The following is a 57,397-nucleotide window of genomic DNA, read 5'->3' on the forward strand; positions in this document are numbered from 1 at the left end:
CAAAGATGACTCTAATCGCGTGAAAGTATTTCACAAATCTCTAACGCGCACACGGACGATTGCTATGCAATGGAGTTCAAATCTTCCAAATCCATGCTCCGAGGCGTTGGACAACCTTCGAAACGTGTGGCAGGATTCTTACATCTGCAATCTCTTTTGGAGGCAAATGATGGCGATTACGGCTCATCTTGCAGAACTAGCGGAAAAGCACCGGGCCCTTGAAGAGCGGATCGATCAAGTGGTCTCGGGTCCAGGTTCGGACGACATCGAGATCCGCCGACTGAAACAAGAGAAGTTGAGACTAAAAGACGAGATCGAACGGCTGAGGCGCGAAACGCGACACTAGTCCGCCGAGAAACCCAGACAATTCATATATGAAGCCCTGCCTGCGGAGCGTTTGTGCGCCCGCCGAGCGGGGCTTTTGCAATTTTACCGGCACGATTTCCCGCGTGTTTTGTCGTGCGAGCACTTGGCTTTGAAGTTTCGCTTCCGATATTGCCAGTCCGGATCGGCGATTTTCGTTTCGAACATTTGACGGCAGGGTTACGCGTCCTTATTTAGCTATATAGTTATTTAACTTAATGGATAAATAAAGATGGCCTCCGATCGCCTCAGCGAAACGTTCTCCGCTCTCGCGGACCCGACCCGACGTGCAATCCTTGCGCGACTGACCAACGGTGAAACGTCGGTATCGGAATTGGCCGAACCTTTCGACATGAGCCTCCCCGCCATCTCGAAGCATCTGAAAGTTCTCGAACGCGCGGGTCTCATCGCGCGCGGGCGCTCGGCGCAATGGCGGCCATGCCGTCTCGAAGCGTCCGCTCTGAAGGATGCCAACGAGTGGACGGGACAATACCGGAAATTCTGGGAGCAAGAATTCGAGCGGCTTGATGCGGGTTCGCGCGAGCCGCAGGCAACGGAGAAAAAGCGTGGTCCAACTAAAAGCAAGTGATCAGCGTGATGAACAACAGCCGGCGCTGTCGGTCGAAATCGAGCGCGTCTATAACGCACCGCGCATGCTCGTTTATCGCATGTGGTCGACGCCGGATCATCTCGCGAAATGGTCGGCCCCGAGGGGGTATGCGATACCCGCAGCGCGAACCGATTTCCGAGAAGGCGGCAGCTGGTATGCCCGCATGCTCTCGTTGGGCGGCGCCGACTTCCGCGTGCAGGGCCGCTATGTTGAGATCGTCGAAGGCAGCCGCATCGTGCTGACGCACGCATGGCTCGATGAAAAGGGCAAGCCTGGACACGAAACGCTGATCACCATCGTGCTCGAGGACGAAGGCAAAAACACGAAAATGACGTTTCGCCAGGAAGGCTTCGATTCCATCGCGTCGCGCGATGGAATGGCTGGCGGCTGGAAGGAATGTTTCGACCAGCTCGGCGAACAGCTCGCGCATATTGCCGGGCCGTCGGACCGCCGAAAATCGTAGCAGAACGTGGCTGGATGACACCCTCGCAGCGTTGCCGAGGATGTCATCCAATAAGCGTCGCTTGGGCTACTTCGCCCGCCGCCCGAATGAGACGGCATACGCGGCCGAGCGCATCGGAAAGATCGTATCGTTCGCCGGGCCTTCGATGCCATCGACGACAAGCGTCGGATCGAAAATGCCGGCATCGCACGTTTTGTCGTCCTCGGTGCCCGTGATCGAAATCGTCCCGAGCGTTACCGACTTGCGCTGGTCTTCGGGCCATAGCTCCGTTGGATCGTCGACTGGATCACCGGGCTCGCCGAGAATTGCTGTAAGCGTGAACTGGGCCGGCCCCTTCGCCAGCCGCTCGGCAAGTTCGGGGCGATAGAAATCCGGGTCCTTCGCTTTCGCTTCCTCGTCGGTCAGGCCGACTTCGCCGGCAACCGGAAGCGCTTTGTATTTTATGACCCGCGTCTTGCCCTCGGCATTCGTGAACGTGAAGGCGTGGATGCCCCAATAGTTGACCGTCGCGTAACTCGCCGGAACGGGGCGCGCATTGAGCCACTGCGCTTGCCGCGTCGAATTCGGATTGGCCTGGAAGAATGCGCCGATCTTCTCCTTGTCTTTCGTTGCGACCGCTGTGAGCAACGCCAGGAATTGATCCGGATCCTTGGCTGCGAAAACCGGCGCCGAAACCATCAGCAGATCGGTCGTATTGCCGTTTCCGATGTCGAAATGCAGCGCGATGCCGCGCACGTTGTCCTTCTGGAAATTCGGCGCGGCAGGATTTCCGCCGCCCATCGAAAAGCGCCCGATCAGATTGACCGGTGTTTTGGAATTGAAATGCGGTGCTTTCGACAGGCTCGCTGCCTCGGCTGTCGGCGTAAAGTTGCCTTTGACGCAGAAGCCATGCGTGTGGGCGGCGCGAACGCCATCATGCGCACCGAAGACCGCGTTAAGCGCGTTGACCAGACTTTCCGCGTCCGCTTCCGCATACGCCGGGACGGCAGCGGGAAGAGAGAAAGCCGCAACGAACATCGCGGCAGGAAAGAGCCGTTTGAAGATCATGGTGCGATCCTTCACGTTGCTGTGGTGACAATTGCAGATAGACAGACCGCCGACTGTCCTGCTCGTGCGCTTTCGATTTCGAATGCGCAATCGTTACAATTGCGCATTTGGCCAAGCGGCGCAGCAATTTGCTACGCGATGTCTGCAACGGCAAGGTGAAGCTAGTGACTAATATTCCGGCAGAGCGCCTCGATCAGGCCGCATCGCGCCGCCAATCCGGGAACGGATCCGGGAGATCTCGCCATGCCGTTGTATCGATGGCGGTGTCGGGAACTGTGTGCACCAGGCAGCCATCAAGCTCCGCGATAATGGAAGCCTTGTCCATATCGCGCGAGCCGATGAACACGATCTCCTGGCGCCGATCGCCCCACGTTGTGTGCCAACCTTTGTTGATGCGATCGATCAGGCGCTCGTCATCCGGCCAATTCGTTTTCGGCACAGCCGCCCACCAGTAGCCGATCGCCTCGTGTCGCACGAGCGCGCCCGCCTGGCTGACTTCGCCCACCCACTGCGGCCGCGTCGCCAGCCAGAAAAATCCTTTCGCTCGAATGACGCCGGGCCAGGACGTATTGAAAAACGCATGCAGCTTTTCCGGCTCGAACGGCCCGCGCGCCCGATAGACGAAGCTCGAAATCCCGTATTCTTCCGTCTCGGGCGAATGCTCCGCGAAACCATTCAATTCCTTGAACCAGGTGGGATGGCGGTGCGCGGCGTCGAAATCAAAGAGCCCCGTATCGAGGATGTTGCGCGGGGAAACGTGCGCATGGCTCGTCTCGATGATGCGCGCGTCGGCATTGAGCGCGCGAACGATGGCGCGCGCTGCTGCAACCTGACTTCGGGTCGCGATGTCGACTTTGTTGATGACGACGACATCGGCAAACTCGATCTGCTCGACGAGCAATCCGACAAGCGAACGCTCGTCGTCGTCGCCGGCGACATCGCCGCGGTCTCTCAGGAAATCGACGGATGAATAATCCTTGAGCAGATGCGCCCCGTCGACCACCGTGACCATGGTGTCGAGACGCGCGACGTCGGACAAGCTCTTGCCCGCCTCGTCGCGGAACTCGAATGTCGCGGCAACGGGAAGAGGCTCGGCGATGCCCGTCGACTCGATCAGCAGGTAGTCGAAGCGGCGCTCCGCAGCCAAACGATGAACTTCCTTCAGCAGATCGTCGCGCAACGTGCAGCAGATGCAGCCGTTCGACATTTCCACCAGAGCTTCATCGGTGCGCGAGAGATCGGCTCCGCCCTTGGCGATGAGATCGGCGTCGATATTCACCTCGCTCATATCGTTGACGATGACCGCAACCTTCAAACCCTCGCGGTTATTCAGAACATGATTGAGCAGCGTGGTTTTGCCGGCGCCGAGAAATCCGGACAGAACCGTAACGGGCAGCCGCTCGTCTTTCTTCGCCGCTTCCGCCCGCATGTGCGCGTTGATTTTCTCGTCCATCCGCATGTCTCCCGATCCGATCCAACGGCTCAAATATCGGATGTTATAATATCCGTCAATCCATTTGCGAGATCAGCAGTCGAATTGCGGGAGCCGGGAGAAGGAACGCGACGAACGCGTGCTTCGTCATTGAACGATCACAGCGCGAAATTTCGCGACGCAACATCCGCAGCGCACAATTGATCTGCAGCATTTCTTTTTAATCTTTGGGGTGATCAATTCTTGCGTGCCGCTGGTTCGCGCGCCTTGCCACGCACTCCGGCGCATCTTACCCTTATTGAATAAGGGCCTGTCACACGGTGAATCTGATGACGGAAACCTGCACCCAGCCAATCTCAAAAGCCGAGGTCGATCGCTTCCTGTTCGGCAAGCACATTACCGGTTGTCCGGTTTGTGGCCGCTTTCGCTCGCAATGCGATGTGGACGTTCACACGCTGACCTGCCAGCGCGCCGATCCGGATTCGAAGGCGCCAGTCAACGTGCTGATGATCGTTTGCCAGAACTGCGGCGCGATCCAGTTCCACGACCGGAGCGTGATCTCGCATTGGCTCGAATGCCAGAAGCGGGTGCTCGTGAAATAGCGAGCACCTCTGAACGTCCTGCAGCCTCGCGGTCGCGACGTGCGGCGCGCGTCAAACGTCACACGTCTTTGGCCATTTCCCGAAGTTTGAATTTTTGGATTTTTCCGGTCGACGTTTTCGGCACCTCGGCGAAGACTACGCGACGCGGAACCTTGAAGCGCGCCAGTCCCTGCCGGCACCATTCGAGGATTTCTTCTTCCGTCGCCGACGCGCCAGGGCGAAGCTCGATGAAAGCGCACGGCGTCTCGCCCCATTTCTCGTCCGGCTTGGCGACGACCGCGCAGAACGCGACGCCTGGATGCTTGTAAAGAACCTCCTCGACCTCGATTGACGAGATATTCTCGCCTCCCGAAATGATGATGTCTTTCGACCGGTCCTTGAGCTGAATGTAACCGTCGGGATGCATCACGCCGAGGTCGCCCGAATGGAACCAGCCTCCGGCAAACGCTTCTTCCGTTGCCTTCGGGTTCTTGAGGTAACCCTTCATCACGATGTTGCCGCGGAACATGACTTCGCCAAGCGTCTCGCCATCGGCCGGCACTTCCGTCATCGTCTCCGGGTCCATGACGGTCAGCGCTTCGAGCGCCACGTAGCGAATGCCTTGGCGAATACGTTTCGCGCTGCGGTCCGGCGCGGGAAGATCGTTCCACGACGGGTCCCATTCGTTGATCGTCGCGGGCCCATACGTTTCGGTCAGGCCATAGAGATGCGTCAGCTCGAAACCGGCGTCCGTCATCGCCGAGATGACAGCCGCTGGCGGCGGCGCGGCGGCGTGATTGAACGCGACGACATGCGAAATCGGACGCTTCTCGTCAGCCGGCGCGTTGAGCAGCGTCGCCATGACGATCGGCGCGCCGGAAAGATGCGTCACCTTATGATCGACGATCGCGTCATACATCGCCTTGGCGCGCACCCAGCGAAGGCAGACGTGCGTACCCTGCGCCATGGTGATCGACCACGGAAAACACCAGCCGTTGCAGTGAAACATCGGCAGCGTCCAGAGATACACGGGGAACCGCGTCATCCCGGTCGAGATCGTGTTCGCGTAGCACATCAGGGCCGCGCCGCGATGATGATAGACGACGCCCTTCGGATTGCCCGTCGTGCCTGACGTGTAATTGAGCGAGATCGCCTCCCACTCGTCTTCCGGCCAGCGCCACGCAAAATCGGGGTCGCCGCTCGAAACGAACGCCTCATAATCGTCCAGCGACAGCGCCTCGCCCGTCTGCGGAAATTCCGGGTCATCGTAATCGATGATGATCGGCTTCGCTTTCGCGAGCGCCAGGGCGGCGTTCATCGTTACGGAAAATTCGCGATCGGTGATGAGCAGCTTCGTGTCCGCGTGATCGAGCTGAAAGGCGACGATCGCCGCGTCGAGCCGGGTGTTGATCGTATGGAGCACGGCGCCCGTCATCGCCACGCCGAAGTGGGCTTCGAGCATCGCTGGTGTGTTCGCGAGCATCACGGAAACGGTGTCGCCCGGGCCGATGCCGCGCGCCGCAAGCGCGCTCGCGAGCTGGCGGCAGCGCCGATAGAACTCGGCGTACGAAATGCGCATCTTGCCGTGAATGATCGCGATGTGCTCAGGGGCGGCGAGCGCCGTGCGGGCGAGAAATGAGAGCGGCGTCAACGGCTGGTAGTTGGCGGAATTCTTATCAAGGTTCTGCTCGAAAGGATTCGACACGTGTGTTGCCCCGAAAAATTTCAACGTAACGGCCGGCGCTGATCGCGCTTTCACCGCGTGCAATTCGACACCGATGCGACGCTACCGAATGCACCCTGCCGCAGCAATGGCGGATTAGCATCCGCAAGCCGGGACGCCTTATAGCGCGCGTACCCGCAACAGCGGCAGGTGAGCCGCCGTTTTGTACGCCGCATTTGCTGTGTTTCAGCCCCGTCGGGGATACGACTCTCGTATCATGCCTAAAAAATACATATTGATGTATAAAACATCATAAATTAAAGCTCAGGCTTGCATAGGGTGTGTGCGATGATCACTGCAGCGCAAATGCGGGCCGCTAGGGCTCTCCTCGGCATCGACCAGCAGACGCTGGCCGAGCTTGCGGGCGTTTCGCTGCCGACCATCCAGCGCATGGAAGCAAGTGAAGGCAACGTGCGAGGCGTCGTCGCCACGCTGATGAAGGTCGTCGGGGCCTTCGAAGCTGCGGGCGTCGAATTGATCGGCGAGACCACGCCGAGCATCGGACAGGGCCGCGGCGTCCGCATGAAAGAGCGGGCGGCGGTTCCGGTCGCGATGTCCGCACCTCCGCCGCCTGGCAAAAAGCGGAGCTTGCCGCGAGCGACCGATTGATTGCCGCACCACGCGCATTGTCCCGCGGCGGCCCACAAATTTCGAGAGAGTAAAATGTCTACGTCCACGACGATTGCAACGAAGCGCGCGACGCCGAGCCTTGCGGAGCTCTTCACGCCGAAGCTGGTGACGGTTCTGCGCGAGGGCTACGGCTTGGCCGCGCTTCGCGCCGACGCAATCGCCGGTCTCACCGTTGCGATCGTGGCGTTGCCGCTGTCGATGGCCATCGCGATCGGCTCCGGCCTGTCGCCGGAAAAAGGCCTGTTTACCGCCGTCGTCGGGGGCTTCCTGATTTCGGCGCTCGGCGGCAGCCGGTTCCAGATCGGCGGCCCGGCCGGAGCCTTCATCGTCCTGATCGCGTCGATCGTCGAACGCGCGGGCTATGAGGGCCTGGTGATCGCGACGGCGATGGCCGGGATCATCATGATCGCCGCCGGTTATCTGCGCATCGGGACATACATCAAATACATCCCGTTTCCCGTTACGGTCGGTTTCACCACCGGCATCGCCGTCATCATCTTCGCCAGCCAGGTGAAGGATATGCTCGGCCTCGACATCGCGCACGAGCCGGCCGCGCTTATCCCGAAAATCGAGGCGATTGCCTCGGCCATCGGATCGATCCGCCCGTCGACCGTCTTCATGTCGCTCCTTTCCATCGGCATCATTCTCGGCATCCGGCGTTTGAGGCCGAATTGGCCGGGCATGCTCATAGCGGTCGGCGTAACGGCGGCTTTGACGGCATTTCTGCATCTCGATGTCGCGACGATCGGATCGCGCTTCGGCGGCGTTCCCCGCATGTTGCCGGCACCCGCCTTTCCTGAAATCACCCTCGCGAAAATTCAGGCGGCCGTTCCCGATGCCCTTTCGATCGCGCTTCTGGGAGCGATCGAAAGCCTTCTTTCCGCGGTCGTCGCCGACGGAATGTCGGGACGAAAGCACCGTTCGAATTGCGAACTCGTCGCCCAGGGCTTCGCCAATTGCGCCGCCGTCGTCTTCGGCGGCATGTGCGTGACCGGCACGATCGCGCGCACCGCGACCAACGTCCGCGCCGGAGCATACGGGCCCGTATCGGGAATGCTGCACTCGGTTTTCGTCTTGCTGTTCATGCTGGTCGCGGCGCCGCTCGCGATCTACATCCCGCTCGCCGGACTTGGCGGCGTTCTCGCCGTCGTGGCCTGGAACATGGCGGAAAAGCGCGAATTCGTCAGTCTGATCCGGTCGTCACGCGGCGACGCCGCCGTGTTGCTCGCGACATTCCTGCTGACGATTTTCGTCGAACTGACCATCGCGATCGCCGTCGGCGTCACGCTCGGCGCGTTCCTGTTTCTGCATCGCATGGCCGAAGCCGTCGAGGTCGAGACAGGCAGCGTGCTGATCGCCGACGATCAGGCCGACAGCGCCGAAGGCGATGGAACGGACATGCCGCGCGTCACCGACGAAGGCGTCATGGTCTACCGGATTTCCGGCGCTTTCTTCTTCGGTGCAACGGCTGCCGTCGGCAGCGTGCTCGACCGCATCGGCGCGCAACCGAAAGCATTCGTTCTCGACTTTTCCGAGGTGCCGTTCGTCGACAGCACCGCCGCCAAGTCGCTCGAAGGCTTCGCGAAGAAGCTCAATCGGGCGGGTACGACGGTTTACTTCACGTCGACGAGCAAACACGTCCGGCGCACGCTGTTGAACGCCGGCTTGCGCAGACCGCTCGTTTTATACGCGGCGGGAATAGAGGACGCGCTCGCGGCAGCCCGCGAGAGCGCTCCAACACAAGCAGGCTAGACGGGAAGTTACTCGCCGTCCGGCTCTTTGCTGTCCTCGGGCTTGCTGTCGTCTTCGTCGGTCTCTTCTTCCGCCTTCGGAGACGTCATGCCCTTGAGCTTCGCAAAAACGCGCGCCTGTTCCTGCTCGGGAGTTTCCTCCGGAGCTTCCTCGGCGGCCTTCGGCGCCAGGATCTGAGCGGTCGTCGACGAGGCTGTCGTTTCCGACGCCGGCAGCAGCGTTCCGGCCTTGTCCTGATCGAGACCCGAATCCTTGCGATCGCGCTCGGTGCGCTTCGCCGCCTTCTTCACCTCGGCATCGAGGTCGATCTGCGAGCAAAGTCCGAGTGTCACCGGGTCCTGCGGCGTCAGCTGCGCCGAGTTCCAGTGCGTGCGGTCGCGGATCTGCGCGATGGTCGGCTTCGTCGTGCCGACGAGGCGCATGATCTGGCTATCTTTGAGTTCCGGGTGATTGCGAAGCAGCCAGAGCACGGCGTTCGGCCGGTCGTGGCGGCGCGAGACCGGCGTATAGCGCGGCCCCTTGCGGGTCTGCGGCAGCGGCGGCAGCTGAACCTTGCTCTCCGCAAGCTGCAGCTCGTGCGACGAATCTTTTTCCGCCTTCGCGATTTCATCGCGCGTCAGCTGACCGTTCGTGACGGGGTCCATGCCCTTGATGCCCTGGGCGACCTCGCCGTCGGCGATGCCTTTCACTTCCAGAGGATGCAGCCCGCAGAACTCGGCGATCTGGTCGAATGACAACGCCGTGTTCTCCACCAGCCAGACGGCGGTGGCTTTCGGCATCAGGGGGCGACGGTCGCTCATGGATAATCCTCTTTCGGTCCCCCGCGCGTCCGCGAGAGCCAGTGCAAAGGTAAATTGAAGGGAATAGCGGCTTATAACGCTTTCGCGCCATCCGACGCAAGGCTGGAATGGTTTCCACCATGCAAGAACGCCGCAGCCTCAAGAGCGGTCATAGAGTTGCGGCAAGCGTTTATGAAGCGTTAGTGTCGCGCGGCGGGTTTGGGGCGACATTAGGGCGGCCTACGGCCTGGTAAATGCAACGAGGACAATGGGATGCTCGCGACAGCCGGTCGAACCAAATATTTCGAGGACTTGGAGGTCGGTCAGGAAGCCTCGATGTCGCGGATCGTCACCGAGGCGGATATCGTCGCCTACGCGGCGCTGTCGGGTGACTACAACCCGGTGCACCTCGACGCAGATTATGCGTCAGGAACGATCTTCAAGGAACGCATCGCGCACGGCATCTTGTCGGCGGGCTACATCTCCGCTCTGTTCGGCATGAAACTGCCAGGCCCTGGCGCGATCTACGTATCGCAGTCCCTGTTCTTCAAAGGCCCGGTGAAGATCGACGATCGCGTCGAGTCACTCGTTCGCATTATCGAGTTGATCCCCGACAAGAAGCGGGCGCGGTTCGATTGTGTCTGTACGGTCGCGGGCAAACCGGTCCTCACCGGTGAAGCCGTCCTGATGGTTCCCTCGCGTCCGAGGTGAGAGCAGGTTAGGCTCGAAGGTTCTTCAGGCAGCATCGGGATTGAAGGAACGCGCGGTGCATGCACGTCATTCACGGCCATAAGCATGTGCCGCCGGAACATCGCGGCGCGTCGATCGCGATCGGCAACTTCGACGGTGTTCATCGCGGCCATCGCGCGCTGATCCGCGAGGCAAAGGCCAAGGCGCGGGAGAAGGGCACGGCATCGGCGGCGATGGTTTTCGAACCGCATCCGCGCGAGTTCTTCCAGCCGAACGAAGTACAGTTCCGGCTGACGACTCTCAACCGCAAGCTCGAGATTTTTGAAAAGCTCGGCCTCGATCTGGTGTTCGTCGAGCCTTTCGATGCCGATTTGGCAGCGCTTCCCGGCGAAGCCTTTATCGAGCGCGTGCTTGTTGCCGGCCTCGGCGCGGCACACGTCGTCATCGGATACGATTTTTATTTCGGCCACAAGCGCGGCGGCAATCCGGAGCTGATGGTGAGGTCGGGCGAGGAGCTTGGCTTCGGCGTCACTGTCATGCCGCCGATTGCCGAAGACGGTGCGGTCTTTTCATCCTCGAGCGTTCGCCTGCATCTGGCGCAGGGCGACGTCAAAGGCGTGACGCACATGCTCGGCGAACCGTGGCGCGTTTCCGGCCGCGTCATCGGCGGCGCCAAGCGCGGCACCGGCATGGGATATCCAACCGCCAACATTCCGATGCCGAAGGGCACGACGCTCGGCCACGGCATTTACGCCGTTCGCACGCATCTTGATGGCCAGACGTACGACGCAGCGGCGTATCTCGGAACGCGCCCGACGTTCGACGACGGTCATCCGGTGCTGGAGGTGTTCTTGTTCGACTTCAACGGCGACATCTACGGCCGCGAGATCGAAGTCGAGTTCATCGACTTCATCCGGAGCGATCGCCGGTTTCGCTCGGCCGAGGAACTGGTCGTGCAGATGGAAGCCGATATTGCGCAGGCGAAAGCGGTGTTGTCGGCCAACTGAGCCCGCCCGCCTGCGTGTGCTTACGTTAAGCTTGGTTGCGTTCGCGCTTGGCGATCTTCGCGGCGCGCTTTGCTGCGTTCTTGGCCTTGCGCTGCCGGGCCTGGATCTGGCGGCGGCGGGAATCTGTCATCTGCATGGGAAATCTCCGTTGTTCGCCCCGCGTCTAGCATAAAAGGGCGGCTGATAAAGACGAAAAATCCGCTTCCCGCGGACCGCGCCGGTTTGTCCTGCCGAAACGGCGCTCCGCCGGTGTGGCAAAGGCTCCCCATGCCGCTTTGCTAAGGCGCGGCGCAGTTGCTAGAACGCGCGCTGATTTTGAACGAAAGATTCATCCGATGTCGAAAGACCAGAAGGCCGCCGCCAAGCCGGGTGCCGCCAAATCGGGCGCTGCGAGCGGTACAGCCGCCGAAGCCACGGGCCGCGACTGGAGCAAGACGCTATTTCTGCCCCAGACCGACTTTCCCATGCGCGCCGGATTGCCCGAGCTCGAGCCGAAGCTCCTGAAGCGCTGGGCCGACATCGGACTTTACGAAAAGCTGCGTGCGGAATCGAAAGGCCGCGTGAAATTCACGCTGCACGACGGCCCGCCTTACGCGAACGGCAACATCCACATCGGGCACGCGCTGAACAAGATCCTGAAGGACCTTGTCGTCAAATCGCAGCAGATGCTCGGCCACGATTCCAACTACGTGCCCGGCTGGGACTGCCACGGCCTGCCGATCGAATGGAAGATCGAGGAGCAGTATCGCGCCAAGGGCAAGGAGAAGCCGAACTTCCTCGATCCGGTCGCGATCAACGCCTTCCGTGACGAATGCCGCAAGTTCGCCGCGCACTGGCTCGACGTGCAGCGCGAGGAATTCAAACGTCTCGGCGTCGTCGGCGATTGGGCGCATCCCTATTCGACGATGGCCTACAACGCCGAAGCGATCATCGCGCGCGAGGTGATGAAGTTCGCGGAAAGCGGCTTGCTCTATCGCGGGTCGAAGCCGGTGATGTGGAGCGTCGTCGAAAAAACGGCGCTCGCCGAGGCCGAGGTCGAATATCAGGACCACCAGTCCGACATGATCTGGGTGAAGTTTCCTGTGAAGCCTCTGTCTCCGAACGAGGAGCCGGCCACGAAAGATATCCCGCCGGAACTGCACCCTGAATTGACGCCGGAAAACTTGGAGGGCGCATCGGTCGTTATCTGGACGACGACTCCGTGGACGATGCCGGGCAACCGCGCCATCAGCTTTTCGTCACGCATCGCGTACGGTTTGTATGAAGTCACGGCCGCGCCAGAAAACAATTGGGCGAAGGTTGGCGATCGCTACATCCTCGCCGACAAGCTCGCCGCCGACGTGATGAAAGCCGCGAAGGTCGAAGCCTACGAGAAGCGCTGGAGCGTCAACGCGTTCGAGCTTCGTCACCTCGTCTGTGAGCACCCACTCGCATCGCTCGGCTACACCTTCGACGTTCCGCTGCTTGACGGCGATCACGTCACCGACGACACCGGCACGGGCTTCGTGCATACCGCGCCCGGTCACGGCGCCGACGACTACAACATCTGGACAAAAAATCAGAAGGCGCTGCGCGATCGCGGCATCGACACGGAAGTTCCCTTCACTGTCGACGCCGACGGCGTGCTGACGAAGTCCGCGCCGGGCTTCGAAGGCAAACGCGTGCTGAAGGAGAACGGCGACAAGGGCGACGCCAACGACGCGGTCATCAAGGCGCTGGCCGAAGCGGGCAACATCATCGCGCGCGGACGCCTGAAGCATCAGTACCCGCATTCGTGGCGCTCGAAGAAGCCGGTCATCTTCCGAAACACGCCGCAGTGGTTCATTTCGATGGACACTAAGTTGGCGCTCGGCGACTCCCCTGCGGGGAGCCGGCCGCCGAGCGCAGGGGATAATTCTCCGACGCTTCGCCACCTCGCGCTCGATGAAATCAAGCGCGTCGAATGGGTGCCGGCGGCGGGCGAGAACCGCATCACCGGCATGATCGAGAACCGCCCCGATTGGGTCGTCTCGCGCCAGCGCGCGTGGGGCGTGCCGATCACCGTTTTCCGCAATGTCGAAACGGATCAGGTCATCCCCGGTCCCGAGTTCGAGAAGTCGGACGAACTCGCCGCGCGCATCGAAAAAGCGTTCGCCGAAAAGGGCGCCGACGTCTGGTTCGAGGAAGGCGCGAAAGAGCGCTTCCTGAAAGGCCTCGTGCCCGACAAGGATCTGGCGAAGTGGGAACAGGTCAAGGACGTGCTCGACGTCTGGTTCGATTCAGGATCGACGCACGCCTTCACGCTCGAAGACCCGGTTGCGTTTCCGGGTTTCAAAGGTCTGCGCCGCAAGCGCGACGGCGGCCAGGATCGCGTCATGTATCTCGAAGGCTCGGACCAGCATCGCGGCTGGTTCCATTCCTCGCTGCTCGAGTCGTGCGGCACGCGCGGCGACGCTCCTTATGACGTCGTGCTGACGCACGGCTTCGTCCTCGACGAGAAGGGGCAGAAGATGTCGAAGTCCCTCGGCAACGTCGTCGCGCCGCAGGACGTGATCGCGAAGTCCGGCGCCGATATTCTCCGCCTTTGGGTTGCGGCCTCCGATTATTCCGACGATCTCCGCATCGGACCGGAAATCCTGAAGACGTTTTCGGAAACCTACCGCAAGCTGCGGAATACGCTGCGCTGGATGCTCGGCGCACTTGCGCACTTCAAGCCAGGCGACGCGGTTGCGTTCAAGGACATGAAGCCGTTCGAACTCGAGCGTCTGATGCTGCATCGGCTTGCCGAACTCGACCACGACGTTCGCAAAGCCTACGAGACCTACGACTATCGCAAGATCGTCGGCTTGCTCACGCAGTTCATGAACACGGAGCTTTCCGCGTTCTATTTCGATATCCGCAAGGACACGCTCTATTGCGAGCCGCCGTCGAGCCTGAAGCGCAAAGCCGCGCTGACGGTCATCGACAAGCTTTGCGATACGCTGCTCAAATGGCTGGCGCCGATCCTATCGTTCACGGCGGAGGAAGCGTGGCTGCAATATCGCCCGAACGGCGGCGAGAGCATCCACCTGCTGCCGTTCCCGAAAATCTCGCGCGAATGGCGCGACGACAATCTCGCCGCCAAGTGGGATCGCGTGAAGGAAGTCCGCAGCGTCGTGACGGGAGCGCTCGAGATCGAACGCGCCAACAAGAAAATCGGTTCATCGCTCGAAGCGGCTCCCGAAGTCTACGTAACCGACGCCGATCTGATGTCGGGCCTCGAAGGCGTCGACATGGCGGAGGTGTGCATCACGTCGGACATTTCGATCTCGGATAAGGCTGCGCCTGCCGGAGCATTCACGTTGCCGAACGAGGAAGGAGTCGGCGTCGTCGTCAAACGCGCGGAAGGCAAGAAGTGCGCGCGTTCCTGGCGCATCACGAACGACGTCGGGTCCGACCCCGCCTATCCCGATCTCTCGGCCCGCGACGCCGCCGCAGTCCGCGAAATCGACGCCGAGGCCGTCGCGTGATGGCATCCGCCGTCACCTCAGCCCTGACCTCTCCCCGCCAAGGGGAGGGGAATTGCCTCTGCGCTAGACCTCTCCCTTACCAAGGGAGTGCTCTAGCAAATCGCCCGAATTTTCGGCGCTCGCGGGCCCATGCTTTTCCCATCGCGCCCACGGGCTCGCTCCGACGGAACAATCATCGCGGTGCGGCGGCGCTCATGCGGTTGAAGCGAACGCAATCGGCCGCAACGCAATCATCGAAATCCACCACGTCTCTCCTCCCCCTCGCGGGGAGGGGTCGGGGGTGGGAGGATCGCACGACGCGTGATCGCGCGCTTTATCGCCATCGTCAGTCGGGCATATTCCGGACTCTGCCATTCTCCCGGCGTGAAATCAGCTTAGCCCGTCGCGTCGCGCTCAAAATCTCCGCGAGCGTGCGACGGCAAACCAATGTCGAGCCATCAGGAGCAGCATCATGAACGTCGAGCCTGTTCCGCAGGTGCAACGTCCGAACAGCTTTATCTGGGGCCGCACCGCGCCGCTGGCGCTCACCATCATCGCCGCGATCGTCGCCGTCGACCAGCTTCACAAGTGGTGGATGCTGTCCGTCTACGACATCGCCAATAAAGGCCGTGTGCAGATCTTTCCGTTCTTCGACATCACGTATGTCAAGAACATCGGCATCAGCTATTCGCTGTTCAATCAGGAAAGCCCGGTCGGCCAGTATTTGTTGACAGGGTTCGCGCTCTTCGCGAGCACATGTCTCTGGCTTTGGCTCAATCGCTCCGGCGCCAGCCGGCTGATGTCGATCGGACTCGGACTGATCATCGGAGGCGCGGTCGGGAATGCCATCGACCGCCTGCGTCTTGGCGGTGTCGCCGACTTCTTCTCGCTCCACGCCTATGGCTACTACTGGTACGTCTTCAACATCGCTGACGTGGCCATCGTTGCTGGCGTTCTGGTCCTGTTGTATGAGTCCTTCTGGGGCGAGTCGCATTAGCGCCGCAAATATCGTGATACTGCCGCAAGTTCGGGCGTAGCGGCCGCTGGGGTTACGGGGATCTGTATGCCTTTGAAATCATACGCAAAAGCATTGCTGCTTGCGCCTCTTGGTGTGGCTGTGCTTGCGGTTTCGGGTTGCGGATTCGACGGCGTCCAACTCAACGGCAAGATCTTCGACGCCGTCGGCCTCAACGATACCTCCGCGCCGAAAGAGCCCAAGCTGGCCGCTCGTCAGCCGCTCGTGGTGCCGCCGGGTCTCGAAGCGCTCCCGCCGCCAGGAAGCGGTAAGCCCAATCAGCCGGAGTTGGCGGTCCAGGACGTTGACGCCAAGAAAGGCGTCTCGAAGGCCGAACTTCAGAGGCAGCAGGAAGCCTACTGCAAGGTCAACTACGAAGACGCGAAAGCACGCGGCGATGCGACAGCCGATTCGGCGTCGGGCCCACTGGGATCATGCCACCCGTCCATCTTGACCGGCGTCAAGAAGTGGATGGCATCGGGCAGTAGCGACGAAGGCGACGACGATACGCAGACGCAGTAATCGTCGCGCCGCGATCAAAAGTTATTGGCGAATATAACGCCTGAAACACCTGCATCTTGCTCACGTCAGATGAACGCCTTGTCATTTGACTTTTAGACTGCCGAACCCGCTCATGGGCGCGGCTTCGCGGACCGTCGTTTCACTCACCGGAATGCACGGCGCGAAAAAATAGTCCCCGCATATGGGGACGCCGCTATCATCCGAAAAAGGTAGGCAACCCGCATGCTGTTGCGTACCGTCGAAGGACCCACGATATGCGTCTTGTGACGTTCCCCCGGTTCCGCTTCTTAACCATTTTGGCGCTCTCCATGCTCGCATTGACACCTGAAGCCTACGCCGTCGACACCGCCACTCGCGCGACCGAGTTCAAGCTCGCGAACGGTATGGATGTCGTCGTCATTCCCGACCATCGTTCGCCGGTCGTGACGCATATGGTCTGGTACCGCGTCGGCGCCGCCGATGAAGTGCGCGGTAAATCGGGCATCGCGCATTTTCTCGAGCATCTGATGTTCAAGTCGACCGGTAAAATTCCGGTCGGCGAGTTCTCGAAAATCGTGAGTCGTCTCGGCGGTCAGGACAACGCCTTCACCGGCCACGACACGACGGCTTACTTTCAGCGTGTCGCCAAGGATCGCCTCGGCAAGATGATGGAGATGGAAGCCGACCGCATGGTCAACCTCCGTCTCGACGAAAAGGAAGTTCTGACCGAGCGCGACGTGATCCTCGAGGAGCGCCGCTCGCGCATCGACAACAATCCGTCCGCGCTGCTCGACGAGCAGATGAACGCCGCGCTGTATCTGAACGATCCCTACGGCACGCCGGTCATCGGCTGGTATCATGAGATGCAGAAGCTTTCGCGTCAGGACGCGCTGACGTTCTACAAGCACTATTACGCGCCGAATAACGCCATCCTGATCGTGTCGGGCGACGTCACGCCGGACGAGGTCAAGACGCTGGCGGAAGCATCCTACGGCAAAATCCCGAACAATCCGGACGTCACGACCGTTCGTCATCGTCCGAGCGACCCGCCGCCGCTCGCGCCGCGCCGGCTCGAAATTAAAGATCCGCGCGCCGGCAACTATTCGCTGCAGCGCTATTATCTGACGCCAAGCTACGTGACCGCGAAGCCCGGCGAAGCCGAAGCTCTCGATCTACTGATGAAGATCACAGGTTCGGGCACGACCAGCCGCATCTATAAAAAGCTCGTCGTCGAGTCGAAGCTCGCGACCAGCGCCGGCGGCGACTATTCGGGCTCCAATCTCGATAGCGGCAACATCTCGCTCTACGCGGTCGCAGCCGACGGCGTGCCGCTGCCGAAAGTCGAAGCCGCGATCGACGACGTGCTCGCCGAAGTCGCCAAGAACGGCGTGACCGAAGCCGAGTTGGCACGCGCAAAGCGCAGCTATCTCGCGGACTACATTTACGAGAGCGACAACCAGGCGACGCTGGCGCGCCGCTACGGCTGGAACCTCGCGATCGGACGCACAGTTGCCGATGTCGAGAATTGGCCGGCCGCGATTTCCAAAGTAACCGCCGATGACATCAAAAAGGTTGCGGGCGAATACCTCGATCTCAAGGCTTCCGTGACGGGCTACCTGATCCCCGATCAAAGCGGCGTCGCGCAGGCGCAAGACGCCCCTCCGCCGTCTGCAAACAGCGAACTGAGGTGATTTGATGCAGATCCTGTCCCGTGGGATTGCTACGGCGGGTCGCGCCGTGGCACGTCACAACATCGCTTTGGCTTTGGCGATGATGACGTCTATCGCGCTTCTTTCATTCACTCGTCCGGCGGCAGCAATGAACATTCAGCAGATCACATCGCCGGGCGGCATTCAGGCCTGGCTCGTCGAAGAGCACAGCGTTCCTCTCATCTCGATGCGCTACGCCTTCGACGGCGGCAGCAGCCAGGACCCTGAAGGCAAGCCGGGGGTCGCCAATTTCATCACCGCGATGATGGACGAAGGCGCCGGCGATCTGACTTCGGAAGAGTATCAGGAGCGCGTGGAAGATATTTCCATGCGCATGAGCTACGACGATACGAAGGACTCGCTGTACGGCTCGTTCGAGACATTGAGCGCCAACCGCGACAAGGCCGTCGAGCTTCTGAAGCTTTCGGTTCAGAAGCCGCGCTTCGACGATGACGCCGTTCAGCGCATCCGTCAGCAGCTTGTCGCCAATATCATCTACTCCGATAAGGACCCGACGAAGGTCGCGATGCGCGAATGGTACGCACAGGCGTTCGCGGGCCATCCCTATGCTCGGCCGTCGAGCGGCACGGCGGAAACGGTATCGAAGATCAACCGCGACGATCTCATCGCCTATCACAAGCGTATTTTCGCGCGCGATAACTTGAAGATCGTCGCCGTTGGCGACATCACGCCCGCCGAGCTTGGCAAGCTCATCGACGATGTGTTCGGCAATCTTCCGGCGAAAGCCGAGCTCATGCCTGTTGCCAAGACGGAGCCGACGGGCGGCAGTCAGCGCGTGATCGAGATGGGCGTGCCGCAATCGGTCGCGATCTTCGGGCTCGGCGCAATGCCGCGCAAAGACCCCGACTTCATGGCGGCTTTCATCATCAATCACATCCTCGGCGGCGGCGGATTTTCCGCCAAGCTGATGGAAGAGGTGCGCGAGAAGCGCGGTCTCGCTTACTCGGTATACAGCTACGTTCAGCCCGACAAGAACACGTCCATCCTGGTCGGCAGCGTGGCGACCAAGAACGCGTCCATGAGCGAAAGCCTCGACATCATCCGCAACGAGATGAAGAAGATGGCCGAGAACGGACCGACGGAAGCCGATCTCGACGCCGCGAAATCGTATCTGACCGGCTCGTATGCGCTGCGCTTCGACACGAACTCGAAAATCGCTTCGCAGCTTCTGGGTCTGATGCAGGAAGGCTTCGGCCCGGACTACGTCGAGAACCGCAACAAGATGATCGATGCGGTGACGTTGGCCGATGCCAAGCGCGTCGCCGCACGTCTTCTGAAATCCAACGATCTGATCGTAACGGTGGTCGGCAAGCCGGATGGAATGAAGTCGGAAATTCCGGCGGCTCAAAGCCGCGTCGCAGCGCCGACGCGCGGCTGAATTAAGGCCCCGCCGAATAAATTTGGTGGGGCCTTCCGCCTCTTGGCCGTGCTCCTGAAATGGGCTACGCGGGAACCGGTTTTCAGCCGGGAGCGTTTGAAGCGCCATGCAGGACGTGCAGCACGACGGAAGCAATTTCCAGCAGAACATTGGCGGATGTCTTGAAGCGGCGATTGGCGAGCACGGTCTCGCGCCGTCCGCGTACGCCGCTTGGCTGCAGCGCATCGAGCCGCACGTCGCGACGCTGAAAGACGACTATCGCGACAACCGGCTGGCGCTGCTGCGCATCGTCGAGGACACAGCCGATATCGACGCCGCCGAAGCCGCTCTCGCCCGTTTGAGCGAGGGCGCGGAGAAGCTCGTATTTTTCGGCACCGGCGGATCGAGTCTCGGCGGGCAGACGTTGGCGCAACTCGCCGGATGGAAAATTCCCGGCGTCGCCACCGAAGGCCAGAAGTCGCGCCCGCGTACACGCTTCTATGACAATCTCGATGGCGAAACGCTCGCTGGAGTTTTGAGCACGCTCGACCTCGCCAAGACGCGCTTCATCGTCACGTCGAAGTCGGGCGGGACCGCTGAAACATTGGCGCAGGCCATCGCGACGCTCTCCGCCGTGGAGGCAGCCGGTCTCGAAGCGCAGATCCCGAACCTGTTTCTCGGCATCACCGAGCCGGAAAAGCCCGGCAAGGCGAACGGACTCCGCACGCTCTTCGCGAAATTCAACATTCCGATGCTCGAGCATCACACCGGCATCGGCGGCCGCTTCTCGTGTTTGACGAACGTCGGCCTGATGCCCGCAATCGCGCGCGGCCTCGACGTGCGCGCCATTCGCGCCGGAGCCAAGTCCGTCGTCGATGCGCTTCTCGCTTCGAAAAGCGCTGAAGATTTCACGCCTGCCGTCGGCGCTGCGACCGCCGTCGCGTTGTCGAAGGAAAAAGGCATCAAGACGCTCGTCATGATGCCGTACGCGGATCGCCTCGGCCGTCTCGCCGCCTGGTTCGTGCAACTCTGGGCGGAAAGCCTGGGCAAAGGCGGCGAGGGCACATCGCCCATCGGAGCGCTCGGCCCGCTCGATCAGCACAGTCAGCTACAGCTGTTCATGGACGGCCCGCGCGAGCACTATCTGACGATCATTCGCGTCGCGAGCCAGGGCGTCGGCCCGAAGATCGACGCCAGTCTCGCGAAGCTCGCCGGTGCCGATATGCTCGGCGGCCACACCATCGGCGACATCGTTGCCGCGCAGGCGCACGCGGTGCCCGAAGCGCTGGCCCGCGCCGGCCGCCCGGTGCGCACAATCGACCTTGCAAAACTCGATGAAAAAACGCTCGGCGCGCTGCTGATGCACTTTATGATCGAAACGATTCTCGCAGGCCGCCTGCTTGGGCTCGATCCGTTCGACCAGCCCGCCGTCGAGCTTGCCAAAGTCCTGACCAGGGAGCGCCTCGCCAAGGGCGCTTGACGCGCCCTTTGCATCGAGGAGACGGTCGCCGTGGCGATCCGCCAGCTCAGTCCCGAGACGGTGAACCGCATCGCGGCGGGCGAGGTGATCGAGCGCCCGGCGAGCGTCGTCAAGGAACTCGTCGAGAACGCCATCGACTCTGGCGCGACGCACATTGAAATCGTCGTGACCGACGGTGGCTTATCGCTGATCCGCGTGACCGACAACGGCTCCGGCATGAACGCAGACGATCTGGCGCTCGCCGTCGAACGTCACGCCACCTCGAAGCTCGACGAGGAAGATCTTTTCGACATTCGCTCGCTCGGCTTTCGCGGCGAAGCGTTGCCATCCATCGGTTCGATTGCCGAACTGGAAATTCGCTCGCGTCGGCACGACAGCGAACAGGGGTTTTCGATCCGCGTCATGCGCGGCGCGAAGGAGAGCATCAGACCGGCAGCGGCCAATCCCGGAACCATCGTCGAGGTCCGCGATCTTTTTTCGGCGACGCCTGCGCGTCTCAAGTTCCTGAAGTCGGAACGGGCCGAGACGATGGCCGTCACGGACGTAGTCCGCCGCCTCGCGATGGCGCATCCAGAAATCGGTTTTACGCTGCAGACGGGTGAGAAGCGCCCCGTCGTCTATCCGCGCGGCGAGCGTTCGTCCTCGGCCTGGCTCGAACGCCTCGGCGCAATCATGGGCCATGAATTCATGGCCGATGCGCTCGAAATTTCGGGCGGCGGCAGCGGCGCGCTCGGGCCGATGCGCGTGTTCGGCTTCATCGGTCTGCCGACGTTGCACCGGGCCGACAGCATGCAGCAGTTCCTGTTCGTCAACGGCCGCTCGGTGAAGGACAAGCTGCTGATCGGTGCGATCCGCGCCGCCTATGGCGATCTGATCCCTCGCGGACGCTCGCCGCTGCTGGCGATTTTTCTCGACGTCGCGCCGCCCGACGTCGACGTGAACGTGCACCCGGCGAAAGCCGAAGTCCGCTTTCGCGACGCGGGCCGTGTGCGCGGCCTGATGATCGGCGCGATGCGACAGGCATTGGAAGCGGCCGGTCATCGCGCTTCGGCACAAGGCGGTGTGCTGACGATCGAGACCTTTTCAGCTGGCGTGCTTCCGAGCGCGCCGCCGGCGCTTCCGCCCCAGACCGCGGCATTCGCGGAGCCCGCACACGTTGCCTTCGCGGAAATCGATACGCCAAGCGCCGATATGCGGGCGCCGGAACCGGAACGGCACGAGCAGACGATCGATAAGCCGCTTGGCGCGGTTCGCGCTCAGGTGCACGAGAATTACATCGTGGCACAGACGCGTGACGGCCTCGTCATCGTCGATCAGCACGCCGCGCACGAACGTCTTGTTTATGAGAAATTCAAAGCCGCGCTGACGAACGGCGGTGTCGCGACGCAAGGGCTTCTCATACCCGCGATCGTCACGCTCGATCCCGACGATGCAGAGCTACTGTGTACTCGCGCAGATGAACTCGCCGAGCTTGGACTGGTGCTCGAAAGTTTTGGGGAAGGCGCCGTCGCGGTCCGCGAGACGCCCGCGCTGCTCGGCGATACCGACGTCGATGGGCTCGTGAAGGATCTCGCCGCCGAGCTTCGCGCCGACGGAACGGCGCGCGCGTTGAAGGATCGTCTGGAAGCCGTCGCGTCGCGCATGGCATGTCACGGCAGCGTGCGCTCGGGGCGGCGCTTGACGGTCGAGGAAATGAACGCGCTGCTCCGCCAGATGGAAGCGACGCCTTATTCCGGCCAATGCAATCACGGCCGCCCGACCTATGTCGCGCTCAAACTCTCCGACATCGAACGATTGTTCGGAAGAAGGTAGGCGCTTGCGGCCGGCTGCGCGGAGCCATCACCGTTGCCGTCATCCTCGGCCGAGCCGCGTCTTGCGCGGCGAAAGCCGGGGATCCAGCGCTACATGCGCCGAAGGCTCAAAATAAATGAAGATGTGCGATGCGATGTGCGCGCAATCCCCGAGCGGTCCCGCAGGTCGCCCGCTCGAGGATGACGTGCAGTTACTTAGTGATCGCCGCTTTCGTCCGCGCTTTCCGCGTTGAGCTGGCCGTAGTTCTCGATGCCGATGCGCGACAGCAGATCGAGCTGCGTCTCGAGGAAGTCGATGTGGCCTTCCTCATCCTTCAGCAGGCTTTCGAACAGGTCCATCGTCACGTAGTCGCCGAGGTCGCGACAGATCTCGCGCGATTTCTTGTAGTGATCGCGAGCGATGTTCTCGCCCTTGAGATCGCATTCAAGAACCTCTTTCAGGTTCTCTCCGATCATCAGCGGCGCGACGTGCTGCAGGTTGGGATGTCCGTCGAGGAAGATGATGCGGTCGATCAGGCGGTCCGCATGCTCCATTTCCTCAATCGATTCCTTGCGCTCTTTCTTGGCGAGCTTCTTAAATCCCCAGTTGTCCAGGAGGCGATAATGCAACCAATACTGATTTATGGCGCCCAGCTCGAGCTTCAATGCCTCATTGAGCCGTGTGATGACTTCTTTGTTGCCCTTCATGTGCCGCTCCAAGCCGAAATGCGCCAGCGCTCTGGCTAAACCAGAACCGTTCTAAACTAGACCGATATCGGATTGGAATAGAAAAATCCGCGGCCGCAACGTGTGTCGCAGCCCCTGACGGTTTTTCCAGCTTTTTTGGATCAGGCGACGGCGGTCGCTGTGGAAAGCCGACGATTGGCGTAGGCGTCGTCGATGCGGCGCTGGCGGCGCTCGCGGCGTTCTTCGATGCGGATCAGCTTGGCGCGCGCTTCGGCAAGAGCGAAGGGACATACGCGGGTGGTTTGTTCGAGGCGGTCCATCGCGGCGTAAATCGTGCTCACGGCAACGGGAGCGCAGCGGCAGCAATTCATTTTCTTGTTGAGATGGCGGAAAACGACGCCTGGCGTCGGCAGCAGTCCGGGGGCCGAACTCATGATTTCCGAGACGGCAATCTCGATATCCCGATCAGAGATAACGGCGCACGAACAAATGATCACGTTTCGGCTCCAATCAATCGGGGTTCAAGGCCCCGGCATCGGATACCCGCAAGGGTAACTTGGTTCTTAGTTGCTCGAAAAAGTATACATTAGTCAAGTCAACTTTTAACATCTTAGACATAGTGCAAAAAGCCGCCAATTTAAAGCGTTTCCGGCGATTGTTGGGGCCGTAATTACACGGGGAGGATGCACGTAGGTCGCTGTTCGCCTAAGCTTGATCCGGGCGGTGGGAGGCGAATGCGGCATCGATGAAAATGGCGCTGATTTTACTGCGAGATTCGGCTTGCCGCCGACGGGGGACGATTCCTGCAGCCCACGTCAGGATGCCGCAGCGTGGGGAGCAGGCACAGGCGCACTGTCCGTCAGCGGAAAGGCCCGCGTCGCTGTGACCTCCCAGACCTCAGACAGCGATGCCGAATCCAGCCTGTTCGGCCCCATCGTCACCATCGGCGTCCTGTTCTTCATCTTCGGCTTCGTGACCTGGCTGAACGGGCCTCTGATCACCTTCGTCAAGCTCGCCTTCGACCTCGACGATGTGAACGCCTTCCTGGTGCCGATGGCGTTCTACCTCTCGTATTTTTTCCTGGCGCTGCCGTCGTCCGCGGTGCTGCGCCGGACGGGCATGAAGAAGGGCATGGCGCTCGGCTTGTTCGTCATGGCTGCCGGAGCCGTCGTGTTCGGTCACTTCACCACGGCGCGGCAATACCCTGGCACGCTCACAGGATTGTTCGTGATCGGCGCGGGGCTGTCGCTGCTGCAGACGGCGTCCAATCCCTACGTCTGTATTCTAGGGCCAAGCGAAAGCGCCGCGCGGCGCATCGCGGTCATGGGCATCTGCAATAAATTCGCTGGATTCCTCGCGCCGCTCGTTTTCGGAGCGCTGGTCCTTTACGGCCTCGATCACTTCGATGCGCGTGTGAAAGCCGCGCCGACGCCGGCTGCACGCGAGGCTCTGCTCGATGCCTTCGCCGCGCAGGTCTATGGTCCGTACATGATCATGGCGGGGCTGCTGGCGGCGCTGGCGATCTGGATCGCGCGCTCCAATCTGCCGGACGTTCGCACGCAGTACGCAGGCAGTAGCAGTACGCCGGAAACCTCCGCACAGCATCGGAGCATCTTCCGCTTTCCCCATCTCTGGCTCGGCGTTTTGTGCCTGTTTCTTTACGTCGGCCTCGAGGTCTTGGCCGGCGATGCGATCGGCATCTACGGCGCAAGCTTCGGACTGCCGCTCGATGCGACGCGGCTGTTCACGTCCTACACGCTGTTCGCGATGCTCGTCGGCTATGTCGCCGGACTGCTGCTGATTCCGAGGTTCGCGTCACAACAGGCTTATCTCGCCATGTCGGCGGCGCTTGGCGTCGTCCTGGCGATCGGAGCGTATCTGACCACCGGCTACATCTCCGTCGGTTTCATCGCCAGCCTCGGCTTCGCCAACGCCATGATGTGGCCGGCGATCTTCCCGCTCGCGATCCGCGATCTGGGGCGGCATACGGAAACCGGCTCGGCGCTGCTGGTCATGGGCGTCGTCGGCGGCGCGCTGATGCCCTACGCCTTCGCGCTTTTGAAGCAGCACATCGATTTCCAGCTCGCGTATCTGATCCTCGCCGTGCCGAGCTACCTGTACATCCTGCACTACGGTCTGAGCGGTCACAGCCACGCGCTCGTTCCGGCTGCCGAATAATTGAACCCGGGTAGTATTGCCATTTATATTTTACCCGGGTAAATAACCTCCAGTCAAAACTGGAGCGGTGGCCAATGCAGGAAACATCTCAATTCACGGCCTTCGACGGCGAGCAGAAATTGGCGACCGGCTCCAGGTCCGAATTGACCGCCGCGATCAATGCGCGCCTGTCGCGCCAGCCGGACGCGGCCATCCTGATCTTCGATGACGCAACCGGCACTCAGGTCGATTTCGATCTGCGAGACACCGGACAGTCGACCTCGCGACCTGCAGCAGACGAGACGCGTGGCCCGGGACGGCCCAAGCTCGGCGTGGTGGCGCGCGAGGTGACGCTGCTGCCACGTCATTGGGACTGGCTGGCGAAACAGCCGGGCGGCGCGTCGGTGACACTGCGCAAGCTCGTCGAGGACGCACGTCGCGCGAACACCGGCGTCGCGAACGCACGTGATGCGCAGGAACGCGCCTACAAGTTCATGTCGGCGATGGCGGGGAATCGTCCAGGCTTCGAAGAGGCGACGCGTGCGCTGTTCGCGAAGGATCGCACGGCGTTCGAGAAACTCATTCGCGACTGGCCGTCGGGCATCCGCGACTATGCTGAGGCGCTCGCAGCCGGAGCATTCGCAGCGGCCGGTTGATAGACGCGGTTTTCTGCGGGCTGCCGCTGCACCGTTCGTTTGAGGTACGACGTCACGGTCCGCGCCACGGGCGACGCAAACAGAATGTTGCGATGGCCCATGCCGTTGAACGAGTGAAGTTCCATATCCGGCACGCTGTCGACGATTTCTTCGGCGCAACGGAACGGCACGTCGGCATCATCCGGCGCGTGAATGACAAGGCCGCTGAGGCCGCTCGCCGGAAGCAGTTTCACTGCCGCAAAACAATCGAGCGAGCGTCCGCCAAGCCTTTCGAGCCGATGCTCGAACGCGCGGCGACCGTCACGATCAAGTTCCCAATGCCGCGAGAAATGATCCGTAACGTCGGAGAGATGATTGGGACTGGCGATCAGCGCGATATGCTTCGTCTCCAGCTTGCCCTGCATCGGCGCGTGGCCTTCGGCAGCGACGAGCGAGATCAGTCCGCCGAACGAATGCGTGACGAGCGCGTGAACGGGGCCCAGTTGCTCGGCAACGGAAACCGTCGCGCGTGCGCAGTCGATAAGGTTCGTCGAACGGCCGCTGCTGAGCCCATGCGCCGGCAGATCGAACAGCGCGACGCGAAAACCGCTGCGCCGTATCGCTTCGGCCATCGCCGTCATGAACGAAGACTCGCCCGTCCATCCGTGCACGATCAGGACGATGTCATCCGCAATCTGCAGGTCGGGCTCGAAGACATAAGTCTGCACTTCGCCGACGGGCGTTTCGAGCCGCTCCCAATGCGCATTGCGCAAATGATAGCGCGCCCGCTCGGTAAGCTGATGATGGTTCGCGGCACGTCGTTCGGAAATTGCAGGCGTGCAGAAAACGCGAAAAGCGGCGTCGCCCGCGACGGCGGACGGAAGTCCGCTGAAACGCCTTTCACTCCAGATTTCGCTCGGCAGCCAGACCATGACCTATCATCCGATCACGTCCCAATTCCTGCAAGTGGGACACAAAAGGATTGGAAACGGTTCGTTCAAGATAGGCCGGATGGATAAGGTGTCCTTAACCAACTCGCGATGCGATGGATCAATCGGCCGGATCGGCGGCGCTAAGTGAGCCGGAGAAACCGGACTTCCGTTTCGCCCCAGCTTCGCGAGTCGATCTGTTCCAGCCCCGAAGGCAGCGCGAGAACAAGTCCCGCCTTTTCTTCCAGAACGCAGATCGCGCCGGGTTTCAGCCAATTTCCATCGACAAGGCCCGCAAGTGCCTTTTCGCCCAAGCCTTTACCGTAAGGCGGATCGAGAAAGGCGAGCCCGTAAGGCTCCATGTTCCCAGCCGGTCCGAGATCGGTGGCGTCGCGGCGGAAAATGCGCGTCTCGCCCGTGAGCCCCAGAGCTTCGACGTTGCGGCGGATCAGCGCTCGCGCCTCTGCCGCTTCTTCGACGAACAGACAGAAAGCCGCGCCGCGCGACACCGCCTCGATGCCGAGCGCACCGGTACCGGCGAACAGATCGATGACCCGCGCACCGGCGAGCGTGAAATCTTCCACACCGTGCGCCAGAATATTGAACACGCTTTCGCGTACACGATCAGACGTCGGACGAATGCTCATGTCGTCCGGCGCGACGAGAGCCCGGCCGCGAAAACGTCCCGCGACGACTCTCATTCGTCGCGACTCCCGCTCGCCGCCTTGCCGCGCGCGTGGCGTTCCTTGCGCTCTTCCTGGCTCTCGGAAAGTCCGAGGCTCGCGGCAGCTTTCGGCCCGAGCTGCGCGACGAGCACGCGGCGGCGAACGGCTTCGACTGCACCGGGCGCAAGGTCGAGCAATTGGAACGGCCCGAACGAAACGCGGATCAGACGGTTCACCGTCAGACCGAGGTAAGCCAGCACGTTGCGAACCTCGCGGTTCTTGCCTTCGCGGATCGAGATCGACAGCCACGAATTCGCGCCTTGCACGGTATCGACGGAAGCTTCGATCGGCCCATAGCTGACGCCGTCGATCTCGACGCCGTCCTTGAGCTTGGCGAGGTCTGCGGGCGTAACCCGGCCTTTGGCGCGCACCCTGTAACGCCGCACCCAGCCGTTCGCGGGAAGTTCGAAATGCCGCGCCAACGCCCCATCGGTCGTCAGCAGCAGCAGCCCTTCCGTATTGAAATCGAGGCGGCCGATCGAAATCACGCGCGGCATCTCCGGCGGCAGCTTTTCGAACACCGTCGGACGCCCCTGCGGGTCCGAATGGGTGGTGACGACGCCCTTCGGCTTGTGATAGCGCCAGAGCTGCGGCGTCGACGCGGCCGGCAGCGGTTTGCCGTCGACGATGACCTTGTCTTTCGGGCCAACCTCGCAGGCGGGCGTTTTCAGCAGCTTACCGTTGACGCTGACACGCCCATCGGCGATCCAGCGTTCGGCCTCGCGGCGCGAGCAAAGCCCGGCGCGCGCCATCGCCTTGGCGATGCGCATCGGACCGTCGCGCGTTTCTACGGTATTGGAAGTGATCGGTTTGGCCATTTCGATGGATTCGATGTGAGCGAAGAACGCGAGCTTATGACATCGACCGGCGCGCGAAGCCATATGTCGTTAGCGCTCGATGAGGCGCGGGCGGCGGCCGAGCGTGGCGAGGTGCCCGTCGGAGCGGTCATCGTGTCCGCTTCGGGTGACGTTTTGGTGCTTGCGGGCAACCGTACGCGCGAGCTTAACGACCCGACGGCCCATGCCGAAATTCTGGCGATCCGCGCAGCCTGCTCGGTTCTGGAAAGCGAGCGTCTGGTCGATTGCGATCTCTACGTGACATTGGAACCCTGTCCGATGTGCGCGGCCGCGATCTCGTTCGCCCGCATCCGGCGGCTCTATTACGGGGCCAGCGACCCGAAAAGCGGCGGCGTCGAGCACGGCCCCCGCATCTTCAGCCAGACAACCTGCCATCACGCGCCCGAGGTCTACCCCGGCCTCGCCGAACCCGAGTCGGCGGCGCTCCTCAAATCCTTCTTCGCCGCAAAACGCGAACAATGATTTCCCTCCCCCATGCCCTGCACATGCATGGGGAGAGGGTTAGGGTGAGAGGCAGCCGCTTGTTCTGCTGTTGCCGCACTTCACCCCAACCCGCGCCCCATAAAGACGGGCGAGGAAGGAAGCTCTCTCAACCGGCGCCTATTCGCGCGCCTTCCGCGTGCGCGAAAGCAGGCCGCGGCGTTTGCGCTTCGGCGCTTCGAGCAAAACCTGCGCCTCAGCCGGCGCGGTAAGCTCCGGCAGCGTCTCGACCGACAGAACGCGCGTCAGCTGCTGCTTTAGCTTCTCTTTTGCGGGCGCAGCCGCTTCCAGAATTTGATCGAACTTCAAAAAGTCGAGCACCTGATAATGGCTCGTGCCCGCATTGATCAGAATGTCGGGCTGCGCCGATTTCAGCTTTTCCTTGATGATCGTATGCTCGAACAGAAACGCGCTGGAAAACAACGCTTCGAACGCGGTCGGGTCGGGCCTCCGCGAATTCGGAACCGGCACGCCTGAAACGTCGATTGCGACGACGATATCCGCTTCGCCGATCAGAAGATCGAACGGCAGTGGATTGGTCAGCCCGCCATCGATCAGCGCCTTGCCCTGATCCATCACAGGCTGAAAAATAACAGGCAGCGCCATGCTCGCCGCGACGGCCGGGCGAAGCGCACCTTCCGTGAAAACCCGAGGCTCCTGATCGTAAAAATCGGAAGCGACGATCTTGATCGGAATCTGGCATTCGGCGAAATCGCTCTTCACGTCCTTCGGCAGAATGACTTCGAGCATCGTGAGCGGATCGAGGATCGCGTTCCGCCGCCCGAACACGCCAATCAGCCGCTGAAACGGTTGCGCCGTCGCATTGACCAGATCGCGGATGAGACCGAAGCGCTGCCCAAGGATAAGGCGCGTATGATCGCGTAGATCCTTGCCTGAGATGCCCGACGCATAGGCCGCGCCGTAAAGCGCACCAATGGACGTGCCAGCGATGATGTCCGGGCGGACGCCCAACTCATCGAACGCTTCGAGCATCGCGATGTGCGCAAGCCCGCGCGCCCCGCCACCGCCGAGCGCTAGGCCGATCCTGGGGCTGCGGCCGGATTGTTTCCCGTGAATCGGCGGCAGCTCGGACGTTTCACCGGTCAAAGGCTTCTCCATCCGCTGTCCGTCCTGAGAGCATTCGTTGCTAAAGCTTACCCGGGCCTTTGTAGGGCTCGCCAGCCGATGTCGCTGCGATAAAAGCCCCCGGGCCAATCGATCTTCGCGATGGCCGCATAAGCAGCATCGCGCGCTTCCGCAACCGTCCGGCCACGGCCGGTGACGTTCAGAACGCGGCCACCGTCCGCAAGGAGGCGGTCCCCGTCGCGGCGCGTCCCCGCGTGGAAGATCTCCACATTGGGAACGAGCTTGGCGGCTTCAAGACCCTTGATCTCGGTTCCCTTCGTCGGGGTGCCCGGATAGCCGTTCGCCGCCATGACGACAGTCAGCGCCGCGTCCTCGCTCCAGCGCAGGTCAAAATCTTTGAGAACGCCGTCCGCCGTCGCGAGAAGCGCGGCAAGCAGATCGGATTTCAGTCGCATCATCAGAACCTGCGTCTCGGGATCGCCGAAGCGCACGTTGTATTCGATGAGCTTCGGGCCACTCGCCGTGATCATCAGACCCGCGAACAGCACGCCTTTGAAAGGTGTGCCGCGCTTCGCCATCGTCTCGACTGTCGGGACGATGATCTCGCGCATGACGCGGTCGGTGATCTCCGGCGTCATCACCGGAGCTGGCGAATAGGCGCCCATGCCGCCGGTATTCGGACCTGTATCGCCCTCGCCGACGCGCTTGTGATCCTGCGCGGAAACGAGCGGCAGCGCGGTCGTCCCGTCGCACAACGCAAAGAAGCTCGCTTCTTCGCCGTCGAGAAATTCCTCGACGACGACTTCGCTTCCGGCCGCGCCGAACGTGCCCGAGAAACAGGCATCGACGGCAGCTTCGGCTTCCTCACGCGTCGTCGCGATGATGACGCCCTTGCCCGCCGCGAGCCCATCGGCCTTGACGACGATCGGCACGCCTCGCGCCGCAAGATACGTTTTCGCCGACGCCGCATCGCTGAAGCGTCCGTAAGCCGCCGTTGGAATATTGGCTTCGCGGCAGAGGTCCTTCGTGAACCCCTTCGAGCCTTCCAGCTGCGCCGCGGCCTTCGTCGGTCCGAAATAACGGATGCCGGCCGCGCCGAGCGCATCGCCAAGCCCCGCGACCAGCGGCGCTTCCGGCCCGATCACCACGAGTTCGACGTTATGCTCCCTGCAGAACCCGATGACGGCCGCATGATCCGCCGGATCGAGCCGCACGCATTCGGCGACGTCTGCGATGCCCGCATTGCCGGGTGCGCAATAAAGTTTGTCGAGCAGAGGACTGGCGCTCAAAGCCCACGCAAGCGCATGTTCCCGGCCGCCCGAGCCGATCAGGAGAAGGTTCATCAGGGTGCCCTATTGCATTTCGGGCCTTGGTGTATCATCGAACCGCAAACAGACAAGACGGCAGACAATTGGCTTCAACACCCTCGACCAGCGACGCCCGCCCCGGCGCCAACGCACCGGAATTCTCGGTCTCGGAGCTTTCGGGCGCCATCAAGCGCGCCCTCGAAGACGGATTCGGCTACGTCCGCTTGCGCGGCGAGATTTCGGGCTATCGCGGCCCGCACGCCTCCGGCCATTGCTATTTCGCCCTGAAGGACGACCGCGCCAAGATCGAGGCCGTCATCTGGAAGGGCAGCTTCGGACGCCTGCGCTTCAAGCCCGAGGAGGGCATGGAGGTCGTCGCCCAGGGCAAGATCACGACGTTCCCCGGCTCGTCGAAATACCAGATCGTCATCGAACAGCTCGAGCCTGCGGGTGCCGGCGCGCTGATGGCGTTGCTCGAAGAACGCAAGCGCAAGTTCGCCGCCGAAGGCCTGTTCGAGGAAGCGCGCAAGAAGCCGCGCCCGTTTCTGCCGAAGGTCGTGGGCATCGTCACATCGCCGACCGGCGCCGTCATTCGCGACATGCTGCATGGCTTCAACGAACGCTTTCCGACGTGCGTGCTGGTGTGGCCGGTGCGCGTACAAGGCGAAGGCAGCGCGGCGGAAGTCGCGGCCGCCATTCGCGGTTTCAACGCGCTGGAAGTCGGCGGCAAGATTCCGCGACCCGACGTGCTGATCGTGGCACGCGGCGGCGGCAGCCTCGAAGATCTCTGGAGCTTCAACGAGGAAATCGTCGTGCGCGCCGCTGCCGAGAGCCGCATTCCCCTGATCTCCGCCGTTGGCCACGAAACCGACTGGACCCTGATCGACCTCGTCGCCGACGCGCGCGCGCCAACGCCGACGAAAGCCGCCGAATGGGCAGTGCCGAAATACTCCGAGCTGATCGAGGCGCTCGACAAGTTTCAGCTGCGCAAGCGCACCGCTATTCGCCGCGTGCTGGCCGATACGCGAACGCATCTCAAGGCATCCTCGCGCGGCCTGCCCAAGCTGCAGGACCTTATCGCGCTGCCCCGCCAGAGGTTCGATGCCGTCGACCGCCGGCTGTCGCGCGCGTTGCTGGCCAACACCCGCGCACACGGCACCCGGCTGGCGCGCGTCAGCGGCCGCCTGAGCGCCCAGCCGATCGTTCAAAAGCATTCCAGATGTCGCGAGAGACTTGACGTTTTGGAGCGCCGCGCCGGGCAGGCGCTGCTCAATCGCGTGGCGGTCCGTCGCAGGGATCTCGATGGTAAAAGCGCGCTGCTCAAGTCGTTGGGCTATCAAAGCGTATTGTCGCGAGGCTTCGCGCTGGTTCGGGACGAAACGGGCGTCACCGTCCGTCAGGCGAGGTCGGTTTCCCCGGGTGCGGCGCTGTCCGTTCAGTTCTCGGACGGCCGGATCGGCGTTGTCGCAGATGGCGACCCGGCGACCGGCACCGGATCAGAACCTGCCGCTGGGGCCAAGCCGCCGCGTCAAAAGACCCGCACGCGCGGAGGGCAGGGCTCTCTTTTTTAATTCGCCTGAAGTAGGCTAAAATGATTATGCACGCCGGATTGATTGGGATGCCGGGCGGAACACAGCCGCCCATCGTAATATTGTGAAGTGTCGAAACCGCACATCGGTACAGAATGAACCGTATTGAGAAATTCTTCGGCGTCCGTAACGAGGCGAAGCTCCGTTATCTCGATGGAGAGTTCGAGGTGTTGACCCCTGGCGAGTTCGTGCGCTGCGCGGTGACGGGCCAGCCGATCTCGCTCGCCAATCTGCGTTATTGGAGTGTCGACGCTCAGGAGGCGTACGCGTCGGCTGAAATTTCGGTGAAGCGCTACCTCGAACTCAAGGCGCAAGACGAGACCCGCTCTTAAGTTCGGATCGCCTCGCGAATCTTCTGTTTCAGGATCGCGAGATCGACGCTTTCAATCACAGTTTCGATTTTGAGCACGCGTGAGCGATCGCGAAGTTCCGCGCTTGCGCCACTCGCGCCCGACAACCGGGCTAGATCTTTTTCCGTCGTCGCGAGATCGGCGCTCATGCGCCTCGCGGTATCGACGAGTTCGCGCGCCTCGCGATCGCTGAACGCGTGATGATCGCCGAATGCGCGACGCTCGACAATCGTCGCGCCGAGACTTTCCAGCATCGCAAAAAAACGCTCCGGATTGGCGATGCCCGCATAAGCGACGACACGCCGTCCACGCAGGCTTGCGGCATCTTCAGACGCTCGTGTTGTGGCGGAGAGGAGCGGAGCCTGCGTCAGCTTTTGCAACGTCTCTCGAACAGCGCCGTGCGCCGCGTTCATCTGGCCGGTGACGACGACGACGTTCGCAAGCCCGATCTGCGACGCAAGCGGCGCGCGCAGCGGACCGGCCGGAATGACGTGCCCATTCCCAAGACCGCGATCGCCCGACACCACGGCAATCACGAGGTCTTTCGCAAGCGACGGATTCTGCAACCCGTCATCCATGATGATGACGGCGTTTGAGGGAGCCGCTGTCTCGACGAATTGCGCGCCTTTTGCGCGGTCGCGCGAAATGACGGTCGGCGCGGCGCGTGCGAGCAGCAGCGGTTCGTCGCCGACGTCGGCGCTGCCATGCACGCCGGGTTCGACTTGGATCGGACCGGGCAACCGTCCGCCATATCCACGCGACAAGAACCACGGCGCGCGCCCCTCGTCGGCGACAAGTTGGGCGACCAGCAACGCCAACGGAGTCTTGCCGGATCCGCCGACCGTGAAATTGCCGATGCAGATCACCGGCAGGCGCGAGGCATAAGAATGTGTCTTGCGAAGGCGCGCGGTCGCGATGCTTCCGATGATGTGCCCGAGCGGCGAAAGCAGCGTCGCTTGCCAATGCCAACCGGCGCCATACCACCAACGCGGTTCACGGCCGGGCAAGGCTCACACCCTCTGTTTCTCGAGAAACGGCTGGATCGCTCCGAGCGTTTTGTCGAGTGCGCCTTTCATGGAATCGAGCGAGCGCTGGGCGCTCGAGCGCATGGACGCCGCAGCCTGCCGGTCGGTATGAAGCCGGGTGACGTGGCGCGCGATGTCGTCGGACGATCGGACCTCGACGGCGCCGCCGTCGCGGATGAGGCTGCGATACGCATCCTTGAAATTGTGCGTGTAGGGACCAGTCAGCACGCACGCATCGAGACGGATGGCTTCGATCGGGTTCTGTCCGCCGTGTTTGACGAGCGAACCGCCGACCAGCGCCACGTCGGAGATCGCGTAAAATGTTCCGAGTTCGCCGATCGTGTCGGCGATATAGATTTCTGTTTCCGGAAGAACATCCGCCGAGCGGCTGCGCAGTTGCGTCTTGAGTCCGAGGCCGCCGAGCGACGCCGCGAGATTTGTCCCGCGCTCGGGATGACGCGGCACGATGATCGTCAGCAGCCCTTCGATGTCGGCGCGCATCAGCGAATGCGCAGCCGCGATAATCGTGTCTTCGCCGGGATGCGTGCTGGCGGCAAGGAAGACCGGCCGCTGGCCGATCGACGCGCGCAACGCTGCTTCCATTGAGGCGTCGACATGTGGCGGCGGCGAGTCGATCTTGAGGTTGCCCGCCGTGATGACGTGCGGCGCGCCAAGACGCTTGATCGCGCGTTCGATGAGTTCGTTCTGGGTGAGAATGGCCGCAAAGCGCGAGAACAGCGGTCGCCCCACGCGCGCGAAACGCCGCCAGCGACTGATGCTTCGTGGCGACATGCGCGCGTTGACGAGCACGAGCGGAATGTCCCGGTTTGCCGTTCCAAGCACGAGGTTGGGCCAGATGTCGGACTCGGTGAAGATCGCGATCGTCGGCTTCCAGTGATCGAGGAAGCGGGCGACATACTGCGGCACGTCGAGCGGCACGTATTGATGAATTGCGCGCTCAGGAAGACGGCGCGCAGCGATTTCCGCCGACGTCGTCGTCCCGGTCGTCAGCAGAACTTGAACACGCGGATTGTCCGAAAGGATGCGCTCGATGAGCGGCATCACGGCATTCATCTCGCCAACGCTCGCCGCGTGCACCCAGACGACATCGCCCTCCGGCCGCGGCCGTCCCGCGAAACCGAGCCGCTCGCCACGACGCGGCGCGTCTTCCTTGCCCTGTCGTCCGCGTATGTTGAGCAACATCGGCACGGCGGGCCGGAGCAGGGACGTGCCTGCGCGATAAATATTGAGCACCGGCCCCGGTGCCGGAGGTGAGGCGGCGGCGAGAACTTCGAGCGGCGTTGCGCGATTGATATCGCCGCCAGCAAGCTCATACGCTCTGATGGTCGCCGCATTGAGCGATGTTTCGAGTTCGAGCCGCTTGGATTCGAGCACATCAGCATCGGCGTCGGCGGGAACCTTGATCGGATCGCCTGCGACGAACGCCAGCCGCGAGTACGGCAGATTGAACGTCAATCGGCTCCACGTATCGAAGGACGCGAAATGTTTCGACGCGACCGCCACGGGAACGATGGGCCGTCCCGACATCCGGCCGATGGCGATAATCCCGCCGCCTGCGACGCGCGCTGGGCCGGGCGGAATGTCGGCCGTCATGACCAACGAATAATCGTCAGCAAGCGCATTGAGAGACGCGCGCAACGCTGAGGCGCCGCCCCGGTCGCGCCGCCGCGTACCGGCTCCCGCCCCGCGAATCAGTTCGACATCGAGCGCGCGCATCGCTTCGCCGATGAGTTCGGCGTCGCCATGTTTTGCGACCATCGCGGCGACTTTGACATTCTCGGGCCGAAAGCCCGCGACCATCATGAACTGGCCGTGCCAGCAGGCGACAACGCAGGGATGGACGTCCGCGAGTCTCTCCAGAAGGTCTTCCGGCTCGTAGGTTCGCTTGGATGTCCGCTGCACGAGCTGGATGAATCTGGCGAGTGTGCTTCCGCCAAGTCGCACAATCGTCTTCTTCGTCTCGGCCATGCGGCGCGGCTGCCCCTTGCAAATGTGCGGCGAAAGCTCTTCAAGCCGGTAGCCGTTGATCCCCTTGCGGGTCGTAGCTATAGCGAATAACTAGCAAGTTCAATCGAGAACGGTTTCGGCCTTCAGTGAACCAACAAATACATGGACTCTTTCGCGGGAGCATGCATCCGGTGCTGAAAATCGGTCATTCCTCCGCGTCCTGATGGCGAGCCTTCTCAAACGTGTCAAACGCCGTCTGCGGCGGCAAAGCGGTGCACTGCTTGAAAGTGCGACCACCGCCCCCCCGGGCTGGCTGCACTCCAAATTCGCCCCCGCATTATGCTACGCCGAAATGCTGTTCGTCGATTACGGAATTGCTCGAATAGCTTATAATAATCGGCACCGCATCTCGAATGACGTTTGGCGCTCTGCGCAGCCCGCGCCACATCACGTCGGCTGGCTCGCACGCCGTGGCGTCAAAACGATCATCAATTTACGCGGCGAGCAATCCTTCGGAACGCGCTGGCTCGAGCAGCAGGCGTGCGCCCGACACGGGATCACCCTCGTCGATCTCGCGTTGAAATCCCGCGCTCCGCCGACGACGGCAGACTTGCGAGCCATGCGCGACGTTCTGAAAAACGTCGAATACCCGATCCTTCTCCACTGCAAGTCGGGAGCCGATCGCGCCGGCATCATGAGCGTGATCGTCCGGCATGAGCGCGATGGGCTGCCCATCGAGGAAGCCAAGAAGCAGCTGTCGTTGCGCTATGGTCATATCCGCAGCGCCGATACAGGCGTGCTCGATGCCGTGTTTGAGCGCTATCTCGCTGACCGGGCAAAGACCGGAATCGAATTCTGGGATTGGGTCGAAACCGTTTACGATCCGGAAGAGCTTCGCCGCTCATTCAAGGCGCGAGGCTGGGCCAACAGATTGACTGACGGCCTTCTGCACCGCGAGTAGCAGCGCCGCGCTCTGAAACCAACGTTGCTACGACGGCGGGAGCGCCGACTGCAGACCGGCTAGACCTTTCGGCTCGAGCAGCCGATGCAGGTGCACGATGAAGTAACGCATCATCGCATTGTCGACGGAACGCTGCGCGGCGCCCTTCCAGGCAACGTACGCTGATTGATAGTCCGGGAAGATGCCGACGATATCGAGCGTGGACAGATCATGGAACTCGTGACTGTCGAGTGTCTTGAGCTCGCCGCCGAAAACAAGGTGCAGAAGCTGCGGCTGCTTATCCGGAGAATGTGCGCGCTGGGTCATGGGCGAACGAGAGATCCTGAAAGGCGAAAAGCTGAAATTCGCAAAAAGCGCAAGCGGCGTGCGGCGTCAATCGCGCCGTAAGGATTTGAGACGCCGGGAAGCTGATTTTTAGGTCTGCGTTAAACGTATCGGAACGCAATTCTGCTAGAAAACATGAAAATAGCCGGGAACACCGGCCGCTCGAAAAGACGACAGTGAGGCACAACGGCGCGGCGCGAAGGGAAGCCCTTTCGCGCCGTTGTCGTGTCTGGCACGCGCGCCGCCAGCCAGGCTCAGCTCAGCCCGGCGAACCACGACAGCGACATGTCGGCGAGGAGGCCGAGGAATACCGCGATCCCGACGTCGCGATTGGATTTGAACCGCCTGAGGCAGTTCGCGGGATCATCGATATCGAGCGTCGCGACCTGCCACGACATCTGTAGAAAGACGAGCGTCACGGAAAGAAAGAAGACAAGGTGAGCGCCGGCCAGCGCACCGGCGGTCAGCCACAGAATTCCCGCAAGGCCGTAAAACGCGCCGACATACGAGACCGTGTTGTCTCCGAAATGCAGCGCCGTCGATCCAAGCCCGAGCAGCGCGTCGTCTTCTTTGTCCTGATGCGCGTAGATCGTGTCGTAGCCGACGGTCCAGAGCACGCATCCGGCGTAGAGCGCGACAGCGGGCCAATCGAGCGAGCCTTTCTCGGCTGCCCAGCCGACAAGCGCACCCCAGTTGAACGCAAGCCCGAGAACAATCTGCGGATAGGACGTCACGCGCTTGGCGAAAGGATAAACTGCGACGATAAGCAGCGAGGCGATGCCGAGCCAGACCGTAAACCAATTGAACTGCAGTAGGACGGCGAGGCCGATCAACGCCATGACGACGACGAATTTCAACGCGCCTGCGGGTGTCACCTGACCGGACGGAATGGGCCGGCTCGCGGTGCGCTGCACCTTCGCGTCGATGAACCGGTCGACATAATCGTTATAGGCACAGCCCGACGCGCGCATCGCGAAGGCGCCGATGGTGAAGAGCAGGATCGACCGAAAATCCGGAAACGGTTCGCGCGACGCAACCTGCGCCAGCGTCAGCGACCACCAGCACGGAAAGAGCAGGAGCCACGCCCCGATGGGCCGGTCAAAGCGCCCGAGCCGGAGATAGGGCCGCCACGAAACCGGCGCCCAACGGTCGACCCAGTTGGAGGGCGACGCATCCGCCACGCGAGAATCGGAATTGGTGGAAACTTCGGCTCCCATAGTATGCTCGTTCTCCGACAGCCTGTCCGACGCTATAGAGCCCGGCGGCATGGGGCAGCAAGGCCTTCGCGCCATGCTGTTTGACGCAATTCGAGGCCCGGTTAAGACCGCAACATGGCAATTCGTGATCTGACATCCGAGCGTCTGTTCATCGCTGACGATCTCGCCGCCGGAGTGTCCGTCGAGCTTGCCCAGCAGCAGGCCCATTATTTGACCAACGTCTTGCGGCTCCGGCCCGGCGCGAAACTGTTGGTCTTCAATGGCCGCGACGGGGAATGGCAGGCGTCGCTGATTGAAAGCCGCAAGCGAACCGCCGTCCTCGGCATCGAACAACAAACGCGTCCCCAGGAGCAGGGACCGGACATCGACTACCTGTTCGCCCCCCTGAAGAGGTCGCGCCTGGACTACATGGTCCAGAAGGCAACCGAGATGGGCGTCCGCCGGTTGCGTCCCGTCATCACCGAGCGCACGATTGCCGAGCGGGTCAACGGCGAGCGGATGCTCGCCAACGCCATCGAGGCCGCCGAGCAATGCGGCGTCCTCCGCGTGCCGGAAGTCGAACCGCCGGTTCCGCTTGAAACCGCCTTGGCCGCGTGGGATCCGGCGCGCACGCTGATCTACTGCGACGAGCACGAGACGGCCGCTGATCCGATCGCGACGCTTCGCAAAGTCCCCGCCGGGCCAGTCGCCGTGCTCATCGGCCCCGAGGGCGGGTTCTCAAATGGTGAACGAGGCCGGCTTCTGGCGAACTCCCACGTAGTGCCCCTGCCGCTCGGGCCGCGCATCATGCGGGCCGACACGGCCGCCGTCGCCGCCTTGACGCTCGTCAATGCCGTGCTGGGTGACTGGCAGCGGTTGTGAGACAGGCGTTCGCACCACCTTGCCGATCCGATCTTGCCCCTCCATAAGGCTCCAGATGTGCGGAGTCCGCTTCGCGCTTAATTCAGGATTGGCCAGGCTACTCGAGTATGTCGACGCGGGAACAGATTGCCGAAAGCGCACGGATCGAGTCGCGTGACGATCTCGTGCGCTGGATCGCGGCAGGCGAGAAGCCGAAGTCCGATTGGCGCATCGGCACCGAGCACGAAAAATTCGTCTTCCGCACCGTCTCGCTGGCGCCTGTGCCATACGGCGGCGACGATGGCATTCGCGCCCTGATGGACGAACTCATCGTGCGTTACGGCTGGGTCGCCATCAAGGAAGGCGACAACGTCATCGCGCTGAAGCGCCCGGATGGCGAAAAGGGCGGCACGATCAGCCTCGAGCCCGGCGGACAATTCGAATTGTCCGGAGCCCCGCTCGACGACGTGCACGAAACGGCAGTCGAGACAGACCGGCATCTTCGCGAAGTGTTAGATGTTGGCGAAGATCTCGCGATCGGATTTCTCGGTGTCGGGTTTTCGCCCAAGTGGCGCCTCGACCAAGTCCCGCAGATGCCGAAGAAGCGCTATCAGGTGATGACGCGCTACATGCCGTCGGTCGGCAGTCGCGGCCTCGACATGATGTACCGTACGTCGACGGTTCAGGTGAATCTGGACTTCGGCTCGGAAGCGGACATGGTCAAGAAGCTGCGCGTTTCGCTCGCGCTGCAGCCGATCGCGACAGCATTGTTTGCAGCATCGCCGTTCACCGAAGGCAAGCCGAACGGCTTTCAGTCGCTACGCAGCGAAATCTGGCGCGATACCGACAAGCGGCGCACCGGAATGCTGCCGTTCGCGTTCGAAGACGGCATGGGATACGAGCGCTATGTCGAGTATGCGCTCGATGTGCCGATGTACTTCGTCTACCGCGACGGCAACTACATCGATGTCGCGGGATCATCGTTCCGTGACTTCATGGCGGGCCGCTTGCGCGGCTTCGAAGGCGAATATCCGACGATCGACGATTGGTCCGATCATCTGACGACGCTGTTTCCCGAGGTTCGCCTCAAGCGCTTTCTCGAAATGCGCGGCGCCGACGGCGGGCGCTGGGGGTCGATCACCGCGCTTCCCGCATTCTGGTCCGGCATCCTTTATGACGAGACGGCGCTCGACCATGCCTGGCAAATGGTTCGCGACTGGACGGACGAGGAACGCGAACAGCTCCGAACAGAAGTTCCGAAACTGGCGCTCGCAACTCCGTTCCGTACGACGACTGTCGGCGATCTTGCGCGGGAGGCGCTGTACATCTCTCGCCACGGCCTGAAGAACCGTCGCCGCATCAATGCGATGAGCGAAGACGAGAGAATCTATCTCGCCCCTCTCGAGCGCATCGCCGGGGAAGGTCGCACGGTCGCCGACGACCTGCTGCACCGCTACGCGGGCCGCTGGGGGGAGAACATTGACCATATTTTTGAGGAGTTTGCGTTCTAGCATCCGCCTGCGTTATGGGCCGGCTGCGGATGCCAGACTTGCAGTTCAGCCATTGTTCAGGGTTATGGACTTAGTCTCCCGCGTTGGTTTTGGCCCACTGTCCACATCTCGGCCTGGGACCAGGGGACGGAAGTATGGTGCAGACCGCAGGGAGCGTAAAAGGATTGGCGCGCATTGTCGTCCTGCTGAGCCTGATTCTTGCGGCCGCGTCCGTACCGGCCTTTGCAGACCCATGCGCTGACGGCTGCCGCGCTCAGCATAACGCCTGCCGCATGAACACGAAGCTGCTGTACTCGCCGCGCTGCGATTCCTCGCTGCAATCATGCTTGAGCGGATGCTTTGCACAGGATCGGGTTCGTGGCCGGGAGCGAGAGAGACACGCGCCGAAAGAGTTTCATGGCGCCCCGGAATTTCGCGGACCTCCGGAGTTTCGGCTGCCAAAATTCCAAGGCCGTAACGATCATCGCTGAGCGTTCGCCGAAAAGACTATCTCTACAACATGATGCAACCGGATATTGCTCGCCACACCGCCGCGTGCAAGGATGCTTAACAGCCGCCGCGGTGAGCTTTAAGGCTGCGTGGCGCACGGCCGATTACGGGGTGGTCGCTGAGGAGATGTTTGGCGATGCCACATATCGAGCTGCCTGAACCGGATGCCGGCGTGATCCGTCGCCGCCCGATTTTGATCGAGGATTTGAAAGCCCGCGTCGGCGCGGACCTTCTCATTCTCGACGAGGACGGGCGCCGTGCCTACGAGACCGACGCCTTCACCGCATATCGCAACGTCCCGATGCTCGTCGTGCTGCCGCGCACGACGGAAGACGTTTCGAAGATCCTGAAATTCTGCCACGAGAACGACGTCAAGGTCATTCCGCGCGGCGCGGGCACCTCGCTCTGCGGCGGCGCGCTACCGACCGAAGACGCCATCGTCCTCTGCGTTTCGAAAATGAATCGCGTGATCGAAGTCGACTACGTCAATCGCTTCGCACGCGTCGAAGCCGGCATCACCAATCTCGAAATCACCTCGCGCGTAGCGCCGAAAGGTTTCTTCTACGCGCCCGATCCGTCGTCACAGCTCGCCTGCACCATCGCCGGAAACCTCGCGATGAATTCCGGCGGCGCGCATTGCCTCAAATACGGTGTGACGACCCACAACGTGCTGGGAGTCAAGATGGTGCTGATCGACGGCACGATCGTCGACATCGGCGGTACCTCGCTCGAACGCAACGGTTACGATCTCTTGAGCCTGATGATCGGCTCGGAAGGTCAGCTCGGCGTCGTCACCGAAGCGACCGTCAAAATCCTTCCGTCCGCGGAAGGCGCGCGCCCGCTGATGATCGGCTTCCGCTCGCCGGAAGCTGCAGGCAGTTGCGTTGCCGCAATCATCGCCGCTGGCATCATTCCGGTGGCGATCGAATACATGGACCGCGCCGCAATCGAAGTCTGCGAGGCCTTCGCCGGAGCCGGTTATCCGCTCGATGTGGAAGCCTTGCTGATCGTCGAGGTCGAAGGTTCGGAAAGCGAGATCGGCATTCTGCTCGCCCGAATCGCCGAAATCGCGGCGGCGCACGATCCGAAAACCGTCGTCATGAGTTCCGGACCCGACCAGAGCGCGCGCATCTGGGCCGGGCGCAAGGCCGCCTTCGGCGCCATCGGCCGCATCTCCGATTATCTTTGCATGGACGGCACGATCCCGCTCGCGCAGCTTCCGCACGCGCTGACGCGCATCAGCCAGATTTGCGCCGAGCACGATTTGAAAGTCGCCAACATTTTCCACGCGGGCGACGGCAATCTGCACCCACTGATCCTCTATGATGCGAACGACGACAGTCAGGCCGATCGCGCCGAAGCCGCTGGCGAAGCGATCCTCAAGCTTTGCGTCGAGTTGGGCGGCTGCCTCACTGGCGAGCACGGCGTCGGCATCGAAAAGCGCGAGCTGATGGCATCGCAATTCTCGGCGACCGATCTCGCCGTGCAGATGCGCATCAAAACCGTGTTCGATCCGACGTGGCGTTTGAACCCGGCAAAAGTTTTCCCGCTGGCGGCGACAGAGACGATGCGCTCGGGCCGCGCCGCGAGCACGCCCGAGGCCGCCTAGCACATGGTGCGTTCGTGACCGAACTCTTGCGACCAGCAGCCGAGTGGGAGTTGCAGTCGATGATCGCGAAGCTCGCCGCGCAGAAACGGCGTGTCGAGATCGTCGGCCACGGCGCGTTGCGGAACGCCGGCCGCGTCGCGCGCTCCGATGTCGTGCTGTCGACAGCGGGCCTCAAAGGCGTCACGCTTTACGAGCCGACCGAGATCGTGATGACGGCGCGCGCCGGAACACCGGTCTATGAAATTGAATCGCTGCTCGCCGCCCGCGGCCAAATGCTCGCCTTCGAGCCGATCGATCTCGGACCCGCAACCGGCGCTCCGGGCGGTGCGTTGTCGATCGGCGGCGTTTTCTCGACGAACTTCTCCGGCTCGCGCCGCATTCTCGCAGGAAGCGCACGCGACAACCTTCTCGGCGTTCGCGCCGTCAACGGACGCGGCGAACTCTTCAAGTCCGGCGGCCGCGTGATGAAGAACGTCACCGGCCTCGACATCGCACGCGGATTAACCGGCAGCTGGGGCACGCTCGCGGTGATGACCGAAGTGACGTTCAAGGTCGCGCCGTTGCCGCAGACGATGCTGACGCTCGCGTACACCGGCTTGCCCGACGATCTTGCAATCGAAGCGCTGACGACGACGATGGCGACGCCGCTCGAAGTCTCCGGCGCCGTGCATCTGCCGAAAGGCAGCGCCGCGCGTCTGAAACAGGCAAAACTGAAGGGCATCGATCAGCCCGTCACGCTGTTGCGACTGGAAACGTTCTCGGCTGCAATCGAAGGCCGCAAGGAAAAGCTCAAGGCCGCATTGAAGGTCTACGGCACGCCGATCGAGCTCGACGCCGAGGAAACGTGGAGCCTGTGGAGCGAATTCCGCACGCTGTCGGTCATGCCGTTTTCGACCGAAACGAGCCTCTGGCGGATTTCGACGCTGCCGACGAAGGCCGCCGAGATCGTGTTCGCGATCGAAAAATTCATGGACGCCACGGCATTCTACGATTGGGGTGGCGGCCTGATCTGGCTCGAGGTTCCCGCTGCCGCCGACGCCGGTGCCGCCGACGTCCGTCGCGCCGTATCCGTTCGCGGCGGCCACGCGACGCTCATTCGTGCGCAACCGGAAGTCCGCGCCAGCGTCGATGTTTTCGAACCGCTGAAACCCGAAATCGAACGATTGACACGCGGGGTCAAGTCCGCGTTCGATCCCGATGGGCTTCTCAATCGCGGGCGCATGTACGCTAATCTATAGGCTCTTCTGTCTGACAGTCAGGCGCAATGCACACCAGCTTTTCGAAAGCGCAGCTTGAGAATCCCGAAATCGCGCGAGCGGAGCGTATTCTGCGCCGCTGCGTCCATTGCGGGCTCTGCACGGCGACGTGCCCGACCTATGTCGTCCTCGGCGACGAGCGCGATAGTCCGCGCGGGCGCATCTACGCCATCAAGGACATGCTCGAAAAGGGCATCGACGCGAAGCCGGAAGTTTCGAAGCATATCGATCGCTGCCTCACGTGCCTCTCGTGCATGACGACGTGCCCGTCCGGCGTCGATTACATGCATCTCGTCGAGATCGCGCGCGGTCACATCGAAAAGACCGGCAATCGCAGCCTGAAAGATCGCCTGATCCGTCGCGCACTAGCGGAAATCATCCCCTATCCGCGCCGCTTCCGATGGGCGATGCGCGCCGCGCCGCTGGGACGCCGAATGGCACCGGTCTTTCGCGCGCTCAAGATGCCGGAACTTGCTGCGATGGTCGACCTCGCACCGGCCGACGCGCCTCATGGCGGACGCTTTCGCGGCCCCGGAACGGCGTCGCCGACAGGAGTTCGCACGGGCCGCGTGCTTCTGCTCGCCGGTTGCGCGCAACAGGTTCTGAGACCCCAGATCAACGACGCCACGATCCGGCTTTTTGCGCGCGGCGGGATCGACGTCATTGTCGCGAACGGCGCCGGATGTTGCGGAGCGTTGAGCCAGCACATCGGACGCGAGGAGGAGGCGGTCAAGTTCGCCCGCGCCAACGTTGCCGCCTGGAGCAAGGAAATCGCCAAAGGCGGCGTCGATGCCATCATCATCAACACCTCGGGCTGCGGCACGACGGTGAAGGATTACGGCCATCTCCTGCGCCACGAAACCGAGTTCGCCAAACGCGCCAAGGACATCGCGGCAATGGCGAAGGACGTGACCGAATTTCTCGACGGCCACGATTTTGGCGCGCCGAAACGCTGGTCGAGTCTCAAGGTCGCGTATCACTCGGCCTGCTCGCTGCAGCACGGTCAGCGGGTCACGTCGCAACCGAAATCGCTTCTGAAAAAAGCGGGCTTCACGGTCCTCGATATCCCCGAAAGCCATCTCTGCTGCGGCTCCGCGGGGATTTACAACATTGTGCAGCCCGAGATCGCGGGTGCGCTACGTGACCGCAAGGCGGGAAATATCAAGACGCTCCGCCCCGACGTCGTGGCAGCAGGGAACATCGGCTGCATTCAGCAATTGCAGTCGGGGTTGGACATCCCCGTCGTTCACACCATCGAGCTGCTCGACTGGGCGCACGGCGGTCCCGTGCCGCCCGGCCTTGAAGGTCTCGCGCAATATTCGACGGATGTTCCGCAACCCAAGCGCAGCGTTGAGGACTATATCGGAGCATGAACGTCATCGATAAGGACACGGCTGCGCGTTCAGCGCTGGAGGCTGAGCTTCGCGCACGCATTCGCGGCAAGGCCAAGCCCGTCGGCTCGCTCGGCCGCATCGAAGATCTTGCGCTGCAGGTCGGAATGGTGAGTGGCACGCTGCGGCCTGATCTTGGCGGCGCGAAAATCCTTGTGTTCGCTGGCGATCACGGGCTGACCGCCGAAGGCGTGACCGCGTACCCTTCCGTTGTTACGCGCGAGATCGCGAAAATGGTTCTGGCAGGGACCGCCGGCATCAACGTCTTCGCGCGGGCTTCCGGCATCGATGTCGTGCTTGTCGATGCAGGCATGCTCGAACCGCTGCCCGCGCATGATCATTTGATCGAGCGCCGCATCGCAGCCGGAACAAAAAATTCAAACCTCGAACCGGCCATGACGCCGGACGAATGCTCCCAAGCGCTCGAAGCCGGCCGTGCCATCGACGCCGAGCTTCAAGGCGTTGGCATCGTCGGATACGGCGAGATCGGCATCGGCAACACCAGCGCCGCCGCGCTCGTTGCGCACGCGCTGACCGGGATCGATCTTGCCCTGCTCGTCGGCCCGGGAGCAGGCGCACCGGCGCTCGGCCTCGACCACAAACGCAAAACGCTTCAGTCAGTATTATCGCGCGCCAATATCCGCGAGGACGATCCGCGTCAGCGCGCACGCGAAGCGCTCCGGCAATTCGGCGGCTTCGAAATCGCGATGATAGCGGGCGCCATGACGGCCGCCGCAGCCGCACGCCGGATCATCGTCGTCGACGGCTTCATCTCGACGGTTGCGGCCCTCGCGGCGATCGCGCTTCATCCTGAAACACGCACGTGCTGCGTCTTCGCACACTGCTCCGCCGAACCCGGTCACAAAGCAATCCTTGAATATCTCGGCGCGAAGCCGCTGCTCGCGCTCGACATGCGTCTTGGCGAAGGAACGGGCGCGGCGCTTGCAATCCCGCTCGTCCGCGCGGCGGAATTGATGCTGCGCGACATGGCCGACCTGCCGGGCGAGCATCCGGCATGATCGCCCGCGAAGTCCGGCTCTTCAAAATCGCGTTGCAATTCCTGACCCAGCTGCCTGTTGGGTCGATCGGCGACTGCCCGCCGGATTGGCTCGCGCGGTCCGCGAAATACATGCCGCTCGTTGGCACCATCGTCGGCGTCATCGCCGGTGCGGCCATCGTCTTGAGCGCAGCATTCCTGCCCGCGCCGTTGCCGACAGTCATTGGCATCGTCGCCGCCATCGCGATCACCGGCGCATTGCACGAGGACGGCCTCGCCGATACGACGGACGCCTTCGGTGGTGGACGCACGCGCGAGCGCCGCCTCGAAATCATGCGCGACAGCCGCATCGGTACGTATGGCACTCTCGCGTTGATCTCCGTGCTCGCTTTGAAAGGTGCGGCGCTCGTTGCGCTGACGCCGTGGAATGCAGCGCTCGTCATGGTCGCCGGACATGCGGGTGCCCGTCTCGCCGCCATCGTTACGATGTCGAGGTTGCCCCACGCCGGCGGCGGCGTCGCCAAGGTCAGCCAGAAGATCTCCGAGCTGACGGTGTCCGAGATCGCCGTGGCGCTGGCTTTAGGGTTAATTCCGGGGTTTCTCCTGTTGGGCGCGACGACATTCATTGCTGCCGCGCTGTTCGCGTTCGCCGCTGCGAGCCTCATCGCCTTGATCGCACGCCGTAAAATCGCTGGATATACCGGCGACGTTCTGGGTGCGGTCGAACAGGTTTTCGAAGCCGCCTTCTTCGTCGCCGCAACGGCGCTCATGGCCGGGCCGCACTAACCGCGTGCGCTTGCAGCGCAAACCCCTCGCGTCTTGCCAAATGTCAAAGCGCCAGCCGGTCAAATTGCGATTTGATCCCGAGCGAAACGATGCAATGATTGCCTCGCGGCGGATGCGACTGGGCAGAGGGTAATCAGAAATCGCCTGTTGAGTGTAACGCGTATGGCGACGGCTGATGTTGGGAACGGCGTGGCGTATGTAGCCGCAGACCGCGTTGACGCGCGTCTGTCGCTATGGCCCGCATCCCGCTACATAACGGAAGTTTTCGACGGTGCCGACGAAGCGCTGGCTGCGCTCGATGCGGTGCAGGGTGGTCTCGTCTCGAGCGGCTTTCAGACGCTCGATTGGTTGACGGCGTTCTACGAGGAGATCGCGCCCGCGCAACGTGCGATGCCGCGCCTCGTCGTCGTCACGGAGCGCAGCAGCGGCGACGTCGCGCTCGTCCTTCCGCTGCTCATTCAAAAGAAACGCAGGCAGACGGTCGCCCGTTTCGCGAACCTCGGCGTTGCCGCTTACGGCGGACCGATTCTCGGACCGGCCTGCCCCGTCCGGAGGAGTGCGATAAGACGCGTCTGGCGCTCGGCAATGCGTGCAATGCGCGACGTCGATCTCCTTCGACTCGATCACATGACAGCCGACATCGGCGGAGCGCCTAATCCGCTAATGGCCTGCCGGGGCGTTGCGAACGCGCGTTCCTCCGCAAATCTGCTGACCATTCCGGAAAGCGTCGACGCATACCTGAACGGACTCGGAAAAAAATATCGCAAGGATGTCGAGCGCTGCTATCGCCTTTGGGAAAAGCAGGGTGCGCCGCGTTTCTTTCGTGCCGAGACGCCTGAGCAGGCCGCGCATATCTACGCCGTGCTCGAAGAACAATTATCGCCGCGTCAGGGCGCGACGGGGAACAAGCGCGCGTTTGACGAACCGTCCTATCGCGCCTTTTGCGAACGGCTCGCCATCGATGGCTCGGAGGCCGGTCTCGCAACCCTGTTCGCGCTCGAAGCCGATGGCGAGATCGCGGCCACACTGTTCGGCATCGTCCACGAAGACACGTTCACGATGCTACATCTCGGGACAGGCACGGCGTGGAGCCACATCTCGCCCGGCCGCCTCGTGATGATCGAAGCTATGAAGTATTTTGCCTCCCGCGGTGTCCGGCGATTTGACCTGGGACCCGGCGATCATCCGTTCAAGCACGGCTTTGGCGTCGAGTGCGTACCGCTCTACGATCTGATCGTCGCCCGCAATCTCGCGGCGTCGCCATACGTGATGTACCATCGTCTGAGCGCGCGCCTGCCGAAGCCTCTCCGCCTCAAGGCCGCCTATCGCCTTCTGAAGTCGCCTTTTTCCCGTTAATTCGGGCCCTTGAACCCGGCTTTCGCGAGCGCGGGCGATCCGATATAAGGCGGGCTCGCCCGCCGGGCGTTTCAGATGATACGGCAACTATTACAATCACGGTTCCCATAGACCTTATGTCCAAAGACTCCACCAGCGCGCGTCCCGCGCCGCAGGCATCCGCCGCACCAGCGCCGCGTCTCGCGAAAGGCTTCCGCGATATCGAGGCGGCCGAGTTGCGCGGCCTGAACGAGATGATCGCGAAAATCCGCGAGGTCTACGAGCGCTACGGATTCCAGGCTCTCGAAACGCCCGCGATCGAATACACCGACGCGCTAGGCAAGTTTCTCCCCGACCAGGACCGGCCGAACGCTGGAGTCTTCTCCTTCCAGGATGAAGACGAGCAATGGATGAGCCTGCGCTACGATCTGACCGCGCCGCTCGCGCGTTACGTCGCGCAGAATTTTCAGGTTCTGCCGAAGCCGTTCCGCCGCTACGCATTCGGCAACGTCTATCGCAACGAGAAGCCCGGCCCCGGCCGCTTCCGCCAGTTCATGCAGTTCGACGCTGACACCGTCGGAGCCGAGAGCGTCGCCGCCGACGCCGAGATGTGCATGCTCGCCGCCGACACGCTGGAAGCCTTGGGCGTCAAGCGCGGTGATTACGTCATCAAGGTCAGCAATCGCAAATTGCTCGACGGGTTGCTCGAAGGCATCGGCCTAGATGTCACCGACAGCGCCCGTCGCCTGACGGTGCTCCGCGCCGTCGACAAGCTCGATCGCCTCGGGCTGCAAGGCGTCTCCGATCTTCTCGGCAAAGGCCGCAAGGACGAGAGCGGCGACTTCACGAAAGGCGCCGACCTGACGCCCGCGCAGACGATGGCGGTCGTCAACTTCCTCGAAAAGCCGGTTCTCGAAAATCGCAACGGAAACGAAAACGCAAACTTCGTCGCAGGCGTCGAAGACCTTCTCGCAATTCAAACGCTCTGCCAGTCTGCGGGATATGGAGCCGACCGTATTCGTGTCGATCAGACGGTCGTCCGCGGCCTCGAATATTACACCGGCCCCGTGTTCGAAGCCGAACTGACGTTCGAGGTCAAAGGCGACGACGGCAAGCCCGTGCGCTTTGGCTCCGTCGGTGGCGGCGGCCGCTACGATGATCTCGTCGCGCGCTTTACCGGCGACAAGGTTCCCGCGACCGGTTTCTCGATCGGCGTCTCGCGCCTGCAGGCGGCGCTATCGCTCATTGGCGCCAAGAAGACGGAAGCCCTCGGTCCCGTCGTCGTGCTCGTGATGGATAAGGGCGAGATCGCGCGCTATCAGAAAATCACGCAGGATTTGCGCAACGCTGGAATTCGCGCCGAAATGTATCTCGGCTCGTCCGGCATGAAGGCGCAGATGAAATACGCCGACAAGCGCAACGCGCCGTGCGCGATCATTCAAGGCTCGGACGAACGCGCCAAGGGCGAAGTCACGATCAAGGATTTGATCGAAGGCGCCAAGGCCGCCGCCGCGATCAAGGACAACAAGGAATGGAAAGCGGCGCGCCCGGCGCAGTTTTCCGTTTCCGAGGCGAACCTGATCGACGAAGTCAAAAAACTCGTCGCGTTGCATCAGGGTTGAGTCATGAGCGCGGAAACGACGCGAGAGTTCGAGGCGCTTGAAGCGCAAGCGCAGACATTGATGTCGGTCTTCACGAAGGCCGGTTATGAAGCCGTCGCGCCCGCGATCATCCAGCCCGCCGATGTCTTCCTTGATGTCATCGGCGAAAGCCTGCGCGCGCGCACGTATGTCTTTACCGACCCGGACGGCGCCGAGCTTTGCCTCCGGCCCGATATCACCGTGCCGACGTGCCGGCTGCACCTCGCGCGCCACGTCGATCCGGCAACGCCTGCGCGCTATTGCTATCGTGGTGCCGCGTTCCGCTTTCAGCCGCAGGGCGTCGATGCTTCGCACCCGCGCGAGTTCCGGCAAGCTGGTATCGAGCGCTTCGGGGATGCCGAACGCGAGGCGGCGGAAGCCGACGTCATTGCCATCGTCATCAAGGCGATCGAAAAACTCGGCCTCAAAGATTGGACGCTGCGTCTCGGCGACCTCGGACTGTTTTCGAGCATCCTCGATGTGGCCGGAATTTCGCCGCGCTGGAAGAAGCGCCTCGACGATGCATTCCTGAAACCGCAATCGTTTCGCGATGCCCTGAAGGCATTTGCCTCGGGCACGAGCGCGACACGCTTGTCCGTGCCCGCCACGTTGCTGGCATCGCTGGATAGCGCCAATCGCGCCGCCAGCGAAACGGCTGTTGCGACCTACCTCGACGACAATGCGATCGAGCTGATCGGTACGCGCCCGCTCGCCGATATCACCGAGCACCTGATCGGCATCAAGGAGAGCGGCGATGAAAAGCCGCTCGCTGCGGACGCCGCCGCGCTCATCGGGCGTTACACGGAAATCTCGGGTCCCGCGCGCACCGCCGGCGCGAAAATCGCCGAACTCGTGAACGGAGCACCGGCCGGTTCGAGCGCGGCGCTGGAAACCTACGATCGCCGCCTCGCGCTGCTCGCAAACGCCGGCATCGATCTCGACCGTGTGACTTTCTCCGCCGAATTCGGCCGCTCGCTGGAGTACTACACCGCCCTCGTATTCGAAGTTCGCGCCAAGACGCTCGGACCGCAAAGCCCGCTCGCGACCGGAGGCCGCTACGACGGCCTGATGCGCGCCGCCGGAGCGGACGCCGATGTTGCGGCCGTCGGCGCCGCGATCCACACCGAGCGTCTTTTGGCAGCGCTGCAGGGAGCCGCATCATGAGCAGGCTGACGCTGGCCATTCCGTCCAAGGGCCGTCTGATGGAACAGACGACCGACATGTTCGCGCGCGCCGGGCTGATCGTCCGCAAGGTCGGACACGCGCGCGGCTATCGCGGCGAGATCGAGGGACTTCCCGACGTCGACGTCGCTTATGTGTCGTCCTCGGAAATCGCGGAAGCGCTGAAGGTAGGCAGCATTCACCTCGGCATCACGGGCGAGGACCTGATCCGAGAAAACATCTCGGACGCCGTGACCCGCATCGGTTTCGTGCACAAGCTCGGCTTCGGCTTTGCCGACGTCGTCGTCGCCGTGCCCGCGTGCTGGATCGACGTATCGACCGTCGCCGATCTCGAAGACATCGCGATGCCGTTCCGCAGGCGGCACGGGCGCTGGCCGCGCGTCGCCACCAAATACATGAACCTGACGCGCCGCTTCTTCGCGTCGAAAGGCTTCGGCGATTATCGCATCGTCGAAAGCGCCGGCGCGACCGAGGGCGCTCCTGCCGCAGGTACGGCCGAGCTGATCGTCGACATTACGACGACGGGCGAAACGCTGCGCGCCAACGGCCTTCGCATTCTCGATGACGGCGTCATCCTGAAATCCGAGGCGAACCTGCTTGCGTCGAACGTCGCCGCCTGGACGCCGGAAACGCGCGCCCTATGCGACGACATCGGCGAACGCCTTGCCCGTGCGCCACGCGCGTGAGCGCGTAAACCTTTCGTTAGGCAATCCGTTTCGAGCCAAACGTCGCGATGCCTCGGCCGCGCCAGTGGCTGGCATTCGTTTTGCCTATCGCCTCATGACTTATCGATCCATGAGGCTTCCGTGTCCAAGATCAGCACGTATAGCAGCAAAACGACGTTCGGCAGACGGATGTCGCTCGTCCACGCCCAATTGCAGGCTGGGAATGCTGCACCAATTCGGTGCACCGTCCAGCATGTGGACGAAGCCGGTGCCGTGATCGAATTGAGCCGGCCGACGATCCTTCCTCCGCGTGTCCGCCTGCGCTGGGACCAGTATGGCGACGGCGCCGAATGCGAGATCATCGGAACCGAAGGCCAGGCCGTGCGGGTCGCGTTCACGTCCGGCAAAGGCCCGGAAATCCTGCGCCGCTTCGAAGCCGACCGCGCTAGCCAGCGTCAGCGAGTAGGCATTTGAGAATGCCGTAATTGTAGCGGCCGTCGAGCGCCGCGAACGCCGGTCCGAGCTTTCCGCTATCGCGCGTTTCGCAACGATCGAAGGCCGCCTCGATCTCGTCGCGCTCGGCCGGATCGAGACGAACCGCGTCCTCTGCACTGATCAGGCCCGCTTCAATCGCCTCGGCGAGATGGCCGTAGATCGTCCCGACCTCGAGCCCCCGCTCGGATGCGATCTGTTCCGCATCGAGACCACGGAGGTGTGCCGCCAGCGTCGCATTCACGCTTGCCGACAGGCGGTTGGTGAGCGCCGGATGCGCTGCGAATTGCGAAATTACCTGCATGAACGCCGCGCCGTAGCGCGCGATCTTGCTCGCACCGAGCCCGAGAATGTCGTGCAGCGCCGATTCCGATTTCGGCCGCTTCTCCGCAAGCTCGATCAGAGTGCGATCCTGCGCCACGACGTAGGGCGGAAGTTTCGCCGCCGTCGCGAGCTTCAGGCGCACGGCCTTGAGCGCGTCGAACAGCGGCTGGTTCTGCGCCGCAACTTTCGGAGCGAGCGACGCGCCGCGCTTCTTGGCAAGTTTCGACTTCGCCTGCGTGACGCGCATCAGGAAACGCTCTTCGCCGCGCAGCAGCGGCCGAGCCCGTTCGGTCAGAACGAGCGACCCCATGCCCTCGTCATCGCCCGTCAGATAGCCTTGCGCGGTGAGCTGCCTGAAAAGCCCTTTCCATGTCGCCGCCGGTAGGTCCTTGCCAATGCCGAAAACCGACAGGCGGTCGTGGCCGTTGCGCAGCACGCGCTCGTCCGCAGTTCCGATCAGCACGTCGGCGAGATAGGTGACGCCGAACCGCTGCCCGGTGCGATAGACGGCCGATAACGCCTTCTGCGCTACGACGGTCCCGTCCTCGGTGTGCGGCGGGTTTAAACAGTTGTCGCAGTTCCCGCACGGCTCGGAATTCATTTCGCCGAAGTAGGCCAGCAGCGCTTGCCGACGGCAGCCAGGCATTTCCGCCAGCCCGATGAGCGCATCGAGCTTCTGCCGCTGTACGGTCTTGAAAGCTTCCGAGCCCTCCGACTGCCCGATCCATTGCCGAAGCTGCACGATGTCCTGCAGGCCGTACGCCATCCAGGCGTTCGCCGGCTCGCCATCACGCCCGGCGCGGCCCGTCTCCTGATAATAGGACTCGATCGACTTCGGCAGATTGAGGTGGGCGACGAAACGCACGTCGGGCTTGTCGATGCCCATGCCGAAGGCGATCGTCGCGACGATGATCAGCCCTTCTTCCGTCAGGAACTTGGTCTGCGCGCCCGCGCGGATGTGCGCTTCGAGACCGGCATGATAGGCGAGGGCTTTGCGGCCCTTCGAGCTGAGCCACGCCGCCGTTTCCTCAACCGACTTGCGTGACAGACAGTAGACGATCCCGGCATCGGTCGGATGTTCGGCTTCGATGAACTGCCAAAGCCGTTCGCGCGTGCTGCCGCTGCCAAGCTCCGCGATCGTGTAGCGAATGTTCGGCCGGTCGAAGCTCGCGACGAAACTCGCGGCGTTTTCGAGCGACAGCTCCGAAATGATGTCTTGTCGCGTGCGTTCGTCCGCGGTCGCTGTCAGCGCGATGCGCGGCACGCGCGGAAATCGCTGCGCCAGAATCTTGAGCTGCCGGTACTCGGGCCGGAAATCATGACCCCACTGCGAAACGCAATGCGCTTCGTCGATCGCGAACAGGGCGATGTCGCTGCGCTCCAGGAGATTGAGCGTGCGCTCCTGCACCAGCCGTTCGGGCGCAACATAAAGCAGATCGAGCGCATCCGCCGCGAACTGCCGTTCGATCTGGTCCTGCGTGCTGCGGTCCTGCGTCGAATTCAGAAACGCCGCCTTGACGCCGAGATCCTTCAGCGCGTCGACCTGATCCTGCATCAGCGCGATCAGCGGCGACACGACGATTCCCGTGCCGCGCCGGACGAGCGACGGGATCTGATAGCAAAGCGACTTGCCGCCCCCGGTCGGCATCAGCGCCAGGCAATCGCCGCCGCGCAAAACGGTATCGATGATATCGCCCTGCAGCGGGCGAAATCCCTTGTAGCCGAAAACGTCCTCGAGCTTCGCGCGGGCGAGGGACATGGCGTCGCCGGTATCGGACGCAAACGGCAGAGAAAGCGGCGCGGCGTAGGCCGGCATCACGAAGTCCTATGCGCAAGTCATCGGGACCCGGACGCTAATATGATTCGATGAGCAACTCGGCCGGCGCATAAAAAAAACCGAGGGCAAACGCCGAGTTAGCGGAATTATCGGGCTATTGGGTGAAACGTTGCGGCAATTTAACGTCACGTTCAGAATGAGTTCATCTTATTGCGCTTAGATATGACCTCAAGGCTGGTGTCACCTCCCCCCGTGCACACCAGATGCTGCCGCCGCCCGGCCAAGTCCCGACTCCCCCCGTCTTCCCCTTGGCCGGGCCGCGGCGCTCTCATAATCCCAGGATATTTTTCTGTTCGTCCGGCGTCGCGTCACACCGCGACGTTCGCCATCACGTGAATGCGGTCCGATGCGCCGGGCTCGCGCGCGAGATCCGGGCCCTGGAAGACGCCCCTGTCCATCTCGCGGATCGCGCCGTCTTTGGCGTTTGAAATCAGATTGTTCGCGATCAGGCATTTCCCGGCGTCCGCAGCATTCGTAACGGAGATGCCGACACGCGCATTGCGCACGACGTTCCCGGTTACGGCCACGTCGCGCATATAAACGCCCCAGCCGATCTGAATGCCGACGGTCGGTGCGTTTTCGATCGTATTGCCGGAGACCACAGCGTCGGCCTCGACGGCGATGCCTTCGCCCCGCTTGTCCTCGGGCTCCTGCTCGCGCCGGACGAGATTGCGAATGAGATTGCCTTGCACGACGGCAAGGCGGCCGCCTTCGTTGAAATTTGTGACCGAGATTCCGCTCGCGGCCGTATCGACGAGATTGTTCGCGATGATCGCGCCCTGGAATCCGAATTCGGCATAAAGCGCGACCTCGCCAAGCCGTTCGCAGCTATTGCCGACAATTTGGATATTGGACGCCGCGTTGCCGCGCACCGCCGTATAGGCACAATCGGAAATGCGATTCCCCGAAACGAGCACGCTTCCGGCGCGAAACACATTGATGCCGTTGCCGTACTCGCCGGTGCCGCCCGCCGCGTTGCGGATTTTCGAGATGCGATTGCCCGCGACGACGCTACCGTCCTCTTCCTGTTTGGAGCGCCAGATCAGAATGCCGTTGTTGCCGCAGTCGGTGACGGTGTTGTCTTTGACGTCGAGCCCGAGCGAGTCGAAACTTTTAAATCCCGCATCGAGAACATGGCTGATGAGAAGGCCTTCGACCCGCCCGCCGCACTCCGTCAGCGATACTCCGTTGCCGCTGCTGTTCTGAATTTCGAGATCGTGGAGATGCAAAGTCTTGGAGTTCGAAAACGTCAGCAAGCCGTCGCCGCGAGCCGTGTCGAAGGCCTTGTAAGCGCCGTCGAATGCCAAGCCTTCAAGAACCAGCCCGTCCGCCTTGTCGCCCGTGATGAATGCACTGCCGCCTGAGAAAACCAGAGTAGTCGTCCGCGCCGTTCCGATCACGCGCGAGCCTCGCCGCAGCCTCAGATCGCTGACGAGGAACTTGCCCGGCGGCAGAACGAGCGGAATGTCCTTTTCCGCTGCACTGTCGACCGCCGCCTGCAAGGCTTCGGTCTGATCCCGCCCATCATCGGGAACGAGCACGGGCGCGAAGTCCGAGGCGTTTGGCGCTGTAGGCGATAGCTTGCGCTCGCTCGCATGTGCGGCGCTTACGGCTGCGCCGAGCCCAAGGCTTGCTCCGATAAGCGAACGGCGATCGATGGTCATTGATGGACTCCGGTTTGCTCCCCGTATGAAGCAAGGACCGAGCCAGCGTGCCAGACATTAAACCGAGGTTAAAGTCGCCTCCTGCGGCGCGTGGTGAAGCGAGAATTTCAAAACTTCCAGCGCCCCGGAAATGGTTCGGCCTATGGTTTCGGGCGCGCCTGCTTTGAGAGGTATGTGAATGAAGCCAACCCTGCAGCGGTCGCGCCGCGTCCTCGCTTCAAGCAGTGAGTGGTAAAAAACGGCGTTGCAGAGATATCCTCCTGCATCATCGGACAGCCTCGCCTCAAAGCCGTGCGCTTCGAGGTGCTGCGCGACTGCGGTCGCGGGAACGCTTGTTGCAAGCGCGGACGCACCACCTTCGCAGATGCAGTTGGAAGCGGGCAGGCCGCCTGCTGCATCCGGCGACATCCGGCAGAAATTTCGGGCTGCCGTTTCGATGCGAAAGCCGCGCATGCTTGTCGCAACTCCGAAGTGCAGCGCCAGAACAGGATCGTGCCGCTCATGGAGTTCGGAAACAAGTCCCGGCGCCCGCACCCATTCGGTCGGCAGAACAGCGACCGCGAAGCGAACATGCGGCAGCGCAAGTCGTGCTTCGCGCGCCAGCCTTTTGACGATCACGGCAGACGCGTTCCTGGGGACGTTCGGAAACGGTCCGAAGCCAGTCA

The 57,397-nt window shown here is 62.3% G+C and carries 51 protein-coding genes (1 of these 51 cut by a window edge); 33 read left to right on the forward strand and 18 right to left on the reverse strand.

The genetic code is table 11. The features are described from left to right. Positions 1 to 166: 166 nt before the first annotated feature. The 3 genes from HYPGJ_RS18890 (at position 167) to HYPGJ_RS16160 (ending at position 1,436) form a co-directional block, all read left to right on the forward strand. Complete coding sequence (locus tag HYPGJ_RS18890; protein ID WP_200185743.1) at positions 167 to 346, forward strand: DUF465 domain-containing protein; 180 nt, start codon at positions 167 to 169, stop codon at positions 344 to 346. A 249-nt stretch (positions 347 to 595) separates the two neighbouring features. Beyond that, a complete protein-coding gene (locus tag HYPGJ_RS16155) occupies positions 596 to 952 on the forward strand; it encodes a metalloregulator ArsR/SmtB family transcription factor (protein ID WP_046848017.1) in 357 nt (118 codons plus the stop codon). Beyond that, positions 930 to 1,436, forward strand: coding sequence for an SRPBCC domain-containing protein (locus tag HYPGJ_RS16160; RefSeq protein ID WP_046848018.1), 507 nt, complete (start codon positions 930 to 932; stop codon positions 1,434 to 1,436). Before HYPGJ_RS16155 ends, HYPGJ_RS16160 begins: the two co-directional genes overlap by 23 nt. A gap of 66 nt (positions 1,437 to 1,502) precedes the next feature. On the opposite strand, the gene HYPGJ_RS16165 is transcribed toward HYPGJ_RS16160, so the two are convergent. Further along, the gene (locus HYPGJ_RS16165; protein WP_046848492.1) at positions 1,503 to 2,483 is read right to left on the reverse strand and encodes a catalase family peroxidase; all 981 of its coding nucleotides are present in this window, start codon (positions 2,481 to 2,483) and stop codon (positions 1,503 to 1,505) included. A gap of 193 nt (positions 2,484 to 2,676) precedes the next feature. After that, on the reverse strand, positions 2,677 to 3,936 hold the full coding sequence (zigA, locus tag HYPGJ_RS16170) for a zinc metallochaperone GTPase ZigA (protein WP_046848019.1): 1,260 nt from the start codon (positions 3,934 to 3,936) through the stop codon (positions 2,677 to 2,679). Positions 3,937 to 4,244: 308 nt separating this feature from the next. On the opposite strand from zigA, the gene HYPGJ_RS16175 reads away from it, so the two are divergent. Continuing rightward, positions 4,245 to 4,517: a hypothetical protein gene (locus HYPGJ_RS16175; RefSeq protein WP_013216570.1), complete on the forward strand. Its 273-nt coding sequence runs from the start codon at positions 4,245 to 4,247 to the stop codon at positions 4,515 to 4,517. A gap of 58 nt (positions 4,518 to 4,575) precedes the next feature. Here the strand turns inward: HYPGJ_RS16175 and HYPGJ_RS16180 are convergent, their stop codons facing one another. Continuing rightward, complete coding sequence (locus HYPGJ_RS16180) at positions 4,576 to 6,201, reverse strand: acyl-CoA synthetase (RefSeq protein WP_046848493.1); 1,626 nt, start codon at positions 6,199 to 6,201, stop codon at positions 4,576 to 4,578. A gap of 306 nt (positions 6,202 to 6,507) precedes the next feature. On the opposite strand from HYPGJ_RS16180, the gene HYPGJ_RS16185 reads away from it, so the two are divergent. Continuing rightward, positions 6,508 to 6,828, forward strand: a complete 321-nt coding sequence (locus tag HYPGJ_RS16185) for a helix-turn-helix transcriptional regulator (RefSeq protein ID WP_046848020.1) — start codon at positions 6,508 to 6,510, stop codon at positions 6,826 to 6,828. Between the two features lie 54 nt (positions 6,829 to 6,882). Continuing rightward, entirely contained in the window at positions 6,883 to 8,601 is a 1,719-nt protein-coding gene (locus HYPGJ_RS16190; protein WP_046848021.1) for a SulP family inorganic anion transporter, read from the forward strand. A gap of 8 nt (positions 8,602 to 8,609) precedes the next feature. On the opposite strand, the gene HYPGJ_RS16195 is transcribed toward HYPGJ_RS16190, so the two are convergent. Then, on the reverse strand, positions 8,610 to 9,401 hold the full coding sequence (locus tag HYPGJ_RS16195; protein ID WP_046848022.1) for a cell cycle transcriptional regulator TrcR: 792 nt from the start codon (positions 9,399 to 9,401) through the stop codon (positions 8,610 to 8,612). 252 nt (positions 9,402 to 9,653) lie between these two features. On the opposite strand from HYPGJ_RS16195, the gene HYPGJ_RS16200 reads away from it, so the two are divergent. From HYPGJ_RS16200 to mutL, 9 genes are all read left to right on the forward strand, one after another. After that, positions 9,654 to 10,091, forward strand: coding sequence for a MaoC family dehydratase (locus tag HYPGJ_RS16200; RefSeq protein ID WP_013216565.1), 438 nt, complete (start codon positions 9,654 to 9,656; stop codon positions 10,089 to 10,091). Between the two features lie 59 nt (positions 10,092 to 10,150). Continuing rightward, complete coding sequence (locus tag HYPGJ_RS16205; protein WP_046848023.1) at positions 10,151 to 11,077, forward strand: bifunctional riboflavin kinase/FAD synthetase; 927 nt, start codon at positions 10,151 to 10,153, stop codon at positions 11,075 to 11,077. Between the two features lie 335 nt (positions 11,078 to 11,412). Then, positions 11,413 to 14,565, forward strand: coding sequence for an isoleucine--tRNA ligase (ileS, locus tag HYPGJ_RS16210; protein ID WP_083984159.1), 3,153 nt, complete (start codon positions 11,413 to 11,415; stop codon positions 14,563 to 14,565). 451 nt (positions 14,566 to 15,016) lie between these two features. Then, complete coding sequence (gene lspA, locus HYPGJ_RS16215; protein ID WP_046848024.1) at positions 15,017 to 15,541, forward strand: signal peptidase II; 525 nt, start codon at positions 15,017 to 15,019, stop codon at positions 15,539 to 15,541. A 66-nt stretch (positions 15,542 to 15,607) separates the two neighbouring features. Next, positions 15,608 to 16,081, forward strand: a complete 474-nt coding sequence (locus tag HYPGJ_RS16220) for a hypothetical protein (protein ID WP_046848025.1) — start codon at positions 15,608 to 15,610, stop codon at positions 16,079 to 16,081. A 308-nt stretch (positions 16,082 to 16,389) separates the two neighbouring features. Continuing rightward, on the forward strand, positions 16,390 to 17,751 hold the full coding sequence (locus HYPGJ_RS16225; RefSeq protein ID WP_244466192.1) for a pitrilysin family protein: 1,362 nt from the start codon (positions 16,390 to 16,392) through the stop codon (positions 17,749 to 17,751). Between the two features lie 4 nt (positions 17,752 to 17,755). Continuing rightward, on the forward strand, positions 17,756 to 19,168 hold the full coding sequence (locus HYPGJ_RS16230) for a pitrilysin family protein (protein ID WP_046848026.1): 1,413 nt from the start codon (positions 17,756 to 17,758) through the stop codon (positions 19,166 to 19,168). A 106-nt stretch (positions 19,169 to 19,274) separates the two neighbouring features. Then, entirely contained in the window at positions 19,275 to 20,627 is a 1,353-nt protein-coding gene (locus tag HYPGJ_RS16235; RefSeq protein ID WP_046848027.1) for a glucose-6-phosphate isomerase, read from the forward strand. 30 nt (positions 20,628 to 20,657) lie between these two features. Beyond that, entirely contained in the window at positions 20,658 to 22,439 is a 1,782-nt protein-coding gene (gene mutL / locus HYPGJ_RS16240) for a DNA mismatch repair endonuclease MutL (RefSeq protein WP_046848028.1), read from the forward strand. Between the two features lie 194 nt (positions 22,440 to 22,633). On the opposite strand, the gene bfr is transcribed toward mutL, so the two are convergent. Both bfr and HYPGJ_RS16250 read right to left on the reverse strand, forming a co-directional pair. Then, positions 22,634 to 23,125, reverse strand: coding sequence for a bacterioferritin (gene bfr, locus HYPGJ_RS16245; RefSeq protein WP_013216555.1), 492 nt, complete (start codon positions 23,123 to 23,125; stop codon positions 22,634 to 22,636). Between the two features lie 140 nt (positions 23,126 to 23,265). Then, positions 23,266 to 23,538: a hypothetical protein gene (locus HYPGJ_RS16250; protein ID WP_244466193.1), complete on the reverse strand. Its 273-nt coding sequence runs from the start codon at positions 23,536 to 23,538 to the stop codon at positions 23,266 to 23,268. 448 nt (positions 23,539 to 23,986) lie between these two features. Here HYPGJ_RS16250 and HYPGJ_RS16255 point away from each other — a divergent pair, with 448 nt between their 5' ends. Continuing rightward, positions 23,987 to 25,282, forward strand: coding sequence for a sugar MFS transporter (locus tag HYPGJ_RS16255; protein WP_046848496.1), 1,296 nt, complete (start codon positions 23,987 to 23,989; stop codon positions 25,280 to 25,282). 74 nt (positions 25,283 to 25,356) lie between these two features. Then, positions 25,357 to 25,917: a DUF2239 family protein gene (locus HYPGJ_RS16260; protein ID WP_046848030.1), complete on the forward strand. Its 561-nt coding sequence runs from the start codon at positions 25,357 to 25,359 to the stop codon at positions 25,915 to 25,917. On the opposite strand, the gene HYPGJ_RS16265 is transcribed toward HYPGJ_RS16260, so the two are convergent. The 3 genes from HYPGJ_RS16265 to HYPGJ_RS16275 form a co-directional block, all read right to left on the reverse strand. Further along, complete coding sequence (locus tag HYPGJ_RS16265; RefSeq protein WP_046848031.1) at positions 25,872 to 26,828, reverse strand: alpha/beta fold hydrolase; 957 nt, start codon at positions 26,826 to 26,828, stop codon at positions 25,872 to 25,874. The genes HYPGJ_RS16260 and HYPGJ_RS16265 overlap by 46 nt on opposite strands. 140 nt (positions 26,829 to 26,968) lie before the next feature. Next, positions 26,969 to 27,526, reverse strand: coding sequence for a 16S rRNA (guanine(966)-N(2))-methyltransferase RsmD (rsmD, locus tag HYPGJ_RS16270; protein WP_046848032.1), 558 nt, complete (start codon positions 27,524 to 27,526; stop codon positions 26,969 to 26,971). Continuing rightward, on the reverse strand, positions 27,523 to 28,368 hold the full coding sequence (locus HYPGJ_RS16275) for a pseudouridine synthase (RefSeq protein ID WP_244466195.1): 846 nt from the start codon (positions 28,366 to 28,368) through the stop codon (positions 27,523 to 27,525). Before HYPGJ_RS16275 ends, rsmD begins: the two co-directional genes overlap by 4 nt. 36 nt (positions 28,369 to 28,404) lie before the next feature. On the opposite strand from HYPGJ_RS16275, the gene HYPGJ_RS16280 reads away from it, so the two are divergent. Continuing rightward, on the forward strand, positions 28,405 to 28,869 hold the full coding sequence (locus HYPGJ_RS16280; RefSeq protein WP_046848034.1) for a nucleoside deaminase: 465 nt from the start codon (positions 28,405 to 28,407) through the stop codon (positions 28,867 to 28,869). 138 nt (positions 28,870 to 29,007) lie between these two features. Here the strand turns inward: HYPGJ_RS16280 and HYPGJ_RS16285 are convergent, their stop codons facing one another. Together HYPGJ_RS16285 and purD are read right to left on the reverse strand one after the other, a co-directional pair. Beyond that, complete coding sequence (locus HYPGJ_RS16285) at positions 29,008 to 29,994, reverse strand: patatin-like phospholipase family protein (RefSeq protein ID WP_244466197.1); 987 nt, start codon at positions 29,992 to 29,994, stop codon at positions 29,008 to 29,010. A gap of 47 nt (positions 29,995 to 30,041) precedes the next feature. Further along, on the reverse strand, positions 30,042 to 31,316 hold the full coding sequence (purD, locus tag HYPGJ_RS16290) for a phosphoribosylamine--glycine ligase (protein ID WP_046848036.1): 1,275 nt from the start codon (positions 31,314 to 31,316) through the stop codon (positions 30,042 to 30,044). Between the two features lie 68 nt (positions 31,317 to 31,384). Between purD and xseA the strand changes: the two genes are divergently transcribed. Together xseA and HYPGJ_RS16300 are read left to right on the forward strand one after the other, a co-directional pair. Further along, positions 31,385 to 32,851 carry an exodeoxyribonuclease VII large subunit gene (gene xseA / locus HYPGJ_RS16295; RefSeq protein WP_046848037.1) on the forward strand — a complete coding sequence of 489 codons (1,467 nt, stop codon included), beginning with the start codon at positions 31,385 to 31,387 and terminating at the stop codon, positions 32,849 to 32,851. Between the two features lie 113 nt (positions 32,852 to 32,964). Beyond that, positions 32,965 to 33,201, forward strand: coding sequence for a DUF2093 domain-containing protein (locus tag HYPGJ_RS16300; RefSeq protein WP_013216544.1), 237 nt, complete (start codon positions 32,965 to 32,967; stop codon positions 33,199 to 33,201). On the opposite strand, the gene lpxK is transcribed toward HYPGJ_RS16300, so the two are convergent. Next, the gene (gene lpxK, locus HYPGJ_RS16305) at positions 33,198 to 34,226 is read right to left on the reverse strand and encodes a tetraacyldisaccharide 4'-kinase (protein ID WP_046848038.1); all 1,029 of its coding nucleotides are present in this window, start codon (positions 34,224 to 34,226) and stop codon (positions 33,198 to 33,200) included. The two genes, HYPGJ_RS16300 and lpxK, sit on opposite strands and share 4 nt — an antisense overlap. Positions 34,227 to 34,229: 3 nt before the next feature. Next, the gene (locus HYPGJ_RS18895; protein WP_052750941.1) at positions 34,230 to 36,233 is read right to left on the reverse strand and encodes a glycosyltransferase N-terminal domain-containing protein; all 2,004 of its coding nucleotides are present in this window, start codon (positions 36,231 to 36,233) and stop codon (positions 34,230 to 34,232) included. A 331-nt stretch (positions 36,234 to 36,564) separates the two neighbouring features. Between HYPGJ_RS18895 and HYPGJ_RS16315 the strand changes: the two genes are divergently transcribed. Continuing rightward, positions 36,565 to 37,173, forward strand: coding sequence for a sulfur transferase domain-containing protein (locus HYPGJ_RS16315; RefSeq protein ID WP_244466200.1), 609 nt, complete (start codon positions 36,565 to 36,567; stop codon positions 37,171 to 37,173). Between the two features lie 27 nt (positions 37,174 to 37,200). Here the strand turns inward: HYPGJ_RS16315 and HYPGJ_RS16320 are convergent, their stop codons facing one another. Together HYPGJ_RS16320 and ubiA are read right to left on the reverse strand one after the other, a co-directional pair. Next, complete coding sequence (locus tag HYPGJ_RS16320) at positions 37,201 to 37,479, reverse strand: DUF4170 domain-containing protein (RefSeq protein WP_046848040.1); 279 nt, start codon at positions 37,477 to 37,479, stop codon at positions 37,201 to 37,203. A gap of 272 nt (positions 37,480 to 37,751) precedes the next feature. Further along, positions 37,752 to 38,714, reverse strand: coding sequence for a 4-hydroxybenzoate octaprenyltransferase (ubiA, locus tag HYPGJ_RS16325; RefSeq protein ID WP_046848041.1), 963 nt, complete (start codon positions 38,712 to 38,714; stop codon positions 37,752 to 37,754). A 114-nt stretch (positions 38,715 to 38,828) separates the two neighbouring features. On the opposite strand from ubiA, the gene HYPGJ_RS16330 reads away from it, so the two are divergent. The 12 genes from HYPGJ_RS16330 (at position 38,829) to HYPGJ_RS19510 (ending at position 52,889) form a co-directional block, all read left to right on the forward strand. Next, on the forward strand, positions 38,829 to 39,575 hold the full coding sequence (locus tag HYPGJ_RS16330) for a 16S rRNA (uracil(1498)-N(3))-methyltransferase (protein ID WP_046848042.1): 747 nt from the start codon (positions 38,829 to 38,831) through the stop codon (positions 39,573 to 39,575). 107 nt (positions 39,576 to 39,682) lie between these two features. Next, positions 39,683 to 41,065 (forward strand): glutamate--cysteine ligase, encoded by a 1,383-nt coding sequence (locus tag HYPGJ_RS16335; protein WP_046848043.1) that lies wholly within the window; start codon positions 39,683 to 39,685, stop codon positions 41,063 to 41,065. Positions 41,066 to 41,690: 625 nt separating this feature from the next. After that, positions 41,691 to 43,163, forward strand: a complete 1,473-nt coding sequence (locus tag HYPGJ_RS16340) for an FAD-linked oxidase C-terminal domain-containing protein (RefSeq protein WP_046848044.1) — start codon at positions 41,691 to 41,693, stop codon at positions 43,161 to 43,163. A 14-nt stretch (positions 43,164 to 43,177) separates the two neighbouring features. Beyond that, positions 43,178 to 44,401, forward strand: coding sequence for an FAD-binding protein (locus HYPGJ_RS16345; protein ID WP_052750964.1), 1,224 nt, complete (start codon positions 43,178 to 43,180; stop codon positions 44,399 to 44,401). Between the two features lie 26 nt (positions 44,402 to 44,427). Then, complete coding sequence (gene glcF, locus HYPGJ_RS16350) at positions 44,428 to 45,792, forward strand: glycolate oxidase subunit GlcF (protein ID WP_013216534.1); 1,365 nt, start codon at positions 44,428 to 44,430, stop codon at positions 45,790 to 45,792. Then, positions 45,789 to 46,829, forward strand: a complete 1,041-nt coding sequence (cobT, locus tag HYPGJ_RS16355) for a nicotinate-nucleotide--dimethylbenzimidazole phosphoribosyltransferase (protein ID WP_046848046.1) — start codon at positions 45,789 to 45,791, stop codon at positions 46,827 to 46,829. The genes glcF and cobT overlap by 4 nt, the downstream gene beginning before the upstream one ends. After that, positions 46,826 to 47,593 (forward strand): adenosylcobinamide-GDP ribazoletransferase, encoded by a 768-nt coding sequence (gene cobS / locus HYPGJ_RS16360; RefSeq protein WP_046848047.1) that lies wholly within the window; start codon positions 46,826 to 46,828, stop codon positions 47,591 to 47,593. The genes cobT and cobS overlap by 4 nt, the downstream gene beginning before the upstream one ends. Positions 47,594 to 47,755: 162 nt before the next feature. Then, complete coding sequence (locus tag HYPGJ_RS16365) at positions 47,756 to 48,949, forward strand: GNAT family N-acetyltransferase (protein WP_046848048.1); 1,194 nt, start codon at positions 47,756 to 47,758, stop codon at positions 48,947 to 48,949. Between the two features lie 116 nt (positions 48,950 to 49,065). After that, positions 49,066 to 50,550 carry a histidine--tRNA ligase gene (hisS, locus tag HYPGJ_RS16370; RefSeq protein ID WP_046848049.1) on the forward strand — a complete coding sequence of 495 codons (1,485 nt, stop codon included), beginning with the start codon at positions 49,066 to 49,068 and terminating at the stop codon, positions 50,548 to 50,550. Positions 50,551 to 50,553: 3 nt separating this feature from the next. Beyond that, complete coding sequence (locus HYPGJ_RS16375) at positions 50,554 to 51,732, forward strand: ATP phosphoribosyltransferase regulatory subunit (protein WP_046848050.1); 1,179 nt, start codon at positions 50,554 to 50,556, stop codon at positions 51,730 to 51,732. Beyond that, on the forward strand, positions 51,729 to 52,436 hold the full coding sequence (gene hisG, locus HYPGJ_RS16380; RefSeq protein WP_046848051.1) for an ATP phosphoribosyltransferase: 708 nt from the start codon (positions 51,729 to 51,731) through the stop codon (positions 52,434 to 52,436). Before HYPGJ_RS16375 ends, hisG begins: the two co-directional genes overlap by 4 nt. A 120-nt stretch (positions 52,437 to 52,556) precedes the next feature. Next, positions 52,557 to 52,889 carry a hypothetical protein gene (locus HYPGJ_RS19510; RefSeq protein WP_244466202.1) on the forward strand — a complete coding sequence of 111 codons (333 nt, stop codon included), beginning with the start codon at positions 52,557 to 52,559 and terminating at the stop codon, positions 52,887 to 52,889. On the opposite strand, the gene recQ is transcribed toward HYPGJ_RS19510, so the two are convergent. From recQ to HYPGJ_RS16400, 3 genes are all read right to left on the reverse strand, one after another. Further along, on the reverse strand, positions 52,861 to 55,047 hold the full coding sequence (gene recQ / locus HYPGJ_RS16390; protein WP_046848053.1) for a DNA helicase RecQ: 2,187 nt from the start codon (positions 55,045 to 55,047) through the stop codon (positions 52,861 to 52,863). The genes HYPGJ_RS19510 and recQ overlap by 29 nt on opposite strands. Positions 55,048 to 55,376: 329 nt before the next feature. Next, entirely contained in the window at positions 55,377 to 56,732 is a 1,356-nt protein-coding gene (locus tag HYPGJ_RS16395) for a TIGR03808 family TAT-translocated repetitive protein (protein ID WP_046848054.1), read from the reverse strand. Between the two features lie 57 nt (positions 56,733 to 56,789). Then, positions 56,790 to 57,397, reverse strand: the 3' portion of a protein-coding gene (locus tag HYPGJ_RS16400; RefSeq protein WP_046848055.1) for a pyroglutamyl-peptidase I. 31 nt of this gene lie beyond the right edge of the window; only the last 608 of its 639 coding nucleotides appear in the window; the start codon falls outside the window, past its right edge — the gene reads right to left on this strand; it ends in the stop codon at positions 56,790 to 56,792.

Origin of the sequence: Hyphomicrobium sp. GJ21 (assembly GCF_001006785.1) — a bacterium.
In the GTDB taxonomy this organism is placed as follows: Bacteria; Pseudomonadota; Alphaproteobacteria; order Rhizobiales; family Hyphomicrobiaceae; genus Hyphomicrobium_B.

Bases quoted from the DNA above. Each gene is read 5' to 3' on its own strand.
- HYPGJ_RS18890 (WP_200185743.1), top strand. From the start codon at position 167: ATGATGGCGATTACGGCTCATCTTGCAGAACTAGCGGAAAAGCACCGG.
- HYPGJ_RS16155 (WP_046848017.1), top strand. From the start codon at position 596: ATGGCCTCCGATCGCCTCAGCGAAACGTTCTCCGCTCTCGCGGACCCG.
- HYPGJ_RS16165 (WP_046848492.1), bottom strand. From the start codon at position 2,483: ATGATCTTCAAACGGCTCTTTCCTGCCGCGATGTTCGTTGCGGCTTTC.
- zigA (WP_046848019.1), bottom strand. From the start codon at position 3,936: ATGGACGAGAAAATCAACGCGCACATGCGGGCGGAAGCGGCGAAGAAA.
- HYPGJ_RS16175 (WP_013216570.1), top strand. From the start codon at position 4,245: ATGACGGAAACCTGCACCCAGCCAATCTCAAAAGCCGAGGTCGATCGC.
- HYPGJ_RS16185 (WP_046848020.1), top strand. From the start codon at position 6,508: ATGATCACTGCAGCGCAAATGCGGGCCGCTAGGGCTCTCCTCGGCATC.
- HYPGJ_RS16190 (WP_046848021.1), top strand. From the start codon at position 6,883: ATGTCTACGTCCACGACGATTGCAACGAAGCGCGCGACGCCGAGCCTT.
- HYPGJ_RS16195 (WP_046848022.1), bottom strand. From the start codon at position 9,401: ATGAGCGACCGTCGCCCCCTGATGCCGAAAGCCACCGCCGTCTGGCTG.
- HYPGJ_RS16200 (WP_013216565.1), top strand. From the start codon at position 9,654: ATGCTCGCGACAGCCGGTCGAACCAAATATTTCGAGGACTTGGAGGTC.
- HYPGJ_RS16205 (WP_046848023.1), top strand. From the start codon at position 10,151: ATGCACGTCATTCACGGCCATAAGCATGTGCCGCCGGAACATCGCGGC.
- ileS (WP_083984159.1), top strand. From the start codon at position 11,413: ATGTCGAAAGACCAGAAGGCCGCCGCCAAGCCGGGTGCCGCCAAATCG.
- lspA (WP_046848024.1), top strand. From the start codon at position 15,017: ATGAACGTCGAGCCTGTTCCGCAGGTGCAACGTCCGAACAGCTTTATC.
- HYPGJ_RS16220 (WP_046848025.1), top strand. From the start codon at position 15,608: ATGCCTTTGAAATCATACGCAAAAGCATTGCTGCTTGCGCCTCTTGGT.
- HYPGJ_RS16225 (WP_244466192.1), top strand. From the start codon at position 16,390: ATGCTCGCATTGACACCTGAAGCCTACGCCGTCGACACCGCCACTCGC.
- HYPGJ_RS16230 (WP_046848026.1), top strand. From the start codon at position 17,756: ATGCAGATCCTGTCCCGTGGGATTGCTACGGCGGGTCGCGCCGTGGCA.
- HYPGJ_RS16235 (WP_046848027.1), top strand. From the start codon at position 19,275: ATGCAGGACGTGCAGCACGACGGAAGCAATTTCCAGCAGAACATTGGC.
- bfr (WP_013216555.1), bottom strand. From the start codon at position 23,125: ATGAAGGGCAACAAAGAAGTCATCACACGGCTCAATGAGGCATTGAAG.
- HYPGJ_RS16250 (WP_244466193.1), bottom strand. From the start codon at position 23,538: ATGAGTTCGGCCCCCGGACTGCTGCCGACGCCAGGCGTCGTTTTCCGC.
- HYPGJ_RS16260 (WP_046848030.1), top strand. From the start codon at position 25,357: ATGCAGGAAACATCTCAATTCACGGCCTTCGACGGCGAGCAGAAATTG.
- HYPGJ_RS16265 (WP_046848031.1), bottom strand. From the start codon at position 26,828: ATGGTCTGGCTGCCGAGCGAAATCTGGAGTGAAAGGCGTTTCAGCGGA.
- rsmD (WP_046848032.1), bottom strand. From the start codon at position 27,526: ATGAGAGTCGTCGCGGGACGTTTTCGCGGCCGGGCTCTCGTCGCGCCG.
- HYPGJ_RS16275 (WP_244466195.1), bottom strand. From the start codon at position 28,368: ATGGCCAAACCGATCACTTCCAATACCGTAGAAACGCGCGACGGTCCG.
- HYPGJ_RS16280 (WP_046848034.1), top strand. From the start codon at position 28,405: ATGACATCGACCGGCGCGCGAAGCCATATGTCGTTAGCGCTCGATGAG.
- purD (WP_046848036.1), bottom strand. From the start codon at position 31,316: ATGAACCTTCTCCTGATCGGCTCGGGCGGCCGGGAACATGCGCTTGCG.
- HYPGJ_RS16300 (WP_013216544.1), top strand. From the start codon at position 32,965: ATGAACCGTATTGAGAAATTCTTCGGCGTCCGTAACGAGGCGAAGCTC.
- HYPGJ_RS18895 (WP_052750941.1), bottom strand. From the start codon at position 36,233: ATGGCCGAGACGAAGAAGACGATTGTGCGACTTGGCGGAAGCACACTC.
- HYPGJ_RS16315 (WP_244466200.1), top strand. From the start codon at position 36,565: ATGCTGTTCGTCGATTACGGAATTGCTCGAATAGCTTATAATAATCGG.
- HYPGJ_RS16320 (WP_046848040.1), bottom strand. From the start codon at position 37,479: ATGACCCAGCGCGCACATTCTCCGGATAAGCAGCCGCAGCTTCTGCAC.
- ubiA (WP_046848041.1), bottom strand. From the start codon at position 38,714: ATGGGAGCCGAAGTTTCCACCAATTCCGATTCTCGCGTGGCGGATGCG.
- HYPGJ_RS16330 (WP_046848042.1), top strand. From the start codon at position 38,829: ATGGCAATTCGTGATCTGACATCCGAGCGTCTGTTCATCGCTGACGAT.
- HYPGJ_RS16335 (WP_046848043.1), top strand. From the start codon at position 39,683: ATGTCGACGCGGGAACAGATTGCCGAAAGCGCACGGATCGAGTCGCGT.
- HYPGJ_RS16340 (WP_046848044.1), top strand. From the start codon at position 41,691: ATGCCACATATCGAGCTGCCTGAACCGGATGCCGGCGTGATCCGTCGC.
- glcF (WP_013216534.1), top strand. From the start codon at position 44,428: ATGCACACCAGCTTTTCGAAAGCGCAGCTTGAGAATCCCGAAATCGCG.
- cobT (WP_046848046.1), top strand. From the start codon at position 45,789: ATGAACGTCATCGATAAGGACACGGCTGCGCGTTCAGCGCTGGAGGCT.
- cobS (WP_046848047.1), top strand. From the start codon at position 46,826: ATGATCGCCCGCGAAGTCCGGCTCTTCAAAATCGCGTTGCAATTCCTG.
- HYPGJ_RS16365 (WP_046848048.1), top strand. From the start codon at position 47,756: ATGGCGACGGCTGATGTTGGGAACGGCGTGGCGTATGTAGCCGCAGAC.
- hisS (WP_046848049.1), top strand. From the start codon at position 49,066: ATGTCCAAAGACTCCACCAGCGCGCGTCCCGCGCCGCAGGCATCCGCC.
- HYPGJ_RS16375 (WP_046848050.1), top strand. From the start codon at position 50,554: ATGAGCGCGGAAACGACGCGAGAGTTCGAGGCGCTTGAAGCGCAAGCG.
- hisG (WP_046848051.1), top strand. From the start codon at position 51,729: ATGAGCAGGCTGACGCTGGCCATTCCGTCCAAGGGCCGTCTGATGGAA.
- recQ (WP_046848053.1), bottom strand. From the start codon at position 55,047: ATGCCGGCCTACGCCGCGCCGCTTTCTCTGCCGTTTGCGTCCGATACC.
- HYPGJ_RS16395 (WP_046848054.1), bottom strand. From the start codon at position 56,732: ATGACCATCGATCGCCGTTCGCTTATCGGAGCAAGCCTTGGGCTCGGC.